The sequence below is a fragment of the Vallitalea okinawensis genome, assembly GCF_002964605.1.
In the GTDB taxonomy this organism is placed as follows: Bacteria; Bacillota; Clostridia; order Lachnospirales; family PQDH01; genus Vallitalea_A; species Vallitalea_A okinawensis.
Window position 1 is genome coordinate 57672 of record NZ_PQDH01000008.1, and the last position, 57671, is coordinate 115342.

The following is a 57671-nucleotide window of genomic DNA, read 5'->3' on the forward strand; positions in this document are numbered from 1 at the left end:
TCAATAATAAAGTAGGAAACTAAATTTCAAGAATATATTAACTATATAATATAAATAATATAATATAACAAAAGTACTTTGATAATATTTTTAGGGGAACCTATTAAAAGACTCCCCTAAAAGAAAGTGTTTTCTCCTACTTATTAATCAAATTGATAACCCTTATATCAATACTTACATGATTATTTCTTTTTTTAGATTCCTCTATAACTTTTCTGACTAGTTCTTTATAGTCTTTTAACCAAGAAGCTATAACTATCTCATTTTTCTTTACTGAATAGAAAGATATGATTTTAAGAAATATCAAATCATTAAGCACAATTACATGTACATCTTCAAATTTTAAACTTCTATTTGCAGATATTTTATTATTATTATATACTCCTTCATCTGTTATTACATATTCATCAACTAAGTTACCTATTATAATAATAATTGTAGCCAAAATACAAATAGAAAATATAAATAGTGCAATAATTGACTCTACCTGAAATAATAATAAGAAAAAAATTGATAATGGAATAAACATTATACTATAGAATAATTTACCAACCTTATATTTTTTCATAATTCACCTACTTAATATCATACTCTTCATATAGCCAGTCTTGACCCTTAGTTATTAATACCGCCCCACCTACTTCAACTGATGCAGCAAATGCTATTATTCCAGCACCATACCAAGGATTTATAGGAAATACTGCTACTCCCACTCTTATTATTAAACCACTGACTGCCCCTACAATTAAACCTGCACCATTACCAGCAATAATAATTGAGGTTTTCATTGTTCATTAGCATAAATTACTAGAAAATTATACTTTCTTTATGTATTTTCTTCAATTGTAATTTGTGGGATAAATTATTTTCCTGGATGAGATAATTCTATAAAACCTTAGTTTACTTCGAAGAGATTTTTTGCAGATTCAATTTTTGTAACTTTATGTACAATATAAGAAACGTAATTACCTATAACTATTAATTTAACTTGTACGTTATTATCTACAATAAATTTTGTACGAAAAAAATAATGTACATCTAATTTAAGGATGTACATTACGTTTTAAAGCTAGTGTTCATAAAAGTTTATAGGATTTTAAATAGCAGTTATTATTTTGTACTTCAAAGAATAGTTTTGCTTCTAATAAATCTATTCAATAATGGGAACGATGATTGTTTCACCTGTTCGAATCAAATTGGATTGCATATTATTGATAGTCTTGATTTCTTTTATATAGTCTGGAATCGTCTCATAAGATGGTTTATACAGCGAAGCGATATTCCACAATGTATCGTTTCGTTTTATTTCATAAGATATGTATTTGTAGTCTGTAGAAGCCTTACCTTCAGCATGATCAAAGCCAATTGTTAAATTAAAAAGGAACTGTACAACCAATAGGAGTACTACGATACTCATAATAAATCGGCGTCTATTTTTGATTCTTATCTTTTTCATTCGTATCACCTCAAGAACATTTGTTTGCCTTTAATGTTATTATATACGAACAGTTGTTTTATGTCAATCCATTTAGGCGAACTTTTTTTCGCCCGAATGTACTATCTTATTAATCCAACATTATTTAACGCTTACTCTTCTTAAGTCTTGAAGGTTTAAAACCTAAAGTTAGTAATAAAATGAAAAAAAATTGAATTTTGCCGAACATCAGTTTGATTATTCTAAAATTTTGTGCTATAATAAACTAAAGTGAGGTGATACATATGGCTGAATTAACCGAAAAACAGCAAGTTATCTATAATTTTATTAAAAAAACCATTCTTGAGAGAGGGTATCCACCTTCTGTTCGTGAAATTTGTGAAGCGATTGGTCTTCGTTCAACCTCAACTGTACATGGTCATCTAGAAAGACTTGAAAAGAAAGGATTAATCCGACGTGATCCTACTAAGCCTCGAGCTATTGAAATATTAGATGAGTCCTTTATGAATATAAAACGGGAACTTGTTAATGTTCCAATTATAGGTAGAGTAACAGCTGGACAACCTATTCTTGCTCTTGAAAATATAGAAGACCATTTTCCATTACCCGTTGAATACGTCAATACAAACGATGAACACTATATGCTTCGTGTTGAAGGTGAAAGTATGATCAATGCCGGTATTCATAATCATGACTTAATTTTAGTAAGAAAACAGAATACGGCTAATAACCGTGACATTGTCGTAGCTTTAATCGATGACTCTGTTACTGTTAAACGTTTCTTCAAGGAAGACCAATATATTCGCTTACAACCTGAAAACGATGCTATGGCACCGATAATATTGCAGGATGTCAATATATTAGGTAAGGTTGTTGGTTTATTTAGAAAATTTTAGTACACATACTAAAAAGCACAGATCGAATCTGTGCTTTTTCTCATTTATCTCTTATTGCATTTACTTATTTATCAATTGCACTAAGCCATTTCTTTTAATTGTTCCAACGTAATTTCTTTCCCATCAGCCCAAATTCTCTCAAGATCGTAGAAAAGACGATCATCTTTATTAAAAACATGAACTATAATATTTGCATAATCTAAGAGCACCCAGCTAGCAGTTTGATAGCCTTCTTTATTGAGTATTTTGTAGTCATTCTCATGCATTTTATCTTCAACTTGATCAATAATAGCTTGAATTTGTGGTTTATTTTTTCCATGAGCAATGATAAAATAATCAGCTAATGTGGATATTTGACTAATATCAATAATCTTAATTTCTTCTCCAAGCTTATCATCAATTGCCTCCACAGCAACAACTGCCATGTTTGCAGCTTTCTTCATATCAGACATATTTCTCCTCCTTAAGTTAATTCAATTGTCTATAATATTTTTCTGAATCAATGGTTAACGGATGAATGGGTACATCCATCTTTAGTAGATACTTAATTGTACTATTTAAAGTCATATAAACTGCTCGATCAAGATCCACATATACCATTTCTCTTACTTCTTGTAGACCTTCAAATGTTTTTCTACCAGGTTCTATATAGTCCGATAGAAAAATAATCTTTTCTAATAAAGTCATATTGGACCTACCTGTTGTATGGTAACGAATTGCATTAAGTATATTATGATCACTAATATTATATTCCTTTTCAGCAATCTCGGCACCTAAAAAGCTATGCACTATTTGGGGAAAGTCCTTAAATTCACTAAGATTAATTTTATAAGATTTACAGTATTCTCTCATTACTTCATAAGGTATGTTCTTAGCACAATCATGTAACAAGCCAGCTGTAGAAGCTTGTTCTTCACAAGTTTTGTAGTGCTTTGCTAAGCTGATCGCTGTCTTTTCAACTCCAAGTGTATGTTGATACCTTCTAGGTGATAGTGTGGATTGGAGTTTTCTAATAATCTTCTTTCTTGAGTCCATCGCAGCTATCCTTTGTATAATTGATATTTTTCTATATAGTTCTCTACAGCTTCAGGTAATAAATACTTAATAGGTTCACCTGAACTAACACGATTACGAATCTCTGATGATGAAATTGCCAATGCTGGTACTTCTATAAAGTTAAATTTTGCACGATAATTTTTCTCAATCTGGGCTATAGAGGCTACTAAATCTTCCTTCGGATATTCTGGTCTTGTAGCAGCTATAAAATTACATATCTCCAGTAACTCTTCAGCCTGCTTCCACGTAAAGATTTCTAAGAATGCATCAGCACCTGTTATGAAATAGATTTCCGTATCTTGCCTATACTGCTCTTTTAATTCTTTAATTGTATCGATGGTATAAGTTAATCCTTGTCGATCAATCTCAATACGAGATACAAAAAAATGAGGGTTAGTTTCAGTTGCTAATATACTCATCAAATAACGATGTTGAGCGTCAGTAATAGCCCTATTCCGCTTATGAGGAGGGTGACCAGTGGGTACAAACAATACCTGGTCTATATTATACTGATGCCTAACAGCTTCTGCTGTTACAAGATGACCATAATGAATAGGATCAAACGTCCCACCCATTACAGCTATTTTTTTCACATTTCTATGATGAACATCCATAGTCTGTCTCCTTACCTAAAAACAATAAAATTCTTAATATCATTATATAAGTTAAAATGATTAATCTCTTCAAAAAACTCATCTAACTCATCAAGACTAGCAAAAGGAGATTCTTCACGGTATTCAAAGAGCCTATCAACTATTTTCTCAGTCATGTCTTCATGTAACATTATTAATTCATCGTAAGTCGCAGTATTAATGTTTGTATACAATGTTATCCATTCATTTACTTCTGATAAATCAACTTTTTTATTAATCTCATCATAATAATTGATCTTATTGTTTTCTGTGTATTCAACAATTGTGTGAGCTTCTTCTGATGATAACCCCAAATAGGTTTGAAGTTGATCTTCAGTCGCTAAATTGATATTTAGTTTTATCGTATTCTCTGGTTCATTAACATAGATATAAGGCTCAATATCTTCATAAACTTGAGTTGGAATAAATTTTTTTACTTCATTTATATTGTCAAAGGGTCGATTCTCTTCGATATCGTCGGCGTAGTCCTTAATAGTACTGCTATTCAACGACGAACTACCAAATAATGATTTTAACTCATTTTCACCAGCATTATTGATGTCTGTGTGTATAACAAATGAATCTTCATGTTTATTGAAGTCCACCATATCCATAGTGCTTGGTAATTTTTCTAAGGACTCTAGAGACTTATAAGAAAACCTATTATTCTCTCTATATTTAACAATATTCTTAGCAACATCTTCACTCATGTACTCCAAACTTCTAATTTGAGATACCGATGCTGTATTAATATTCACTACGTCAGTCTCTGTATCTTGATAAACCACCTCATAATGAAGGCTTATATAGGGTTTAATTTCTTCAAATATTTTATTGGATATACTTTCAATATTAATTAATTCATCAATTTCCTTAAAAGGTTCTTCTAATCGATGATTGATAATTTCTTCAGCTATCATGTCACCTTTATAAGAATCAAAAAGAGATGCGAGTTCATAGTCTTCTGCAGTATTTATATTGGTAACCAAGGTGATTCTATCTTTATTTACATCAATCCATTCATTGGTTATAAATGGATCTATAAATTTTAACTCATCCATATAATTTATTTTATTATATTTCACATAAGTATAGATCTTCATACCTAAATCATCATCTAAGTCTTTTAGTATACCATCGATTTCCATACTGCTAGCAGTATTAATATTAACTTTTTTGGCGTATGGGTTTATGAGTGTACCATCTCCATGGATACCTATACTGTGGTCAATGGCAAAAGCGTAAGTCTCTGCAAATTGATTATAGTTATTTAAACCTTCATGATCTTCATTTAAATCAGCAAGCCCCATGGCAAGAAGTTCATTATTTAATGATACTGATGACATATTGAGAAATTCTGCATAAGCAAAGTCATTTTCATCCCTAATATAATCTCCCCTGCTATCCACTTGAATTCTGAATAAAACAGGTGTCTGATTAACGAATGTTTTAACATGCGCATAGGCTTCAGCAGAGGCATGAGTATCAATACCTATTAATCTTAGTAGTTCTGTATCATGTTCTTCATAAATATAAACATGAAATAGCTCACTATCAATAACCTCCATCACCTCACCAACAACTAATCGGTAATCTGTACTCTTTGCAGAAATTGATGTGGATAATGATAGAGATAAAACAACAACTAAAACAATAGCTATAAATCTTTTGTACATCTCTAACCCCCCTTTAAGTTATGGTAACATAATTTTAGGATTTTCTTTTGACATTCTATAAATGACTATTTTTCGCCCGATAACTTGTACTCCCTCAGAACGTGTTCGCTCGCATATCACATTGCAAATGTCACGTGGTTCATCAAAACAATTCTTTAATATATTTATTTTAATCAGTTCTCTAGCTTCTAATGCTTCATCTATAGCTTTAACAAGCTCAGGAGATGGTCCTGATTTCCCTACTTGGAAAATTGGTTCCAAGGAATTAGCTAAGCTACGTAAATAAGCTCTTTGTTTACTCGTCATTCGTCTCACCTCTACTTATAATAGTCAAACTCTAAGTTATACAAGCGAACTGTATCGCCTTCTTCAATACCTAATTCTTCTAAACGCTCAATTATTCCTTTTTCACGCATGAATTTTTGGAAGAAAGCGAATCCTTTTTCACTTTCAAGATTGGTGAAACCAAGCATTCTTTCTACAGGCTCACCTTCAACTACGAAAACACCATTATCATCTTTCGCTATTTCAATAACACTATTATCACTAGATGGTATGTCTTCAATATAGTATTCTTGTTCAAAAACAGTTGGCTCCTCTTTTATATTATCGAGCATTTCTCCAACATAGTTTAGTAGTTCTTTCACACCTTTACCTGTTGCAGCAGAAATAGCAAATACATTGATGCCTTCAGGTTCAAACTTCTCTTTTAAAAGTTTTAGGTGCTCTTCCGCTTCTATTAAATCTGTTTTATTTGCAGCAATAACTTGAGGACGGCTGCTTAAGATTTTATTGAAATTTTCTAACTCAAGATTAATTTTCATTACATCGTCTACTGGCTCACGACCTTCTAGACCTGATGCATCAACAACATGTATGAGTACTTTTGTTCTTTCGATATGTCTTAAGAACTCATGCCCTAAACCTATGCCTGTATGTGCTCCTTCAATAAGACCAGGAATATCTGCTACCACAAAACTCTTACCATACCCTGTCTTCACAACGCCTAAATTAGGTTGTAACGTTGTAAAATGGTAATTAGCAATCTTAGGTCTTGCATTGGAGACAACTGATAAGAAAGTCGATTTACCTACATTAGGGAAACCAACTAAACCAACGTCGGCAATCATCTTCAACTCAAGAATAACCCATAACCCTATACCATCTTGTCCACTTTGAGCAAATCGTGGAATTTGCATAGTTGGAGTAGCATAGTGCTGATTACCTTTACCACCCTTACCACCTTTTAATAGTACTTTTTCTTTAACATCACCGGCTAAATCTAAGATGACTTTACCCGATTCAGCTTCTCTTATGATTGTTCCTTGTGGTACCTCAATAATCATATCGTCAGCATCTTTACCATGTCGATTACTACCTTCACCAGGGGAACCGGATCTAGCTTTGTAGTGTTTTTTATGTCTAAAGTCAATTAATGTGTTGAGGCCGTCTTCTACTTTAAAGATGACATCACCACCTCTTCCTCCATCACCACCGTCTGGTCCTCCATTAGGAACATACTTTTCTCTCCTGAAAGAGACGATACCATCGCCACCTCTCCCAGATTCAATATATATTTTGACTTGATCTACAAACATTTATCTCATTCCTTTATCTAAGGGTATAAATTAATGCTTAGCACTACTTTAGCTTTGTCATACAATCTATTATTAAGAATTCACTTAGTATAAAAAGTACTGATAATTCCAAAGTTTTTATACCTGATGATAATTCAAAACAAAATACTTGTTTGTTAAACATATTTCTATGTGCTAAGTATTATTATATTATTAATTTTAACTTAGTGGCTTACATTAATTCAGAAAAGTAAAAAAAATAGTGATAATTAAAAAACAGGTTTCAAACGTAGAACATTTGAAACCTGTCGTTTATTATTGAGCCATTGTTTCAGGATAAACAGAAACTACTTTTCTGTCTCTACCTTTTCTTTCAAATTTAACACGACCATCAACTAAAGCGAATAATGTATCATCACCACCACGACCTACATTAACGCCAGGATGGATTCTAGTACCTCTTTGTCTATATAAGATGTTACCTGCTTTAACGAATTGACCATCAGCTCTTTTAGCTCCAAGTCTCTTGGATTCAGAATCTCTACCATTCTTAGTAGAACCTACTCCTTTTTTGTGAGCGAAGAATTGTAAGTTCATTCTTAACATGCCTTACACCTCCTTAACAGAAACTTTAATATATTTTTCACCGTACTCTGCACTTATACCAATTAAGCCTAAATGCAAAGATTTTATAAGCAATTTGGATTCAAGAGATATATTTTCTTTTAATAGAAAGTTAATATATCCTGTCTGTTCATTATTTTCAAGTTCATATGAATCATCAGTGAATTCATCCACTGAATTTATCGAATTAAAAACCAAAGCAGAAACTGCTGCACAGACGATATCCTGACCATATTCCGCATATTCAGCATGACCACTAACCTCTACCCCAATTATTTCTTCTTGGGTCTGATAGAATTTTACGTGAATCATAATGATTAAGCGTTAATTTTTTGGATTTTTACTTTAGTGTAGTATTGTCTGTGGCCTTGCTTCTTTTGGTAACCTTTTTTAGGTTTGTGTTTGTAAACAACGATTTTCTTAGCTCTACCTTCTTCAACAACCGTAGCTGTTACAGAAGCGTTTTCTACAACTGGAGAACCTATTGTTAAACCAGCATCATTAGAAACAGCTAATACTTGATCAAATGTTACTGATTCACCAGCAACTACACCTAATTTTTCCACAGATACAACATCACCTTCAGCTACGCGATATTGTTTACCACCTGTTTGAATAACTGCGTACATCTTACGCACCTCCTTGTTCCAAACTCGCCGAATTCGGTATTTGTATAAATATAAACAAATTTAAAACCTCTCCGTGCGGCTACACAACAGTGCTATGTTATCATAATAACAGCTGCTTGTCAATAAATTTCTCTACTTTTTGACTATATTTTCTTTACTCAAAGTCTTTATACAATAAGCTTGGTTGTATACCTTCATTCTGCTGATATTTACCACTTGCATAATTCTCATGTTCACCTTCTAAACTGTGATAATAGATTTGACATACCTCAACATCAGAATATACTCTTATAGGTTGAACACAGAATATTTCCAATGTCCAATAACCTTTAAAACCTACATCACCAAAACCAGCTGTTACATGAATAAATAGTCCAAGTCGACCTATAGATGAACGGCCTTCTAACATAGGAACTAAATTATTTGTTTCGGTAAATTCTTTTGTTCTACCAAGATATAGTTTACCAGGTTCTAAAACCAAGCCCTCCTTTGGGATAACAATTTTCTTTGTTGGATTAGGCTTCTTCATATCTAAAATAGGTGTATCGTAAATCAATAATTCGTTATGCAGCTTAAGATTATAACTATTTGGATTAAGTTGTTCCTCATTAAATGGATCTATCTTAATATCACCATTTAATCTTTTTTTTATTTCTCTTCCAGATAAAATCATTTTATCACCTCTGATGTATTTATATTTTTATCGAATCATTTGATCTGTTTCAGTATATTTTGGGGTACTTCATTAAATAAAGGACTAACAGATTCGTGATTATGGATTCTTCTAATGGTTTCAGCAAAAAGTGGTGCCACGGAAATTAGTCTGACCTTATCACTATTTACAACTTGCTCATTGCATACAGAATCTGTACTAATTAGAAGCTCAATGGGACTCTCCTCTAATCTCTTTATACCCTTGTCATTAAGTAAAATATGTGACAGACATGCTATAACTCGTTTAGCACCTCTTTTTTTAAGCTCATATGATAAATCAATAAGCGTTCCTCCAGAAATAGAGAAATCATCTACAATTACAGCATCTTTGCCATCAACATCACCGATTAAATCTAATATTTTTGCATTTTCATCATGTCCAGTACGAGTTTTATCACCAATAGCCACATCAGCTTTCAGGTATTTAGCAAACTTTCTTGCATCTTTAGCATAACCAGCGTCAGGAGAAACGACTACCATATTATTGAGTTGCATGGATTTTATAAACTCACAAAGTATAGGCATTGCATAGAGATGATCCACTGGCACCTTAAAAAAACCTTGAATCTGTGGTGAATGCAAATCCATAGTGACTACTCTATCTGCTCCAGCCAATTCAATACATTCTGCACAAACCCTTCCACGAATGGATACCCTGGGTTCATCCTTTTTATCTCCCTTCGCATAACTGAAATAGGGCATAATAACAGTAACCGAATTAGCACTTGCTCGCTTAAATGCATCAATCCAAAAAAGTAATTCTGCGAATTCGTTATTAGGATCTAATCCAAGCGTTTCAACTAGGTAAACATCCTTATCTCTAACCGTTTCTTCAATCTTCACATAGGTATTCCCCTCAGTGAAATGCATACAGGTGGATTTTCCTAATTCAATACCTAAGTGTTGACACATTCTTGTCGCAAACTCAATACTACTACTACCACTGAAAATTTTCACTTCACCATTATGATTCATAGTTTCCTCCTCTAAGAAGCTCTCATCAATAAAAAGTTTTTATTTTACATTATTTCCCTGGTAATATTTCCTTGCATTTAGTTATTCGCTTTGTCAGAAAATTATAACAAAAATATAACAATAATTCAAGTTTATGCTCAAATATAATATTAGAGTAACTGTCATTAATGTTTCTTAAATTCACAATACTTTTTGGGTGAGCTAACTGTCTAGCACTCGAAAGTCTTTCAAGCGTTCATAATAGATCACCTCATATGTTTGCTCCAATATATAAAACACATGGGTTAAAGATTACTTCTCCCATGTGTTATTATTTATTCTTTCAATTGCAGGTATAAAGGTTCACTGACTTTCTTCCTAGTCATCTCGACTAACCCTAATTTAGTCATTCCTAGTACAACAGTTTTTAATCGATCATTTTTTAAGGCATGCTTAAGTATCTGTATAACTTTCTGATTATGTTCTTCATTCCTCATATCAATAAAATCAATGATAATTATACCACTCAAATTTCTTACTCTTATTTGACGAGCTATTTCGTAGCAAGCCTCTTTGTTTACTTTAAATATTGTATCTTCTAATAGCTTTTTACCAGTGAATTTAGCTGTATTGACATCTATAGAAACTAAAGCCTCAGTTGATTCGATGACGATGCTTGCACCGCTTTTTAACCAAACATGTTTCTTTAAAGCTTTATCCAATTGACCCTTTACTTTATAAAGATTAAAAAGATGCCAAGATGTATCCTCATAAAGCTCAATGAATGAGCTATAGTAAGGGTAATATTCATCAATATAGTTTTTAACGATATCATACTGTTCTGTATCATTAATAATAAATTTATTTACCTTTTCTGTTAGTAAATCTTTCACAGCACGAATCAGTGGTGAAGGTTCACTATAGAGAACAGAATAGCATGACCTATATGAATGAACACTATCGATCTCATCCCACTGCTTTTCTAACTGCTTTATATCATCAATAATTTTTTGATCATCAACAGAAACTGCATCTGTTCTTACGATATAGCCATAATTTGAATTTCTATGCTGATAAATAACTTCTTTTAACCGCTCTCTTTCTAAAGTATCAGTTATTTTGGAAGACACATATATTGTCGTATCATAAGGTTTTATGACCACATACTTGCCAGGTATACTGATATTTGTAGTAACTACAGCTCCTTTTGACTTATACGGCGGCTTAATGACTTGCACCAAAACTTCTTGCCCTTGTTGATAGCGGTGTTGGCTATTCAACTTTAAATAAGCATTTTTATCTAGTCCAATGTCAATAAAGGCTGCTTCCATTCCTTTAATAATGTTGATGATTCTGCCAATATAAATATTAGATACTATTGACGCATCTTCCTCTGTATATCTTTGATATTCAACTAACTGACCATCCTCTAGTACAGCTAAATCTATATAGGGAAATTCAACATCTACAAGTAAGGTTCTTTCCAAACCACTTCCTCCATTCCAAATTGGTCACCTTCTCTTCCTATAACTATCGATACTCTTATGCATCAATTAATGGAATGAACTGGTCCTCTCTTTTTAAATAGAGATCATGACGCTTAAACTTTAATAAATGCTCATCAAAAATTAAATCAATAAAATCATAAAGAGCCTTAACGATTAATTGAGGTTTTACGTTACTTGATCCTGCACTACAGAATACTTCAAGAGTAGTGGAATCCTTATAGATTAATTCATAAATTCCAGGCTTAATATCTATCGTTTTAAGTCTCTTCTTTTTGGTCATCTTCTCCACTAATATTTCTTCTTGGTTCATAAAAGCTTGAATCTCTTCTTTATCTATATCTTGATCTAGAGTAATGGTATATCTTGCTGCCTCTACAATAGCCATCGCTTTGGGAGCTTTATCAGCCAAGTCAATAGCATCAATAAAGCGAAGTCCCTCTGGTAGTATAGTATTCATTTTATCAATCAGATGCTGATTATCATAGTTATCTGTTAATGTCATATCCATATATTCTGCTTCACTAATAAAACCTAGAGATAAGGGTTGTGCAAAAGAAGTGATTGGATGAGGATTAAATCCTTTGGAATATTCTACTGGAATCTCTGCTTTTCTTAATGCGCGATGTAAAAGTCTTTGCAAGTCTAAGTGACCAATATATTTAAGTTGTCCATGCTTATTGAATTTAATTCTCTTTCTCATAACAGGCTCCTTTATCTATTTTGCTAACGCCACAGTTTGAACACTTCTCACGGCAATTAGGTGTTACCTCTTCATTAATTGCTTTTTCGAACTCTTTCCATAAGAATGCCTTTGTCACGCCGATGTTAATAAAGTCCCAAGGTAGAATTTCATCATATGAGCGCTCTCTAGTATGATAGAAGTCTCCATCAATATTACACTCTTCAAAAGCCTTCACCCATTTATCATAAACAAAATGATCTGACCATCCATCAAATTTACTTCCATTTTTCCATGCATGATAAATCACATCTGCAACTCGTCTATCACCTCTTGCTACAATTCCTTCTAAAGCAGATAATTTTGCATCATGGCAGTTATATTGTATCTTGCGATTTCTAATCTCACTATTTAATAAAGCCTGTTTAGCCATGAATTCATCATAAGTATTTTGTGGGAACCACTGGAATGGTGTAAATGGCTTTGGAACAAAGAAAGATGTACTAACAGTAACTTTAAGGTTACGCGCACGTTCTTCTTTTGGTACTCCAAAGTACTGATCTACTATACTATAAGCTAAATCTTTAATTCCGCTAATATCTTCCATTGTTTCAGTAGGTAGTCCCATCATGAAATAAAGTTTAACTTTATCCCATCCGCCTTTGAATGCTAAAGCAACACCACTTAAGATATCATCCTCACTTATATTCTTATTGATTACATCTCTTAATCGCTGAGTACCAGCCTCTGGAGCGAAGGTTAGACTACTTTTCTTGCCTTTACTCAATCGATCCATTAAATCTAAAGAAAACTCGTCCACCCTTAATGAAGGTAAGCTTAGATTAACATCACAGTGTTTATCAAATAGATGGTCAGTTATTTCATTTAAATCAGTATAATCACTGGAACTTAATGAGATTAATGATACCTCTTCATATCCTGTATTACCTAAAATGTCATCAGCTAACTTGGCTAGTTTTTTAGGATCCTTTTGACGAACAGGACGATAAATCATACCCGCTTGACAAAAACGACAACCTCTTATGCAGCCTCTAAATAATTCAATGACAGCACGATCATGTACTACTTGAATAAGTGGCATAATTGGATTAGTTGGATAGTAGCTATTGTCTACATCCTTTACATGTACCTTTTTAATTTTCTCTTTGGCATCAGGATGATTGGGCGTAAAACTTTCTATTTCTCCATTTTCTTTATATTGAACATCATAGAATTTTGGGACATAAACCCCTTCAAATTGTAACACTTTTTCTAGAAAATCTTCTTTTGATCCACCCTTAGATCGTATTGCTTTATAGAGATCCAGAATTTCATAATAGAGAACTTCTCCTTCACCAATATAAAAGAAGTCTACAAATGGGGCTAAAGGCTCAGGATTGTATGCACATGGACCACCAGCAATAACAAGTGGGTCCTCTTCGGTTCTATCCTTAGAATACTTAGGAATTCCTCCTAAATCAAGTATATTTAAAATGTTGGTGTAGCTCATTTCATATTGTAGCGTGAAACCTAAAAAATCAAATTCTTTTATTGGTGTATAAGTCTCAAGAGCATACATTGGTATATTATTCTCTCTCATTTTCTCTTCCATATCATGCCAAGGTGAATAAACTCTTTCACAATAGGTGTCTTCGCGTTCATTTAAAAAATGATAAAGAATTGTAGATCCAATATGAGACATCCCTACTTCATATACATCTGGGAAACAGTATGCAAAACGAATATCTACATCTTCTGGATTCTTCTTAACCATATTCATTTCATTCCCAATATATCTAGCAGGTTTTTCAACTTCTAATAATATCTTCTGTGGTATATCTATTCTCAATTAAAACACTCCTTGTTTTTAACAGCTTTATCACAAATTATTCAAGATAAACATTGAAGATATGCGCTGATTTTGGATTGATAAGCATTCTTATATTTTCAAGATTGCACCTCTAGGCGTATTTTGAAATAGTAAAGATGCTTAGAGGTTCAAAAGCAGTACATAGCATTAATGAATTATTGTGAATAGTTTGGGTTTATTATACTTATCTTAAGTATAGGTTAAATACACATATTTTATCATACTTTAAAATGTTGAATTTTGCAAGGTAGGTTTATCATTACACAAGCTTATATATGATTATGACTAGCCAATTCCACTTTTTTCTTATAAAACAACTCCTACACTACAAAAAAAGAATGGTCATTACCATTCTTCAATAAAATTTAAATATTCTAAAGGCTTCTGAGCTTCTTGAATCAACCCATCTAAGTTATTATATACTTCTTGGATTTCTATATCTTTAGAGATAATCTCACTGATCTGTAACGTTAAATCTTGCGTTGGCGGTAAAAAATTCAATACAAGTACAACCATAAATATAAATACCGTAAGCACAAGTTGTTGCATGGAGTAAAACTTTATTTTAAAAGTTGGTTCATCGGTCACAGTATTACTACGCCTATTTCTAGGCTGATAGTTCCTCGTATTGTACCTTCTATTGGCAGAATATACTCTTCTATTACTTCTGACTTGGTCCAAAGGATCACCTCTTCTCATTCAACGTTCCTTATCACATTATATGAGACAGGTAAACTCTTTAGTACAACCATTTTCACTGAAATTGGTACATGAATAAACGTAGATAATGAAAAAGACACCTTAAGGTGCCTAACAACTTATCTATATAAGTTTCTCCATTCCAAATCGCCTCTCTCGACAGCTTTGATCATAAGTTCGGCTGTAGCAAGATTTGTAGCCACAGGAATATTATGAATATCACATAACTTGATAACAGTACTAACATCTGGTTCATGTGATTTTGCTGATAATGGATCTCTCAGAAAAAGTACCATATCAATTTGATTATGGGCAATTTGAGCTCCTAACTGCTGTTCTCCACCTAAATGACCGGCAAGGAATTTGTGTACAGTAAGATTGGTTACCTCCTCAATAAGTCTACCTGTAGTACCTGTTGCATATAAATCATGCTTACTTAGAATCTGCCTATAGGCAATACATAAGTTTTGAATTAATTTCTTCTTTGTGTCGTGTGCTATTAAACCAATATTCATGCCTTCACCTCCTAGAATATGTTGTTATATTTCTCATCATACCCACGTTTATAACTAAACCAATACCAAGCATATTAGCCCATAGCGAACTCAGTCCATAGCTCACAAAGGGTAAAGGAATACCTGTATTAGGCAATATACCTGTAGTCACACCTATATTAACAAATGTTTGAAATCCTATTAAAGTAGCAACACCTGTGCACAATAACTTTCCAAATAAATCGGGCGCATTTGCAGCAATCCAAAGTATTCTTATAATAATTAATAAAATTAAACCAATGACAGAAGCGCCTCCAATGAAACCAAACTCTTCCGCTAAAACTGCAAAAATGAAATCAGTTTGTGGTTCAGGTAAATAACTATGGCTAATCGTACCTTGATACAAACCTTTACCATTTAATTGACCTGAGCCAATAGCCTGAATAGATTTCATTGTTTGATAGGCTTCATTATCAGCAAACTGCTCGGGATTAAATAAGGCCTGAATACGCATTGCCTGATAACCTTTTAAAAATATAGGTTCAATCTGATAAGCATCCCATATAACAAAGGCTAAAATAGGTAATGCAATAATCACTGCAGTACCAATGTATTTAGGATTTAAGCCTGAAACAAATAGAGCTGACGCTAGTATGACTATAAGTACTATACTTGTTGATAAATCTGGCTGTAACATAATTAAAGCTGTTGGTAAAAAAACCATTGTTGCAACAATAATTAAGAAAGAAAAATCATTTATTTTTGCTTGATACTTATCCATTAATTTTGCTAAAAAAATAATAATCAGTATCTTAGCAAATTCTGAGGGTTGAAATTGTACTGGTCCTATTTCAATCCACCTGGAAACACCATTGCCTGTCCCTATTGCTAAGACGGCAGCTAATAAAACAAGATTAACAGCATAAAAAACAATATAAAGTTCTTTCATAAACTCATATCTGAAAAAAGCCACAATAAGCATGAGGACTAACCCCGAAAGAAACCCAAAGATTTGCTTTATATAAACTCTATCTAAGCTTTCTTGAGAGCTAATCTCTAAAGCACTACCTAGCACAATTAAACCAAAACCGAATACGATAACTACTAAAATGATCAGCCAAGCATCGAAATACTTAATTGACTTTTTTTCAAATAAAATCATAAAATCATTCCTCTGAATCTTCTTTTAAGTCTCGTTTATAAGAAATTGGAATCGATGTACTGATCATTGGATATTCTGATGGATTTTCTTTACATTTAGGTTTATGGATAACTATATCAATATAGCTTTCATCTACATCAATGTATTTTGATATCGCTTCAACTATATCACTCTTGATCATATCAAGCAAATCTGGAGCACACTCGATTCTATCATAACTAACAACTGACTTCAATCTCTGTTTAGCAACTTGACCACTTAATTTGTTATTATTCATGATCGTACCCCCTAGCTTATTCTAAAGAAACTTTTTAGTTTATCCAAAAAAGAATCTGAAGTAAAATCATAAACAGGAAGTGGAACATTTTCACCTTGTATACGCTTGGCAATGTCGATAAAGGATTGTGATATTTCTGTATTATCCTTTTTCCTAATAGTGGCTTCACCTTTATTGGAAGAAATAATAACTTCATCATTTTCAGGTACAACACCTATTAGATCAATGGATAGAATATCTACAATATCATCGACAGTTAACATATTACCATCTTTGGCCAGCTTGTATTTAAAGCGGTTAACTACCAGTGAAGGGTATTTCAATTCATTATTTTCAAGAAGACCAATAATACGGTCTGCATCTCTGATAGATGATACATCAGGATTTGCCACAACTATAGCACGGTCAGCCCCTGCAATAGCATTTTTAAATCCTCTTTCAATACCCGCTGGACAATCAATTAATACGTAATCATACATCTCTTTGAGTACATCACAAAGTTTAATCATTTGTTTTGGGTTAATAGCATTTTTATCTCTGGTTTGAGATGCTGGCAGTAAATAGAGATTACTGAAACGTTTATCCTTGATTAATGCTTGTTTAACACGACATTGTCCTTCTATAACATCTACTATATCATAACAGATTCTATTTTCAAGACCTAAAACTACATCCAGATTACGTAACCCAATATCTGCATCAACAATACATACTTTTTTATTCAAATAGGCCAAAGCTGTACCAATATTAGCTGTACAGGTTGTTTTTCCTACGCCACCCTTCCCAGAGGTTACGACAATCACTTCACCCATTAGGATTCCCCCTTCTAATATCTATCTGCCACCATAATCCATTGAATAGAACCTCATAATTCAATGGGCAAATTCCCAATTGTTTTATAGTCAAGCGGTTCTAAAATAATCTGACCATCTTTCACATAAGCAATCTCAGAATACTTCTGAACCTTTTTCAAATTACGCTCCTCATCTGAAGCTCGTCCAATGACTTGTCCAATTTTAATGAGATTGGGTCGCATACTGAATGCTACAATAAATGCACTATTATTATCTGAATACCCTGCTTGTACGTTACCTTTAAGGTGTCCTAATACAATGACGTTTCCATCAGCAATAACTTCTGCAGACGGATTGACATCACCTAAAACTACTAGATGTTTATCAGATCTAACACATTGACCAGCTCGAATAGTTCCCTTATAAAACTCTGTATCTCTAACTGGTGCTCTTTCTATTTCTAGAGACTTCTCATTAATTGATGCTATAATTTTTTCACAATTAATGGATGTCTTATTTATAATTATATCAACTAATTGAGAATATTCAAGGTTATTTAAATCATTCCCCTTGAATATTATATTGATTTTCATATTCTTAAAGAAATCTGTACTCTCATTTAACTTTTCAATCAGTCTTTCTTTCACCTCATCAAAAGGTGTATTTTCAGGGAGTTGAATGATAACTCCTTCTTTTGTACCCTTTATTGAAATACTTTTCTCTTTTATCATCTTCCCCACCTTTAGTAGACAAATATATTATCTATACTACCATCTTCTTCTTCTTTGTTAAAATCAAAATAGGTTTTGGTTACTTCCTTAAATAATAGAGCTGCGTCAGCAGAACCACCTGAGTATGGTAATATAACAGAGACAGCAATTTGCGGTTGCTCATAGGGTGCATAGCCAACAAAAAGACCATGATCAAAACCATCACCATGACTATTTTGAGCTGTTCCAGTTTTACCTGCAACATTAATGGGCATATCTTCGAATACTGTTCGTACAGTTCCATTCGAACCAGCCGTAACATCATGCATACCCTTTTGAACAGCTAATAAATTCTCTTCCTGAAATGAATTCTGGTAATAAATTTTAGGCTCTTTATCTTCAATACTTCTTCCTTCTTGAGTCATTACGCTATCAACAAGATATAAATCATATGTGGTTCCACCATTAGCCAACGAAGATGTGTATCGAGCTAATTGACTAGCTGTAAATTCATCCCTGTTATTTCCAAAAGCTGCACGAATTGCATCTATACTATCCATTAATGATGTATTTTCGACAAGCTCTACTCCAGTAGGTGCATCTAAACCAAAGTAATGCATGTATTCTTCCATGTAATTAATTCCGACTATGTGATCAAACCGATTGTCCCCTAGAGATCCAAGTCGATAGGCTATTTCAGAGAAGTAATAATTACAGGATACTTCAATGGCTCGACTGACATCTGTATTACCATGCACATACCCGTACCCAACAGCCCAACAGGATGGTGGTTTAACTATCCCCACATTCTTATATGTTCCAGTAGCATAAATCTGTTCTGATGGTGTTATAACTCCTTCTTCAAGTGCGGTCATGGCAGTAAGCATCTTAAAGGTTGAACCAGGAACGACTCTTTGCTGAGTAGCTCGATAATATAATGGTTTTGTTTTATCCTTATAAATAAGAGATCTGTAATCTGAATCATTCATGATTAAGTTATTATCATAACTTGGATAACTTACCAAAGAGATAACTTCACCTGTATTTACATCTGTAACAACCACAGAACCTGTACTTGGATCTAATCCTAGTTGGCGTGGCGTTATTTGCCCCTCATTCAATTTAGTTTCTATAACAGTTAGAGGATTTATGTTTCCGTTCTGTACTGCAGTTACTTCTTCATCGGTACCTGTAAGAATACCTTGTTCGTATAATACCATTAAGAACTGGGTATCACCGATATAGTTATTTTGTATCAGGTATTCATAAATTTTGAATTGAAAGGTTTCTGTCTTGATAAAGTCTTTAAACTCAGCTTCTACAATTTTTCTTGCTATCTCTCTAGCGTCCTTTGGTAAATCATCGTACACAGATAAATCAATGTAATCATTTTTTACACAGTGCTCAATAAAATCTAATGCAGTAATTTCATAGTTCTTATAGATTTCATATACTTCATCATCTTGTGACTGATATAAATAGTACCCTAATTCATAATTATATTTAAAATGTTTATTGATTTTCATTCTTTGAGCCATTTCAATGTAAAATTCTTGATTAAGCTCATTGTAATCTTTAATTAAAGTATCTGAAAAAAGCAACGCATTATATGTTTGAACGAACTCTTCTTCTAAATTCTTATAAGCATTCAATAATACATTGGAATAATACAAGTCTGGGTTACCTAGTTGATTAATATCTATCATGTAGTTATTAATGGTGGCAAACAAAACATCATTTACCCCGTATTCTCCATCCTTAGTAGGATTGAGAACAATCTTATCCAATAAAACACTTACTAATTGCTTCTCAATCAATTGATAGATATCTTCTTGCAATTCAGCATCTATTGTCAGGTAAACATTATCACCTTGAGTTGGATCCTCAAGAACTGTTTGAGAAATAATCTTACCAGTATTATCAACTTCATATACTTTCTTACCTTTGTTTCCCTGTAGATAAATTTCCATTTCTTTTTCGATTCCTGAGCGACCCACTTGATCAAACTGATCATAGCCCAGTTTAGCTAAATCTTCAAGCAAGTCATCTGTCATAGATCCTGTATAGCCTACCATATGAGCTACTGTCTCCCCATAAGGGTATATTCGAACTGTGTTAGTCGTTACAAACACACCTGGAAATTCGTCTTGATGCTCTTTAACCAACACGATAGTATCTTCATTAACATCATCAGCTATGGTTATAGGTTGATAACTACGATAACGATTCATAAAGATATTGTAACGAATATTCATGATGTTCAAAGTATTCTCTATGCTCATAGTGGGATTGATATAAAAAAGTTCGTCTCGGATATAACCGTATAAGTCCTGAGGATTCATGTCAACTTGCTCATCACCAAGGGTTTCATCTTTGAAAACATCTTTCTTAAAACGTCGAATTTGGCTCTCAGAAAAGGATTCATCGTATAGAATCTGGCCGTTACGATAAACAAGAGGAATCGTATAATCAATGTTGTCCCCTTGATCTTCAATGACGTTTATTAACTCATGTATATTATTATTCATCTCTTCATGTGTTAATTCACTTGCTTCTTCTGGCATGAACATGATGGAATAAACATAATCATTAATTGCTAATGGTCGTCCATTGACATCGTATATATTACCTCTAATACCATTAGTTTCAACCTCACGTTGATTATAACTTTCCGTAATAATAAATTCTTCACCTTTTACAATTTGCAGATAAAAAGTCCGAACTACTAAAACGCAGAAGAGAAAGACAATGAATACACCGAGGATAAATACACGATTTGTTATGATTTCAATAATTTTTTTGAATATAGGTTTCATATTACATCACCCAAATTTCATCATTATATTAAACTCCATCCAGTTTAGGTGAAAGTTCCATACTAAATAGAATAAGTTATTTACTTACTGGTATTTGCTCCAAATTGATCATCTAATACGACTATATCTCTTTCTTTCATACATATTTAATCTATCGTCAATAAAATATAAGAACTTATACACGAATAGTCCTATAAGCAATGTGTATATCATTTCCGGTAAGATGATATTAGTTATGTATTGCCATATGTTGAGGTGACCTGTAAAAAGGTAAGTAAAAACGTAGACCAAAAGTCCATATATAAAATCTGCAGTAAAAATGAGGACGAAGGGTAAGACATAGTTTTCTTTGTAAAAGTCTTTATTAAAAAAACCAGCTACATATCCGATATAGAAAAACATGAGGGTTTGAAATCCAAACACAGGATAAAATAAAATATCCTGCAAAGCACCTATAAACAATCCCACAGTTCCTGCTGTTTTTGATCCTCTTAAGATACCAAGTGAAACGACAAGAATAATTAACAAATTAGGGGTAATACCCCTAATTTCAAAATTCTTAAGAATTGTAGTTTCTAAGCAAAAAAATAGTACGGATAGTAACACTGTAACTAGGGTTCTCAAAGGTTTTCCTCCTACTCTATCCCTTCTAATTCTTCTTTTTCATTCTCAAAATCTTCTTTATAAGATTGAGTTATGATTAACACTTCATTCAAATTAGAAAAGTCAACTACAGGTTTTAAATATGCAGTCTTCGTTAATAAGTTGGGATTTTCTTCTACATCTGTGATCATACCAATCGTTATACCTGGCGGATAAATATCACCCAAAGGGGATGTTACAATGTTATCACCTTTAACAATTTCTGCTTCACTATTAATAAAAGTTACTTGACATATGCCTTCTTCAGCTAGCAGTTTATCGCCTTCGACAAAAAGAGTATCACTAGTTCTTACAACTTGTCCATGAACACTGCTGGAATCATCGATAATGGATTGAACAACTGCATAATGTTCACTCACGTCGACAATATGTCCAACCAACCCACTATCTGCAATAACAACCATTCCTTGTTCAATCCCATCACTTCTACCCTTATCAATAGTAAAAGTATTATACCAATTACCAGGTGCTTTCGCTATAATACGGGCACCTGTCATTGGATATTCTTCATATGTTAAACTTAATTGAAAAAGCTTTCTTAAACGTTCTAATTCAGTATGTTCTAATTGCAATTTACTATTTTCAACTTCTAGTTCTTCGACTTTAGCTTTAAGCAACTCATTATCTTCTTCAAGATTATCTAAGTTGGTTACCCATCCATAAATATTGGAAAACCAATTACCAGTGTTATTAAACCCTTTTTGTATAGGAGTGATAATGTAGCCTACAGTCTGGTTGACAATGTTATCACCACCCACATAGGAAGTAATAACTATGAGGGTAATGCAAGTCAATGTTATGATTAGAAGGATATACCTTGCTTTTAAACTAAATTTTTTCAAAAACTGACACCCCCATTAATCCCCCTTATTGAATCAGTACATTCTTTAATATGTCTATTTGATCTAATACCATACCAGTACCCAAAGCAACACAATTAAGTGGTTCTTCTGCAATATGGACTGGCATGCCTGTTTCTTTATGAATTATAGTATCTAAAGATTTCAGTAATGCTCCTCCACCCGTTAAAGTAATTCCTGTCTCCATTATGTCAGCAGCTAATTCAGGTGGTGTTTTTTCAAGAGTATACTTAATAACATCTATAATAGAATTAATAGGGTCACTAATAGCTTTAGTTACTTCCTTACTTGTTAATTCAATCGTTTTTGGCAAACCTGTTATCAAGTCACGTCCTCTTACTTCAATAGTTTCGAGACCAAGTTCATCATCTGCCATAGCATAACCAATTTTAACTTTAATGTTTTCAGCAGTACGTTCACCAATCATTAAGTTATAAGCTTTTTTAATGTATAATACAATATGTTCATCTAGATCATCGCCTGCTATACGTAATGAGCGACTAGTAACGATACCTCCTAAAGAAATTACAGCTACTTCAGTAGTCCCGCCACCTATATCAACGACCATACTACCAGTTGGCTCAGCAACTGGTAAATTTGCTCCGATAGAAGCAGCCATAGGTTCTTCTATTAAATAACAAGCTCTTTCACTTGCTCCAGCTTGTATTGCAGCTTCTCTAACAGCTCTTTTTTCAACTTCTGTAACTCCTGAAGGTACACATATAACTACACGAGGTTTACTACCAAAGAGTCTTTTTTTAAAAGCTCGACCAAAGAAATATTTCAGCATGGTATGAGTTGTATCAAAATCAGCTATAACACCATCTTTCATCGGTCTTGTTGCTACTATATTACCTGGTGTTCTACCTATCATTAATTTTGCCTCATTACCAACAGCCAGTACCTCTTTCGTGTTCTCATTGAGAGCCACAACAGAAGGTTCATTAACAATAATTCCTTTTCCTTTTACGAACACAAGAGTATTCGCAGTTCCTAAATCTATACCTAAATCATTCGAAAATAGCATGTTTATTCTTCCTTTCTAAGTCTAACAATAGGTCCCCTCAGTCAAAATCTTCTATATTATTCCACCCAATACATGAATTCATGCAACGAATAAGAAAATAATTCCATATAACTGCGTAAAATGAATAAGACATGAAAAAAATAAACTAGTCAAGTTGTGAGTTTTTGTTTATTAGAATATACCTAATCCACCGTCATGATTTCTATATATCTTATGTTATGAATTAAATATAATCAATGTTAATAAGCAAAATAAAAATAGATGACTACTTTATTTAAATTATATGCCTAATTGGTCTGGTAGGATAATCTATTAGCAGATCCCTTTTTCCTTCAAACTAATATATCTACCATCACCTATAATAATATGATCTAAAACCTTTATCCCAAGTAATTCACCGCATTCTACAACTCGTTTGGTTATCAGACGATCTTCCCTACTAGGAGTTGGATCACCACTTGGATGATTATGTACCATGATTAAATTAACCGCTCCATGTCGTATAGCTTCAATAAATATTTCTCTTGGATGTACAATTGAAGCATTGACGCTTCCAATTGTCATAATCTTATCTGCTATGATTTGATTTTTGGTATCTAGACATATGAGTCTAAACTGCTCTTGCTTCAAATAACGCATTTCAGACATGTACATGGCAGCAACACTACTTGGTGAATTAATTTTTAACTTTTCAATGGCATTTAACTTAGCTATTCTTTTAGCTAACTCAAAAATTGCACCAATCTGAATAGATTTCACTTCACCAATACCTTTAACGGTCCTTAATTCTTCAGGAGTTCTTTGAATAAGCCCCATTAATCCTGGTTGCTCAGAATCTAATAATAGTAGTTGATGTGCTAAGTCAACAGCTTTGATTTTATGGGATCCTGTTCTCAATATTACTGCTAACAACTCTGCATCTGACAAAGTATTTACGCCATACTGTAAGCTCTTTTCATAAGGTTTCTCGGAGTCAGGTAAATCTTTCATCGTTAAATGTTTATCTCTTACCATCAGAACACCTCAATATTTAAAATTGCAAGCTTGGTCCAGTTGTAATCTACTTTTCTCAGTGCAAGTATCATAATCATTATTATATATTTGCTCATTATTTATGATTAAAATGTCATCATCTTTGGTAAAGAAATCCCTAATGAGTCAAGACTTAGATAAAGTCTTCGTAAAGGTAAGCCCATAACATTAAAGAAATCACCATTAATTTTTTCAACAAAAATAGAACCGATACCTTGTATACCATATGCACCGGCTTTATCCATTGGTTCCTTGGTATCAATATAAAATTTTATTTCTTCTTCAGTTAACTCAGCCATTAAGACTTCTGTACAATCATGTGTTACAATCTTTTTGTCTTGGTAAAGATCTATTATTGCAAGTCCTGTATAGACGCGATGTTTCTTACCACTGAGTCTTTTCAAAATAAGTATTGCATCTTCAATATCTTTTGGCTTAAGAAGTATCTCCCCATCCAATTCTACAATGGTATCTGACCCAATGATAACAGCCTTCTCCGATGTATTTTCCGCCACAGCTTTAGCCTTTTTAAAAGCTAAATACTCAACGATCTCTTCTGGTGACATGTTGCTATCATAAGATTCTTCAACTTCTTCGGATAAAATTTCAAAGTCTATCTGTAATAATTCCAGTAATTCCTTTCGCCTAGGTGACTGAGATGCAAGAATAATTTTTTTTCTCATTCTTTCCTACCTCATTATACAATACATTGAACTTTATGTTTCAAGGGCTTAAAGTTCAATATATCCTTCATTAACATTAATAAGTGAATAACACTAAGCAATTGCTAATTCCATAGCAATCTCATTCAACTTATGTATCATTTCAGCTTGAAATTTCACCATCAATCGTTTTAGCTATAAATAGTCATTATCTTTCTTTTACTAAAAAGCTATGATCGATTAACAGGTAAGCATAAAGATGACGAAATGAAAAAATTGTGGACCTATTATTTCATTTTTCTATATGCAAAGATCGCTAAGAGAATTCCAATAATACTAGCAAGATTTATTGAAATTTTTAGATTCATATCAAATTCAATAATACTAAAATTAAATTCGGGGCTTAAAGTAAATACTTGTCCATAATTTAACCAACTTAATATAGGCGACTCTGCAAAATAAGTACCTAAAAAACCACCAATTACAATACCTATGAACAGAAATAATACAAAAATCCATCCACTTTTCTTGTTCATCTAAGCTTGCCTCCCCTCAAAGTATACCCCAATATATACTTTCCAAACCATTCATTAATTCGGGTAGGTTTAGGTCTGCTACTGACCTTGTCAAGTATAAGTTGATAATTTATTCTATTTTATTCTAGCATAAAAAAAATATTTTGTATACAATTTTGTTTAATTGAAAAAGTATTTTAAAAATCATGTTATAAAAGCGAAAAGATGACCCGAAGGTCATCTCTTTAAATGAATTCTATTGCATTTGTTGGACATTTTTCTACACAATTTCCGCATTGTGTGCATTTACTATAGTCAATGTGAGCAAGGTTGTTTGTAACTGTAATGGCACCAGGTTCACAAACTTTTGTACACATGCGACAACCGATACATCCCACTTCACAGGATTGCTTAACATCTTTACCTTTGTCTTCACTGTGGCACATAACACGTACTTTCTTCTTTACAGGAACTAACTCAATGAGGGCTTTTGGACAAGCAACAACGCATTTTCCACAACTCGTACATTTTTCTTCATTAATAACAGCAATTCCATCAATGATATCAATAGCACCAAAAGGACACGCTCTTTCACATGTGCCAAGGCCAAGACAGCCATATCGACAACTTTTGGACCCTCCACCTGGAATATTTGCTGCTTCTAAACAATCATGAATCCCTTCATATACATATTGCTCTTTTGCTTTATCACATGTACCGTGACACATAACAAAAGCAACTTCTTTTTCCTTTGTCTCAGCTTCAACACCCATAATACCGGAAAGTGCTTCTATGGTTTGAGTTCCTCCAACTGGGCAAGCATCAATAGAAACTTCTCCAGAAGCTACAGCCTTTGCGTAAGCATCACATCCTGCATAACCACAACCACCGCAGTTAGCACCTGGTAAAGCATCTCGAATTAAAGGCACTTTTGGGTCGACTTCAACAGCAAATACTTTAGAAGCTATACCTAATCCTAAACCTGCTACTATTCCTAACCCACTTAATATTAATATCGGAAATAAAATCTCCATCAGTCATCCCCCTCCTTATATAAGGCCTTGGAAGCCTAAAAAGGCAACCGCCATCAACCCTGCAGTGATCAGTGCAATTGGGAATCCCTGAAGTGAGGGTAATATGTTATTTTTTTCAAGTCTTTCACGAATACCTGCAAACAATACAATAGCTAACGTAAAACCTATTGCAGCTCCTGCACCATGAACAACACTTTTTAGTAAATTATATTCTAGATCTTTGTTTAAAACAGCAACCCCAAGTACAGCACAGTTCGTTGTTATTAGTGGTAAGTAAATACCTAGAGCCTGATAAAGTGATGGGCTCACCTTTTGAATAACAATTTCAACTAATTGTACCAGTGAAGCAATAACAAGTATAAAAGCAATTGTTGATAAATATTCCATACCGATAGGTTGTAATACCCACTTATAAACAATGTATGAGATAATAGATGCCATTGTCATAACGAAAGTAACAGCCATTCCCATCCCAAATGCCGTTTCAACCTTTTTAGATACGCCTAGAAAAGGACAAATACCTAAGAAACGTGATAATACAAAGTTGTTAACTAGTATAGCAGATAATAATATTAAAAGATATTCTGTCATCCTATTTCCCCCTCACTAAGCGTTAGCTTTTCTATTTTTAACAACATTAAATAAAGCTAGTAAAATACCTAGAACAAAGAATGCTCCTGGCGCTAATACCATGATTACTGCTGGTTCAAAGCTATCTGGCATAATTTGCATACCAAAAATCATACCTGCCCCAAAGAGTTCTCTCACGACTCCAATAACAGTTAAGGCAACTGTAAAGCCAATCCCCATACCTAAACCATCAAATAAAGATGGTAGAACTGAATTCTTAGATGCATAAGCTTCTGCACGGCTTAAAATTAAACAGTTAACAACGATTAAAGGTATAAACAACCCTAAAGCATTGTGTAAGTCAGGTAAATAAGCTTGAAGTAATAAATCTATCATTGTGACAAAGGTTGCAATAACAACGATAAAAGCTGGAATACGGACTTTACTAGGAATCAGCTTACGAATTAATGCAATAACTAAATTAGATCCCATTAAAACTGCAGTTGTTGCAAGTCCCATACCTAGCCCATTTTCAGCAGAAGTAGTAACAGCAAGAGTAGGACACATACCTAAAACTTGCATAAAAATTGGGTTTTCTTGTATAATACCTACTTTTAAACGCTCAATAAGATTTCTCATTATTGTTCCTCCCCTGCCAAAATGTCTTCATAATAAGCCAAAGCATCATTAACACCATTGACAATAGCATTAGATGTTATCGTAGCACCAGTTATGGCTTGAACTTCACTTTCAGAAGGTGCATTTTTAGTTAAACCAATAACTTCAGGTCCCTTACCTGGGAACTGATCTTTAAATTCTGGATTATTGGCATTTGCACCTAGACCAGGTGTTTCTTGATGTTGTAGCATATGCATACCTGTCACAACACCCTCTTTATCCAACCCCACGAATAAAACAATGGTTCCACCATAACCTTTAGTAGTTACTTTCATGGCATAACCAGCATCATTGGTTGCTTTGTAGGCTTCAACGATACTAGGAAAAGACGTTGAATCAACATCAATACTATCAAACCCATCAGCTTCTGATAATACCATCTTTAATGCTTCATTTTTAGCTTTCTCCATTTGGGTCATTCTAGGTTCGTAAGTCATTTCATCTACAAAACCTAATAAAGCTCCTGCAATTGCAGTAATGATAAAAAGTACAAGACCTAAAACCAGTATATTCTCTGTATTGTTTAATTTACTCATTTAAGCCACCTCCCCAAATGTTCTTGGACGCGTGTAACGATCAATTAATGGTACTGCCAAGTTCATTAAAATGATGGCATAAGATACCCCTTCAGGTAATCCAGCAAATTTTCGTATAACAACTGTTAATAGTCCACAACCAATACCAAATAAAATATGACCTTTTGATGTCATAGGAGAAGTACTATAGTCTGTAGCCATAAAAAACGCTCCTAAGATTAATCCACCAGCAAAAATCTCATATAAACCATTACCACCAAATAAATATGTTAATGCAAAAACTGTACCAACATAAGTAATAGGAATACGCCAGCTGATAACGCCTCTATACATCAAATATGCAGCTCCTAATAATAAGAAGAGAGCTGATGTTTCTCCAAGGCTTCCACCTATAGTTCCAACAAACACATCGGATAAAGGTGGTAATGCACCCTCACCTAAACTTATGGCTGTTAAAGGCGTTGCAGATGATACACCATCTATTGCAAAATTACTCATATGACCAGCCCATGAAGTAAGTAAGACAGCTCTTGCTGCTAAAGCTGGGTTCATAAAGTTCTGACCTAAACCACCAAAAAATTGCTTAACTAATATAATTGCAAATACTCCACCTATGATTGGTATCCAAAATGGCACATTTGAAGGTAAATTATATGCTAATAAGATACCCGTAATTAATGCACTGAAGTCTTTTACTGTAACTGGTTGATTGGTTAGCTTTTGCCAAACATATTCAGCACCTACACAACTTATTACTGATAAAAGAATGATAACCAGTGCATCAAATCCAAAGAAATATATACTAAATAAACCTGCTGGTATTAATGCTAATACCACATCTAACATGATTCTACTCGTTGAATCTTTAGATTTTACATGAGGTGAAGAAGTTACTTTAAACAATTGTGACACGAAAATCCCCCCTATTTCTTCTTCCTTCTGTTTTGTAAAATAGTTGATTTGGCTGTTCTAAGTGACTGAACTAAATGACGTTTAGAAGGACATGCAAAAGAACAGCAACCACATTGTAAACACTCAAGCCCGTTTAACTTTTCAAACCCTTCCCAATCTTTGTTTAAAGCTAATGCATTAAGTTCAGAAGGTATGAGATTTAAAGGACATACTTCAATACATTTACCGCATCGTATACAATTGAGCTCACCGCCATCGTTAGCTTCTTTCTTTGTTAATGCTAATATGGCAGATGTTCCTTTAACGACTGGTAAATCTACATTATAAAGAGCCATTCCCATCATTGGTCCTCCAGAAATAAGCTTTACAGGTTCCTCAGTGAAACCTCCTGCAGCATCAATAAGTTCTTGATAGCTTGTTCCTATTCTAACTTTGAAATTCTTTGGCTCCTTAATTGCTCCCCCTGTAACTGTAACAATACGTCTCATCAGTGGACGTCCTCTTCTTATGGCTCTTTGTACAGCTACAACAGTATCAACATTGTGTACAATGCAACCTACATCAGCAGGTAACTTACCTTTAAAAGGTACCTCTCTTTTAGTCACTGCATAGATCAATTGCTTTTCTGCTCCTTGAGGGTACTTCGTTTTTAAACTTACAACATCTATTCGATCTTGTCCTGCAGCATGCTGCTTTAATATTTTAATTGCTTCTGGTTTGTTATCCTCTATTCCAATAACCCCTCTTGCTTTTGGAAATAAAGTCAATATTATTTTTAAACCTTCTATGATGCGTTCAGATTCTTCAAGCATAACCCGATAATCTGATGTCAAATAAGGTTCACATTCAGCTCCGTTTAAAATGATGTGATCAATCTCTTTATCTTCTGGAGGTGATAATTTGATATGAGTAGGAAAGCCTGCACCACCCATACCTACGATTCCTGCTTCTTTAATGACATTAATAATTTCTTCTCTGGTCATATCTTTATAATTATATGCTTTATTAAGAGATGGGTCCTCTTCGTATTCATGGTCATTTTCTACCACAATGGCCTTAACTTTTTGTCCATTTGGTATGAGTGACTCCGTTATGGCTTTTACTGTACCTGATACGCTGGAGTGTATAGGCGCGGAAACAAAAGCTTGTGCTTCAGCAATTTTTTGACCTACTAATACCCGGTCTCCTCTTTTTACTAATGGCTCACAGGGTGCCCCAATGTGTTGCACCATTGGGTATACAAGGTCACCTTTTGGATCTAAATAGTTTTCAATAGGCTTATCTTCAGTATAATGTTTACCATGTGGAGGATGAATCCCTCGTTTAAACGTTAGTCTAGCCACATAATCCCTCCTATTTCCTCAAAAAATTGTTAGATTCATTTTGAACCTTAATCTTTTAATTATCGTTTTTTATATACTTTGATTTCATTAAACCATTTATATAAACCTACTTAGAAATTGTTCTAAGCAATACTTTAAGCAATCCATCATTTATATAAATCTTTTAATAGTAAATAACCAATACATGTAAATATTTAATGCTAAATTCATATATTGAATTATTTTTTCTTAGAATGTCTCCTCATTTTAGTATATTCTACACAACTATGATAATACAATATCCCCCCTTTTACAATGATTGTTTATTTATAAACAAAAATACAAACCTAGAAAATAGCTGTTTTCAAGGCTTGTATTCTGTATACAATGTTCATTTAGTTTTATCCAAGGTAGTTTTTGTTAATTTATTATCAGATTCTTTTTTTAGATCGTTAATATTCTCATTAATATAGTTCAATGTCCATTGATAAACATCAGGATGACTTAGAGGCATTCCGTCTAATACTTTTTTTATCTCATCTAAATCAAGTAAAAATGTATTATCTTCGTAGGAATGTTTATATTTAAAGAGTATTTGATCATATGATGCAAACAACCCCATTAATGAGGTGGCTATATCCCCTAGAGGTGGACGATCAATATGATTATAAGCTAATGTAGCGACAACTTTTGTGCCAACACCTTGCTCACTTGAGATATCAAACGTCCCATCACATAACTTACATGTACTATCCATTAATGAAATGCCTAAGCCGACTTTTCGAGTTGTACGGCTAGTTGTAAAGGGATTTTTAATCTGATGGAGCATTTCTTTATCGATTCCTTTACCATTATCTTTGATACTAAACTCAAAAATATTGATAGAGGGTTTTTCCATAACGTCAATATCAATTTTTGTTGCTTCCCCACGCACACTATTCATTGCTATATCCAAAAGATGTAATGAAAGTTCCTTCATATTACCTACTCCACTCTAAGGCATCAATATATTGACTACCTAAATTCCTAAATTGGATAATTTCTTTGTCATTTCATAGGATGAATCTCCTACAGTAATAATAGGAATATCTTCATCATTAGCTTTTGCTTCAGCATCTAAATCAAGTTTATATCCTTCTGATATAATGATGCAGGATATTTCAACTAGCGTAGCTACAGCAATAATATTGATATGGCTTTGAATAGTCACCCAAACATCGCCCTTTTTTGCCTTGCCCATTACTACACTTAATAAATCCCCAACAAAACCGCCTTCAATCTCTTTATCTAATCCTCCCTGACCAGCAATAACTTTTAAGTCTAACTTGTCAACAAGTTCTCGAACAGTCATAAGTGTACCTTCTTTCTAAACAACTTTATTTTAGTGTAGGAAAATCCGTATTTTGCTCGCAAGGAATCGAATTTTCCTACACATACTTGAAACGTGATGGTAGTCACTTTTCTTGTAATGTAGGAAAGTATTGCGTTTTGCTTTTAAAAGCAATGTGGCATCGAGCCTCATTACTTTTGATACATTTCGTTACATGAAATGATGAAGCAAGGAACCATACTTTCCTGCATATACTTGAAACGTGATGGTAGTCACTTTTCAAGTATTTACTCATCTTGTTGGAATGTTGCTGGAAGTTTTTCAGATAAATTGACCATCTCCTCAGCCATTTCTCTAACTTTCTTACGCAACATAAATATACAATCTTCTATAACTGCATTCCCCATAACAATATCTTCAGCTAAAGCATTACAAGTAGGTGCCCCACAAGAACCACAATCGATTTTTGGTAATGTAAGAAATATTTTTTCTATTTCCTCTAGTTTGGCTAATGCGACATTGATATCATCATCTAACTTAAGCACTGACTGAGGTTGTAATGGTGATTCCCAGCGTATATTTAACTCACCATGCTCAAAGTTAATATCCCTTAAAAGGCAGTTGTCATCAGCACATTGTAAAATCTTCCGCATTCTATTTTTTGCTACAAAGCAATTCTCAACTGTTAACGGACCGCCTAGGCATCCACCAGTGCAGGCTAACCCTTCAATAAAATCAACATTCTCAAGTTTACCATTCTCTACGTTATCTAAAATGGTTTTAACATTTTCAATACCATCTACAGAAATAATATTATCAAGTCCAAGTGCTTCACTTTCTCCACCAGACCTTGCCCAGTTAATACCTTTAAGTGTACTTTGGCGTAAAACCTCTATTCTTTCAGGTGCTGCCTTTATTTGTTTGATCAAGGTCAACATTTTTGCATAAATATCCCGCAAAGCTATAACGCCATCAACATATGAATAATCCACAACTTGTGGTGAACGTACATTAGTGGCTTTAGCTGCACATGGTGTAATGAAAAATACGCCGATGTCTTTTCCCTTAATCCCTTTCTTTATAAGATGTTCTTTTGCTACACGTGCCATCAATTCCATAGGCGAAATAAAAGGCAGTATATTTTGAATTAAAGTAGGATACTTGATCTGAATAAGCCTTACTATTGCCGGGCATGCAGATGATATAATTGGTTTGTCAAATTTTTCATTATTAATGTAACGAATTGTTTCTCTGGTAACTAAATCAGCAGCATATGCCACTTCATATACTTCATCAAACCCTAGTTCTTTCACAGCTGTTAAAATAATATTGATATTAGTAATGTTTTTAAACTGGCTATATAAGGTTGGCGCAGGTATCGCTACTTTATATTTAAAAGGTAATCGCTTGATGTCATCAATTGAGTCTGTTGTTGCTTGCTTCGCCTTATTCCTACAGACCTTTATGCACAGACCACAGTCAATACACTTCTCATTGGTAATTTGAGCTTTTCCATTTCTGACACGTATCGCTTCTGTTGGACAACGCTTAATACAATCTGTACAACCAATACATTTCTTATCAATCAGTTTAACAGAAGGAAGATACTCTCCCATATAATCACCTTCTCCTAAAGATAGAAAAACATCTTAACCTCGGTTCCTTTTCCTAATTCTGAATTAATATGAAGTTCATCACTATATCTCTTCATATTAGGTAACCCCATTCCAGCTCCAAATCCCATTTCTCTCGCTACATTTGAAGCAGTCGTGTACCCTTCTTGCATGGCTAAACCTATATCAGCAATTCCAGGACCTTCGTCCTTCAAATGAATAACCACTTCCTTTGGTGTTATTTCTATATCAATATCTCCGCCATTAGCATGAATGACCATATTAATTTCGGCTTCATACATAGCTACAGATACTTTTCTAATCAATTGATTAGTAAATCCTAACTGCATAAGAAGTTTCTTCATATCACTTGAAGCTTCTCCTGCTAAGGTCATTTGCTCACCATCAACCTTGTAATGTCGCTTCATGCGTGATTTCCTCCCCTAGCAAACCATTTTCATACAGGATTCCACTTGATGTATATAATGAATGCTTAGAACAAATTAACACTATACCTTTATCTTCTGCCATACTAACCATTTCTTCTGTTGGTCGTTTACCACGAACAAAAACAATAGCTTTAAGATCTAACATCTCAGCAGTACGAATAACTTGAGGGTGTACAAGTCCTGTTAATAGTAAAACATTATTCTGAACATAAGCAAGTACATCACTCATCAAATCACAACCATAACAATAATTTATATCTATTTCAAGACTCACCTTGTCTGTTAATACTTCACCACTTAATAACCCTCGTATTTCATGAAGTTTCATTGCTCATCCTCCAACTTGTTATTTTTTAGACAATCTCCTCATAGTATTATATCAAATTTTAAAAGAAAAGAAAAGTACTGATCGTCAATCTCCTATTAGTAAATTAACCTAATAGTTAAGATCTTTCTTCTAATATCTGATTGTCCTAAAATAGATATGATTATTAAAAGGGTACTGCCTCCCCTTTTAATGCCTTTCCATTGAGATAATTGAATTTTTTACCTTGGTAGGTATCATTCTTTACCATCTCTTCCTCAATTTCTTCTTTTATGATCCACCAGCTTCTCCCCCAATTTGCAAATAGAGTCTCCTCTTCAGGTGCTCTTGCCATGATCCTTTGAATAACAATCTCTGGATCTAGATGCTCTAAAAATAATATAATTCGCCTTTTAAAACTTTCACAGTTTATAATCTCAATCTCATTTCTTACATACTGATCTGCCATTTCTGTCCCTTTTACAATATATAAGGAATGGCACTTAACAGCTTGAATACCTAACGCTGAAATAATTTTAGCCCCTTCAATGATATCATCTTCATCATCCCAAGGTAAATTCATGATAACATGGGCGCATACGTCAAAATTATATTTTTTTATTCGCAATACCGCATCAATGAATTCCGCTAGGGTATGACCTCTATTAATTTTCTCCAATGTTTTATAGTTAACAGTTTGTAGACCCAATTCAATAGAAATTTCAATCTTATTCTCGTGCCTAAACTGATCTAAAAACATGAGATAATCTTCATTAATACAATCAGGACGTGTTGATATGGCTATCTCAACGACCCCGTCAGATTTACATGCAATAATATAATTCATAAATTGTTCCAAAGGCATATATGTGTTGGAATAATTTTGCAGATAAGCTATAAACTTTTTAGCTTTATAACGTTTACTAATATAGTCTCGATTTGTTTTAATTTGCTCACTAACACTCAATCGATTGGATAAACTTTCATGACCAGCCCCTTTATCGCCACAAAAACTACAACCATTACCTTTGATACGATTTGGACAACTGATTGGTAAATTAATTGGTAGCTTATAAACTTTCTCACCATATTTTTCTTTTAAATAATCTGAGTATTTACGGTAAAGTCTTGGCATAAGTTAACTCCCTCTATGATTTTACTTATTTAAAGTATGGTTTATTTAATAAAATTTCTTACAACTTTTCTTACTATCTATCTTATAAAAAATTTTTAAAAATCTAATGCATATTATAATCAAAATTACACATCATAATTCTGTATTCTACTATATAAATGATATTATTATATATTATTAAGTTTTAATGAGTACATTATCATTTCTTATGCGGTTCAGTATGCTAAAACATTATTATAGCACAATAACTGCATAATTAATATGTGATGTGGCATACTATTCGTAATGAAATTTTTGTAATAATAAAGGAGGACTTACTTATGAATACAAGACCACTCGATGCTGTAGCTTTAACTATATTAATAATTGGATGTATCAACTGGGGTTTAGTTGGCTTTTTCGATTTTAATCTAATTGATGCAATCTTTGGAAATTGGGTCTGGATTTCAAGAGTAATTTATGCTGTTGTTGGTATCGCAGGTATTTATGCTTTCACTTTCTTTGGTAGACTTGCCTCAGATTCACAAGGTAATATAGAGTAAATTATATACCCCATTCATTTTATTAATGAATGGGTTTCTTGTAATTTATCAAAATAACCATTATTAAGCAATATTTTAACAGGTTAAATATAGAATTTTGAATGATATTTAGTCGCTTTTCCGTGTATTTCTTTAGAATTTGCAAATCAATTTTATTTTTTTCGGAAAAATATATAATTTTCTTAAAATTATAAAAGGATATTTTATGATTTTATAGAATATATATAATATATAGTTTTTAGCAGTTGCTTTTTTTTCTAAAATCTAAGTATTTTATAAACAAATTTTATTAATCTTTTTTTAGGAGGAGATAACAATGATACAATTAATTGCTGGACAAAAGGGAAAAGGTAAAACAAAGAGTCTTATTAAAATGGCTAATGAAGCTGCAAAAACATCAAAGGGACATGTGGTATACATTGATGATGATAAGAGACATATATACGATTTAAACCATCATATACGTTTTATCCAAGCCAGTGAATTCCCAATAGATAACTTAGATGAATTTTTTGGATTTGTATGCGGTATACTTTCCGAAGATTTTGATATAGATCACATTTTTATAGATGGATTATTAAAGGTTGCACACATTTCTGAAGATATGGGCGCGGTGCTCATACATAAATTAAAAGAATTGTCAGAAAAGTTTAATATTAAATTTGTTATCAGCCTCAGTTGTAAAACTGAGATTCTTCCAGAAAACTTAAAAGAATATTTAGTAGCAGTTGCATAAATATAAAGGTTGCCTTTCAGGCAACCTTTTTTTAATGAATATCAACTTCGTACTTCTCTAACCAGTAGTTAATCTGGTAGAAATAAGCTAATAATTGAGGTCCAGTCATGAGCTGTCCATACCAAGGTACATCAAATGCCTTTCCACCAGTATCGACAATGTTCTTTAAAGCTTCATATTCCATGACTTCCAAAATTGGAGCATCTTTCGATTTAATAATCTTTTTCATCTTTTTCTGGATAAGTTTCAGATACTTTGGATGATGTGTTTTAGGATATGGATTTTTCTTTCTTTCCAATACTTCTTCTGGTAGTATACCGCGCATAGCTTCTCTCACAAGACCTTTTTCTAAATTACCATACCTTTTCATCTCCCAAGGGATGTTATATGTATACTCTACAATACGATGATCTGCGAAAGGTACTCGCACTTCTAAACTATTTGCCATACTCATACGATCTTTTCTATTTAAAAGTGTCATCATAAACCACTTGATATTCAGATAAGTCATTTTTTGTATTTTCGCTAACTCAGGATCATCACAATATTCGCCTTCAGCAATGGAACTATCAAAAACAGTTTTAACATATTCATCTAGAGGTATTTTCTGATACTTCTTTGCTAATATTGATTTTCTTCTATTGACATATTGGGACCAAGGGAAAGTATCACATACTAGATCTTCTGGTTTATTGAACCAAGGATATCCTCCAAATATTTCATCCGCACATTCTCCACTTAATCCAACAGTGGCATGCTTTCTTACTTTCTTACAAAATAAGTATAGAGAAGAATCAATATCTGCCATACCTGGAAGATCATTAGCTAAAACAGCTTGATCTAAAGCATCAATTAGATCTTCTATAGTCAGAACAACGTTATGGTGTTCTGATTTTATAGCATCTACCATTAAACTTATCCAGTAATTATCTAAATCAGGCTGAAATTCATTGGCTGTGAAATACCGATGATTGTCAAAATAATCTATGGAGAATGTCTTTAAAAGGTAGCCTTTTTGTTGCATAGCTTTACTACTAATTGCACTAATTATGCTTGAATCCAAGCCTCCTGATAAGAAAGTACACACCGGAACATCAGCAACCAATTGACGTTCAATAGCATCCGATAATAAGAACCTAACCTGTTCAGTCGTATCTGCAAAATTGTCTGTATGTTCTTTTGCCTTTAGTTCCCAGTACATTTTTTTTACTGTTTTAGATGGAGTGATTTTAATAAATTCCCCTGGCTTCACCTCATGAATATTTTTAAATACCCCCGAACCAAGGGTTCGTGCAGGTCCTAATCCAAAAAGTTCAAGGAGTCCTTCTTCTTCTATGATAGGATTAATCTTAGGATGTTCAAGTAATGCTTTTATCTCAGATCCAAAAATGAATTCGTCCTTCATTTCAGTATAAAATAAGGGTTTTACTCCTAGACGGTCTCGCGCTAAAAATAAGGTCTTATTTTCATCCTCCCAAATTGCAAATGCATAGATACCATTTAAATAATCTAGGCACTTCTCTCCCCAGTGCATATAACTCTTTAAAAGTACTTCAGTATCAGAATAAGAATTAAAGGTGCATCCTTCCTCAGAAAGCTTTTTCCTAATATCCTCTGTATTATATAATTCACCATTATAGACCATTGAATATGTAATTCCACCCATGCGGTCCAACATAGGTTGCTTACCACCTTCTGGATCAACGACCACTAAACGTTTATGCCCTAAAATGGCAGTATTAGATAGATATTTGCCGCACTCATCAGGTCCTCTGTACTGAAGTCGATTTATCATTTTTTCAATAACTTGAATATTATCCATTATGCTTTCCTTATAGTTAATCCATCCTGCTATTCCACACACAGCTGATCACCTCATAGCTATATTCTATGTAAACATATGATTCCCGTTAAGTAATTATTCCTATATAAGCTGAAAGCCCTTACTTACTGCAATATCATTTCATATCATTAAGAATATAAAGTAAGTGAAATCATTTAGACTATTTAAAGTTCATCATTCATCTACATCTACCTTAGAATCACAGTATATAAGACAAATAGCCCTTGATAGGCTAATGAAATTATGTTAGGATTATTAGAAGATGAGGTTAGAAATATGACTGATCACTATGTTATAGGTAAATCGCTTATACTTCAATTAAGAAATAGGAGGGTTTAGTGTGAAAAACGTTTTTGATACACTAAAAGAACGTGGATTTATAGAACAATGTACCCACGAAGAAGAAATAAAAGAAATGTTAGAGAAGGAAAAAGTTACTTTCTATATAGGCTTTGATCCAACTGCTGATAGTTTGCATGTTGGTCATTTCTTAACAATTATGGCTATGGCTCATATGCAGCAAGCAGGTCATCAACCAATCGCCTTAATTGGTGGTGGAACAACCATGATTGGTGATCCTACTGGTAAAACCGATATGCGTAAAATGATGACAAAAGAGATCATTGCTAATAATGCTGAGTGCTTCAAAAAGCAGTTATCTAAATTAGTTAATTTTGAAGATGATGCCGCATTAATGGTTAATAACTCTGATTGGCTTTTAGACCTAAATTATGTTGAATTCTTAAGAGAGATTGGTGCTCACTTCTCTGTTAATCGTATGTTATCAGCCGAGTGTTATAAACAACGTATGGAAAAAGGTTTAACGTTCCTGGAATTTAATTATATGCTCATGCAATCTTATGATTTCTTAGAGCTTAATAGAAGATATGGTTGTGCATTACAACTCGGTGGTAATGATCAATGGTCCAATATCCTTGGCGGTGTAGAATTAATAAGAAGAAAAGAAAGCAAACCTGCTTTTGGTATGACTTTTACACTTCTTACAACAAGTGAAGGTAAAAAGATGGGTAAGACAGAAAAAGGTGCTGTCTGGTTAGATGCAGATAAAACTTCTCCTTATGAATTCTATCAGTATTGGAGAAATATCGAAGATACTGCAGTCATCAAGTGCTTGAAACTACTTACATTCTTACCAATGAATCAAATCAATGAGTTAGCAGCATTAGAAGGTGCAGAAATTAATCAAGCAAAAGAAGTTTTAGCTTTTGAGATAACAAAGATTATTCATGGTGAAAGTGAAGCTAAGAAAGCTGAAGATGCTGCAAAAGCTTTATTTGCTGGCGGTGGAAAAGGTGGTTCTATACCAACTACTGAACTTAGTGTCGATGAACTTGGAAATGGTTTAGATATTCTTACCCTCATGCAAAAAGCTTCTCTTATTGCTACTCGTTCCGAAGGACGTCGTCTTGTGCAACAAGGCGGAGTACGTATTAATGATGTTAAAGTTGAAACCATTGACCGTATCGTAACTAGTGAAGATTTTACTGATCAAGAATTGATGATTAGAAAAGGAAAAAAAGTGCATCACCGTATTTCTTTACAATAATTAAAACAATATCATACATTAAATAAAAATCCTGCTGAAACATCAACAGGATTTTTGTTTAATTACTCCAACATGCTCAATTAAAGTCACTTCGATAGTATGGCATACAATAACGAATCCAAATATGATAATTATCATCTAGAAATAAATACTCAATTACTGATTCATATTCTTCAATTTTATCCCAATCATTATCTCATTATCAGATAAATGTGTAAAGCATTTACCATCATGAAGTTTCATAATACGATTCACTATTGCTAAACCTAAACCAGCTCCTGAACTTTCTCTATGTCTGGATTCATCAGCTTTATAGAATCTGTCCCATATTCTTTCAAAATCAATCTTTTGAGGTTTGCTTACCCTATTTATGACTTTAAATACAACCTGATTATTATCGCTCATTAAACTAACATGAATAGGTTCACTATGATCTCCGTGCTGTATCCCATTGATCAGTAGGTTTCGTACAACTTGCTCGATTTGGCTCTCATCACCATATCCAAAAACATTGGTCTCAATATGGCATTGAAAGCTAGCATGATCCTCTTCAGCAAGGTGCTTCATAAGAAGTACTTGCTTACCTACAAGCTCACTCATATTAAAACGCTCTTTCTCAATACCTACTTCTCCAGCATCATACTTAGCTAGCTGTAATAGTTGCTGTACCATCTTCTCCATTTTAACTGATTCTTCAAATATGGATTGCTTATAAAATTGTTCATCTCCAACGCCATCCAATAAAGCCTCCGAATAACTTTGAATAACTGCTATAGGAGTCTTTAATTCATGGGAAACGTCTGAAAATAATTTCTTTCTTAATTCTTCCATTTTAGTTTTGTAAGCCAGTTCCTTTTCTAGAGCTAGTTTATTGGCATTCAATTCATTAATTGAATTCTTTAGATTGACTGACATCTTATTTAAAGATTTCTTTAGTCGAGTTAATTCCACAGGTCCATGGGACTCATCAAAAGGTCCTGCTTTCTCAAATTCCATATTCCCTATATAGGCCACCTTTTGATTAAAATCATCTACGTTCTTACTAACCTTTCTAATAATCAAGAAACTAATAATCATCAGAAGTACAAAGATCAAAAATGCACTAAATATCATGATGATATATATTTGTGTTATTTCGTTCTGAAAATAGTTATCTAATTGAACTAAAACAAGTTTTTCTCCTGTTTCAAATGGATAAATTACAATAAAAACTCTAAGCGAGTCTAAACCATAGGTTGTATAGCCTGGTTCATCATAACTATTGGCTAATTTTATAATTTGAGATTCAATAGACCAACTATCTAATTCTTCACTTTGCCCCCAATTAATTTTATATTTATTTCCAATATTATAGATTATTTGATTGTCTTTCACAACGAAAGCAGGTAACGCTTTATTATTTAAAACAAATTCCATAACTTTCTCATCATCATCTCTAACATCACCATTGTCTTTAAAGCTCTTCTCAATCAGGCGACAGCTTTCCAAGAGTTGCTTAAATTTTATCTCATAAAAAATTTCCTTGGAGAAAATAAATTGGGTAAACAATGTTGCTGATATTCCTACGAAAAATAAAAATCCAATAATTAAAAGAGCTATACGTCTCATTTAGCCACCTCAAAACGATAACCATAACCTCTTACCGCGATAAGTGGTAAATGATTTTCACCCACTTTAGCTCGCAGTCGTTTAACACATGCATCAACGGACCGTTCAGCCCCTATGTATTCATTTCCCCAGACGTTATCTAAAATCTGGGTTCTTGATAATGCTACATTGGCATTATTCATAAAATAAATAAGGAGATCATATTCCTTTTTGGTTAAGCAAATTTCCTCACCCATAACATATACTTTTTTACTTGTTTGATCTACAGCTATATGCTGATTGACAAAATCATTACTCTCCTCTATCTCGTCAGTACGTTTAAGCATAGCTAGTATTTTTGCCACTAACACTTTGATCCTAAAGGGTTTTGTGATATAGTCATCCGCACCTAAGGCATATCCCTGTAAATTGTCTTCTTCTCCACTCTTAGCAGTCAACATCAGCACTAATACTTTTGAATTTTTTCTTATCTCTTTTAAGACTTCCCAGCCATTAACTCCTGGTAGCATAATATCCAAAACAATAAGATCTACTTTTTCATTTTTGAAGAGCTGTAAGCCTGATATGCCATCACCCGCTTCCAATACTTCAATACCTTCTATTATCAAATAATCTTTGAGAACACGCCTAATTTTAATTTCATCTTCTATGATTAAAACCCTATAACTCATATAGGACCTCCTTATCATAACAACTTACAGTATCCTACTTTACTAAAAGAGTTCCGCATACCACGGAACCCTTTTACGAATTAATGCTTTGATATCCTTAATTTTATTGTAGTAAACCATTATGTGATTATCTTACATAAAGTGATGCTAGTCACCTTTACTATTACGCCATTCTCTTTAAAACTTCTACCAGAAATTCATAAACGCGAGCTGTTGATGAAATACTTAAACGTTCATCAGGTGTATGAATATCTTCCATATCTGGACCAAGCGATACAATATCAACATCTTTCATTCCTTTTGAGAAGATACCACACTCTAATCCTGCATGAATAGCTTTTATATTTGGTTCCTGATTATAAAGTGCCTTATAAGTATCTTTAAATAGCTCTCTTAACTCAGATTCACGCTTATATTCCCAAGCTGGATAAGAACCTCTTGTAATAAATTCTCCACCAAATAATTCAGTAATAATCTTAAGACGTTCTAACATATCGTCTAAACGTGTCTTTTTTGAACTTCTTAAAGCTAAAATAAATTTAACAACTTCTTCTTTTGAAATAACCACACCTAAATTCAAAGAACTCTCTACTAGTCCCTCAATATCACTACTCATTGTCTGAATACCTGATGGTAATGTCATTAACATTTGAATAACTTTTTTAAAGGAATCCTGATTCATAACTGATTGATCAGATTCGCCATCAAAAGTAACATCAACGTGTAATTCTGGATCACTAACAGCGAACTCTCCCTTTAATATCTCATTCCATTTTAGGATAAGGTCTTTTAGTGCTTGCTCTTCATTGGCATGGAATAATAGAATTGCATCCATTTCTCTCGGTATAGCATTATCCTTAGAACCTCCATTAATGCTGACTAAGCTTACCTCTAACTCCTTAGCTATATCATAAAGAATACGTCCCATTAGCTTATTAGAATTTCCACGGTTCTTGTTAATATCCTCACCGGAGTGACCACCTTTTAATCCTCTAATCGCAACATGCGCTACCATACCAGCTTCCTTTACACGTTCAATAGGTAAATTGATAGTGGTTTTCGCTCCACCGGCACAACCCACAATAAAGGTTCCTTCACTCTCATTATCACAGTTAATTAAATACTTCCCTTTTAGTTGACTTAAATCAATATTAGAAGCTCCAGTCATTCCTGTCTCTTCATCTGTTGTTATAACGATTTCTAAACTAGGGTGTTCCAATTCATTATCATCCAAAATAGCCATTGCATAAGCAACAGCGATACCATTATCCGCTCCTAATGTAGTACCATCAGCAGTAATGTAATCATCAACAATCTTTAAATTCAGTGGATCTTTTTGAAAATCAAACTCTGTATCATTGTTTTTTTCACATACCATATCCATATGACCTTGAAAAATCACAGTTGGTGCCTTCTCATAGCCTTTGGTTGCAGGTTTCTTAATGATAACATTATTTACATGATCTTGTATAACTTCTAAACTTCTATTCTTAGCAAAATCAACAAGAAAATCACTAACTCTTTTTTCATTTCCTGATCCTCTAGGTATACTAGAAAGTTCTTCAAAGAATGCGAATACTTTTTTAGGTTCTAAATTACTTAAAATCATTTGGCAACCTTCTTTCTATATATTTTTTAACTTTTGTAAAGACTTGGGGTTCTTCTGCAATAAATTCCTTATTATTAAGGTAGTCAACGTTCCCCTTAAGGCCATTGAATGTCAACTTATAAGCATGCAAAAGCTGTGAGGTCAGATGACATTTTTCCTTTAATGTTTTATTAAGTCTTGGATCACCATATTTAAAGTCACCAAGTATGGGATGATCAATACTCTTTAAATGAGCTCTGATTTGATGGCTTTTACCCGTTACTAATTCCACTTCCAACTGAGTAAAACCATGATATCCTTCCTTGGGTCTAATAATGGTTTTAATAGCCTTTGTTTTCCCCTCTATTTCTACTTTATTTAATTTTACTCTATTGGTTTCAGTATCCTTTTCCCAATGGTCCACTAGGGTGTGAGGCTTAACAACTTTCCCTTTAACTATGGTCAAATAATACTTTTTTATTTGATGTTCTTTAATTGCATGATTAATCTCTTGTAATGCCATTAAATTTTTACCTACAATAACTAAACCACTAGTATTTCTATCTAATCGATTGCATAAACCAGGTCTAAAACCTATATCTTTATCTGGATCATATTGATTAGTTCCCTCTAAATAAGCTATGACGATATCGATTAAGCTAATACTATTCTTTTCATCCTTCTGAGATAGCATACCTATAGGTTTATTACAAATAAGTATGTTTTTATCTTCATAGACAATAGCTAATTTTTCATAGTTCAAGGTATTAGTACTCATATTTCTAAATTTATTAATGGTATCATCCGCTAAATAGAGTTGAATAAAATCCCCATTTAATACAATCTCTTTACCATCTGCCTTCAACTTGTTTAATTTAATATTTTTTTTCCTGAGCATTTTATAGATAAAGCTTTTTGGAGCTTTATTTAAGAATTTTGCTAAGTATTTATCCAGTCTTTGTCCAGCGTCTTTATTAGTTACTTTTAATTCTTTCATCCTTGATTTCTCCTATACTGCAATATGCTTTATTGTATCCACTATCTTCTTTTGATGTTGAGTTACTGGACCATTATCACGGCTAGCTAATTGTTTCATTAAGTTTTCAAAATCAATTTGATCATAGACAATCTTAAATCCTGTTTTCATTTCTCTTGAATTAATAATATCTTTAATAACAATATTATATTGCTTTACCTTCCTTGCATCTTGTCCACCAAGATGGATAAAGTAGATTTTATTAGTTCCTACAATAACGTGCTCAAAATAAGCTCTATAGTTCTCATTATTAAGTAAAACACCATTTATAATGCAAAATTGATCTGAAAGTTGATTAAGTAGGTCTCTATTTCCATCTGGACTAATCTTAAAGGGAAGATACATAATGAATTTTACTCCAAAATAAGCTGTAGCCAAAACGATCAAGATATTTACAAATAATATATAAAAATAATAATCAGCCTTTAAGTATGAATTCAATAAAAATCCAACTAAAACTAGAATACAACAACCAATAAAAAGAGCTCCGTATTTAATTCTCTGCTTTTTAATATGCTCCCACTGATTAATCATAGTTGCCATTAAAACACCTCATCTATTCATAAATCATCTTAACGGACATACCACCGTCAATCACTAAGTTGGTACCTGTTATAAATTCTGCCTCATGACTTGTTAAAAACATGCATGCTGCAGCAATATCTTCAGGTTTTCCTACTCTACCTGCAGGATGCTGTAAATGCTCTTCTTCAGATATATGTGTAAATTTACGCTCTCTTATTTTTTTCCATTGAGATACATCTATCCATCCTGGACTTATAGCATTAACTCTTACTCTTGGACCCAATGAAACTGCTAAAGAATGGGTTAAAGCTAATAAGCCTCCTTTAGAAGCTGTATATGGTTCTGTATGAGGTTCTGACATTAATGCACGTGTTGAGCAAAGATTAATGATACTGCCACCATCGACCATATGTAAAACAGCTTGTTTAGAAACGATGTAGGGTCCTGTTAGGTTAACAGCAATAACTCTGTTCCATTCCTCAATGCTACGATCACATATAGAGCCACTATCTCCAACAGCAGCATTATTAATGAGAATATCTATTTTATTATATTGCTGTCCAATTTTGGTAAAAATATCTATCATGTCATTTTCATTACTAACATCACCTTGAAAGAACATGCATGCATAGCCAGCTTCTTCAATATAAGCTTTATTTTCTAGCCCAGCTTCCTTATCAAGATCAATTAACATGACAATTGCCCCTTCACCAGCATATTTACGGGCAACACATGCTCCAATACCTTGTCCAGCTCCAGTTACAACGACTACTTTGTTTTTGTACTTCATGCAGTACCTCCAAATTTAAATTTATTCCTATATCATAAAAGGCATAAAAACCATCAACAAGCCACTACTCAAAACAATATACTTATAGACAATACGATTATATCATAACACCCTCGATATTGCATCAATATTTTGGTTATATATAGTTCTTAAGCCTTGTAATATAAAATAATATAGCTAAACATTCTTAACATGATCATTGGCAGAAATTTCTTCGCTAAAGTTGACGGTATTACCAGATAAAGTTATAATCATATTATTACTTTTGAGTATAAAAACAAGTCAACTTGCAAAATGATAAGTAAATTGAAAGGTGGGAATGATTATGAATCAACGTTGGAATCTAAAGGCGCTTTATCAAGGTTTTGATGATCCAAATTACACTGATGATTACAATACAATTAACCAACTTATTGAAAAATTGAATGGCACACTTGAAGGATTTGATCATAGTTCTGTAAATGATCAACTTATCGCCTACTTAAAGCAATATAGTAGCTTACAATCACTCATTGAAAAATATTCTGCTTATGCTCGATTAACACTTTCTGTTGAGTCCAGTAATCAAGTTGCCTTGAATGCTGTGGAGAGAATTGAAGCATTATTACCAAGCCTTTCAGGTATTGAGGTTAAGTTTCAAGAGGTTTTACTCAAAATTAAAGATATTCAAAATGTGTTATCCAATGACGAGCTTAATGAGTATTCTTTTTTTATCACTGAACTCCTACGTCTATCCCGATATACCTTAGATACACAGTCTGAGAAAATCATCAGTGAAATGATGAATACTGGGTCCAATGCTTGGTCTAAGCTTCAAAGTCAGCTAACTTCGACACTTTTAGTTAATATTGAAATAGATGGTGAAGAAAAGCAGCTTCCTTTGCCTATTGTCCGTAATATGGCATTTGATTCTGACCCAACTATTAGAAAAAAAGCCTATGATGCAGAATTAAAAAGTTATGATAAAGTTGCAAAATCATCAGCAGCATGCCTCAACGCGATAAAAGGTGAAGTTATTTCAAATTGCAAGATGAGAGGTTATACATCTCCTATAGAAATGACATTAATAAGTTCAAGAATGGATCAAAAAACTTTGGATGCTTTAATGAATGCTATCAAAGAAAGCTTACCAGTATTTCATAAATATTTTAGAAAAAAAGCTGAATTATTGGGTCATGATAATGGTTTACCTTTTTATGATCTCTTTGCTCCACTAGGATCTTCTGATTTATCCTTTTCCTATGATGAAGCTAAAAAATTTATAGTATCCAATTTTTCAGATTTCAGCGATAAGCTTGGAGCTTATGCTAGTAATGCTTTTGAGTCCGACTGGATTGACGCTGAACCAAGAGAAGGAAAAGTGGGTGGAGCTTTTTGTGCTAACCTACATTGCATTGGTGAAAGTCGTATTTTGGCAAATTTCGATGGCAGCTTATCTAATACCATTACCCTAGCTCATGAACTTGGTCATGGCTACCACGGTGCTTGTTTAAAGGAATCTGATATAATTAACAGTTCTTATCCTATGCCTTTGGCTGAAACAGCATCTATATTTTGCGAGACCATAGCAACAAATGCAGCTTTAAAATCAGCAGCTGGTGATGATAGATTACGTATTTTAGAAGACTACCTTCAAGGCGCTGCACAAGTTATTGTTGACATTTATAGTCGCTATCTATTTGAATCCGAATTATTTAAAAGACGTGAAAAAGGGTCATTATCTGTAGAAGAGTTATGTAGTATCATGAAGAAAGCACAGCTGCAGGCTTATGGCGATGGATTAGATCCAAACAGACTTCACCCTTATATGTGGCTAAACAAACCTCATTATTATTATGCGTCTCATAACTTCTATAACTTCCCATATGCATTTGGCTTACTCTTTGGTAAAGGTCTATATGCGATATTTGAAGAAAAAGGTGAAGCCTTCGTAAAAGCTTATGACCAATTGTTAACTGCAACTGGTAGGAATACGATTTATGATGTTGGTAAAATGATTAATATTGATCTTCATGATGAAGGCTTTTTTAGAAATGGATTAAAGATTATTGAAAAAGATATAGATTCCTTTATAGAATCTTAATGAGAAAAGGCACTGATCTATGTACAACAGTTAATCAGTGCCTTCACCTATAATTTTTTTTCGAATGCAATAAAAGGGTCTTTTCGATGAGAAAAATAAAGATTTCCTCTTTTGATATAGTCACGTGCTTCATAGAAATAGATTGCTTTTTTATTTTTTACATAAGTATCTAAACGTATAGAATCATAACCCAATTCCCTTGCTTTTTCTTCAGCAAATTGCATTAACTTATCACCAAGTCCTCGACCTTGATAATTAGGTGATATCGCTAACCGATGGACGATTAATTGTCTTCCCTCAGAATATTCCCACTGTATATCAAGATATTCTTTTTCCTGTTTGTCATTTAAAGTAATTATGCCTTGTATGTGATGATTATCCTTGAGAATGTAAAGGTCACCAGACTCTATATCATCATTTATTACATCCATATTAGGGTAATATTCATCCCACTGGTCATTTCCCCTTCTGTTCATCACCTCAACACATTGTTTGATAAGTGATAAAATGTAGGTTGAGTCTTCCATCTTTGCTTTAACTATATTCATATTTAAACCTTTCTACTAAGCATTATTAATGGATAGAAAAAAGTAAATTTTTAGTCTCTTGTACACTGTTCTGTGTCTGAATACCTAGCTCTTCAAGAACCTTTTCACAACGTGATACATATTCATCCTTAGTTTCAACACCGTGAAGATAACGATCCAAAGCATCTACATCTTTCATAAGTTCAATGTAATCTTCATCAGTATATATATCCTTATCGCTATGATGCTCCACAGCTTCTTTGATAGTGGCTATCTCAGATGTAGTTATTATACCTTCTTCTTCTGCCAACTGTTCATTATATGTTTCACACCACTTAATAATAAGTGAGCCACCCTTTTTTCCATGTTCTTTACGTACATTAAGTTCTATGACACCAATATCATGAAGGGCTGCAATGATTCCCGCTAACTCAGGATCTAGACCTCTTTTCATGGCTACAAGTTTGGACAGTTGACTGCAACTAAACATATGCATCATTTGCCACATAACCGGTAATACTTGATTATCATCATTCTTATTTTTTATTTTGTCAAATAAAATTGTTAAAACTGTATTTAAACGAGATACATCCATTTCTGGTACTCGCTTCATACGACCGCCTCCATCCACTTTATCATGATAAATCGTTAAAGTTCAACTTATACTATATTATACCATAGCCTTAGATGAATATCAACGCTCATAAAGCTCTTAATATTTATAAGTCAATTTGATACCATGTGTATGTTTCCAGCTGGCGTAATATCACTCTCATTTCACTTGACTCTATTCAATTACCCTTATTTATCTCAAATGGTGAACCCACAAATTCTGTGGATAAACAATCGGAGGTAAATTATTAAGCGGCGCCCAAAATAGCTCAAAGATATGATTATCAGCCTTGACTTCCCACCTTTCTTTACCTTTCCCTTGATATTGAAGATGGTAAAAATGGCGTTTTTCAAAAGGGGTCGTTTTATTTATAGGTACCCAGCCAGTGATATTATAGGATAGTCGTTTACTATTACCTTTCTCAAATTCTTTATAGGTGATTTGTGCAAAGTGATCTTGTACGTTAATCACTTCTACCATTAATCCTCGACGTAAAGATGCACAAGTGAGACTCTTATCATTTGATGCAGCAAAAACTTTGGTGTTATATAAAATTCGTCTAAAAGGATCTTTTAGTACCTTTTCTTCAAATCCGATATATTTCCGTAGATTTAAACTATGTAATCCGGTCTCCTCTGTTGCTTCTCTAAAAACGGCTTTATGATGATTTTCTCCACGCTCCACAGTTCCAGCAGGTATTTGAATACCTGCTTTTGGATGTCTGATAAGGAGTAATTCTCTTTCATCTCTTACGATAAAAGCGGTAACCTTCTCTAAAAAGTTTTTTTTCGAACCCTCTACTTCTTTTTGAGGTTCATAACCTGGTTGTTTATACAATCGATCTTTAAAGGGTCGTATTTCTTCTTCATAAACAAGTTCAGTCCAATTTCCAAGGCTCACTTCTTCAATGGCTATAGATATACTACTCTCATCAACATTTAGTGTGTCAACTAATACATCCGTAAAGCGCTGAGCAACTTCTTGTTTCATCTCTTCACTTCTTCCAGGCCACAGTTTTAAATTAATATGAGGCATGTAATCCCTCCAAACTACCATGTATTTAGGTTTGAAAAAACTTCTTTGAATTTTCAATTCTAATGCCCGTGTACAGAATCTCATTTGGTTAATTAAGTTAATTATACCATAACCCCTCCATAGTTCAACCTTTATCTCTTTTACCTCCTTTAATGCATCCTCAATAATCATAAATCATAGAATTTAGACAGTAGATGTACAAAAGCATATGCCTCTTTTGGAAACATATGCTTTATATTAAAACAAACTTAATTGGTTGGTTTCAGGAATACCTGTTAGAATATTATTTTCTTTCATAACTTCAATAACAGTTTTACTAACTTTTGTCCGTTGTCTGAATTCTTCTACCGAAAGAAACTCTCCATCCTTCCTAGCTTCCATAACATTAAAGGCAGCAGTATTACCAAGTCCTTGAATGGCATTTAAAGGTGGTAAAATTCCTTCATCAGTAACCTGAAATTTAACTGCATCAGAAGTATATAAGTCAATAGGAATAAAGTTAATATCACGACATAACATCTCTAATACGATCTCTAGAATAGTCAGTACACCCTTTTCTTTCGTTGACATGCTATTCCCTTTATCCTCAATTTCTTTGATGGTGGTTTGAACTCTTCCTTTACCACTACACATCAATTCATAGTCAAAGTCATCAGCTCTAACGGTGAAGAATGTTGCGTAAAAGCACTCTGGATGATGTACCTTGAAGTAGGCAATTCTATATGCCATCATCACATAGGCGGCTGCATGGGCCTTTGGGAACATGTATTTAATCTTCTTACAAGAGTCAATATACCAATTTGGTACACCACTCTCCTTCATCTCAGCTTCATCTTCAGGAGTTAATCCCTTACCTTTTCTTACTTTTTCCATGATCTTAAAGGAATTAATTTTCTCTACCCCAGCATAAATTAAATAAACCATAATGTCATCCCTAGTAGAAATACATTCTGATAAAGTAGCCGTCCCTGCACGTACTAACTCTTGAGCATTGTTGAGCCATACATCCGTTCCATGAGAAAGTCCTGATATACGGATAAGTTCTGAAAAGGTATGTGGTTGTGTATCCACAAGCATCTGTCTAACAAACTTAGTACCAAACTCAGGTAATCCATAAGAACCTACTTGACTGCCTATTTCTTCAGGTTCAACATCTAAAGCTTTTGTGGATGTAAAAAGTGACATTACTTTTTTATCATCTAAAGGGATATCCTGAGGGTCAATACCTGTTAAGTCCTGTAGCATACGGATGACAGTAGGATCGTCATGCCCCAATATATCTAGCTTCAATAAACGTCCTGATATAGAATGATAATCAAAGTGAGTCGTAGTTATATGGGATTTAACATCATTTGCAGGTCTCTGGACAGGACAAAACTCTTCAATACTATGTCCTTGTGGTACTACCATCTGACCTCCTGGATGCTGTCCAGATGTACGTTTAACACCGGTACATCCTTGAAGTAGTCGATTGATTTCAGCATTACTCACTATAATATTCCGTTCATCTAAATACTTCTTAACAAATCCATAAGCTGTCTTTTCAGCAACAGTTCCAATTGTACCAGCTTTAAATACCTGCTTCTTGCCGAAAAGTTCTTCTGTGTAAGCATGAGCTCTTGGCTGATAATCCCCAGAGAAGTTCAAGTCGATATCCGGCTCTTTGTCACCATCGAATCCAAGGAAGGTTTCAAACGGTATATCATGTCCATCTTTGATGAGTATAGTTCCACATTCAGGGCATTCTTTATCAGGCATATCATAACCAGATCCCCCACCAAAACTCTTTACAACTTCACTATCAAAATCACTGTATTGACACTTACCACAGTAATAATGTGGCGCTAAAGGATTAACTTCTGTTATGCCAGCCATAGTGGCTACAAAAGAAGATCCAACTGATCCACGGGAACCAACGAGGTAACCATCCGCCATGGATTTCCACACTAATTTTTGTGCAATGATATATAGTACAGCAAATCCATTCTTAATAATTGAACCAAGCTCTCTATCCAACCTCTCCTTTACAGGTTTTGGTAAAGGATCACCATACATAGATATAGCCTTGTCCATGGTAATCTTAGTTAATTCCTCATCAGAACCTTCTATATGTGGTGGAAACGTCTCATCCGGTATTGGTTTAATGGTTTCGATCATATCGGCAATTCGATTTGTATTATGAATAACTACTTCTTTCGCTTTTTCTTTACCAAGATAAGCAAATTCTTCAAGCATCTCTTCAGTAGTTCTGAAGTAAAGTGGTGGCTGATCATCAGCGTCTGAGAACTTTTTAGCAGCCATAAGTATTCTTCTAAAGACTTCATCCTGAGGCTCCATAAAGTGGACATCGCATGTTGCCACAACAGGTTTATTGTATTTCTCACCTAAAGCAACAATTTTACGATTGTTTTCACGTAAATCTTCCTCTGACTGAACAAGCCCTTTTTTAATCATAAAATTATTATTTCCAGTAGGTTGTATCTCCAAATAATCATAAAATCGACATAGTTCCTGTATTCTTTCAGGTGGGTCATTATTGAGTACAGCATTATAAAGTTCTCCGGCTTCACAGGCTGTTCCAATGATTAACCCTTCTCTTTTTTTCATAAATAGACTCTTTGGGATACGTGGTGTTCTATAAAAATATTCAATATGAGCCATAGATGTCAACTCATATAGGTTCTTTAGCCCAGTATAATTTTGAACCAAAATAACTGCATGATTGGCTCTTAGTTTCTTTTTATCTACTTTATCGGCAGCATAGAAGTTAATGTCTTCCAGTAAATGTATATCTACCTCTCTTAAGAGGTCAATGCACTTGACAAATATCTCTGCTGTTGCAACTGCGTCATCTACGGCTCTGTGATGATTTTCCAAGCTTACACCTAAATGTTTGGCAATATTGTTCAAGCGATGTCTTGATAACTGTGGAAATAAAGCTCTAGCTAATTCCAATGTATCCAAAACAGTATGATTGATTGTAACATCCATTTTCCCAGCCTTATTTTTTATAAAGCCTACATCAAATGATGCATTATGTGCAACCAAAATTGCATCACCAACAAAGTCCAAAAACTCCTTAAGTGCATCGTTAATCAGTGGTGCTCCACTTACATCCTCATCTCTGATTCCCGTTAATTCAGTAATCTTAGTAGGTATGTCTCGTTGAGGATCAACGAAGGTAGAGTATTCTCCAGTAATTTCACCACCTTCAACCTTAACTGCACCTATTTCAATGATACTATCATCATTTTTATTAAAACCTGTGGTTTCTATATCAAATACGACAAAACAATCATCTAAGGATTCACCTTTACCATTCTCAACAACTTTCTTAAGATCATCTACAAGATAAGCCTCAACACCGTATAAAACTTTAATGCCATGTTTTTTAGCAGCATTAGCTGCTTCAGGGAAGCCTTGGCATACACCATGATCAGTTATTGCAATTGCTTTATGACCCCATTCTGCTGCTTTAGCAACCAATTTAGAAGCTGATACAGTAGCATCCATTTCGCTCATTTGAGTATGGGCATGTAATTCAACCCTTTTCTCTTTACTGTTATCCATCCTATAATTAAACTTAATATTAGATTTTTCAATGTTCCTTGTCATGACTACTATTTCTTGTGAAAACTTATCGTATTGGACATTTCCTTTCACTTTCAAAGTAGCACCCTTTTTTACAGCTGAACCTACCCGTTCTTCAAAATCCTTTTTCTTAACGAAGGATTTAACTGTTATAGAATTGGTGTAGTCTGTTATATCAAAGGAAACAATAAATCTGTCACCTTTTATTTCACGACTTTCGGCAGCCAAAATATCCCCTACAATGATAACATCACCAGATTCTTCATCAATATCATTAATAGGCACAGTAGACCCTTGAATACCTTTACCAAGAATAATATAGTCTGGCTGGTCAGAGTCCTTCTTATCTTTCTGATTACCTTGTTGATCTTGCTGATTATTAGCTTCTACTTGAAACTTAGTAACAGTTTCATTGACTAATTGATTTTCGTAGGCCTCTCGCTGTTCATGGTATTCGACTTTTTGTTCTTCAGAAAGTTTTTGCTCAATAAATTCTACTTTTAATGAATGCCCTAATTCTTCCACGATCTTTTTCTCAATAATTTTATGTAGGTTCTTTCCTAATAGGAAAGGCTTATTTTGATTTGGAACAGTTATAATTAACGTTTTATCTAAAACTTCCCACTCACTTTCTAAAAATATCCCAGAACAAATCGGACTTTCTTGCCTAACCCTATACAGAATATTATCCCAATATAAATGCATCAAGCGTTTGAGACTATGATCCATGTTATAACTTACTTTCAAGTCAACATCATAATCTATTAAGACATTGGATTTAATTTTCTCTTCTAATAGGTCAACTATCTGATCATACAATATTTCTCCTGAAGAGATAAAGATTTGAACAACCTTCATCTCTTTTTGGAGGACAATGCGTTCTACTGTTACTTGTTCTATTATCCCTTTTACGGATTCATCTAAATATATATTATTAAAGACTTCAATAAAGCCTTTTCCACTTGTTTCACTCATCTAGAATCCCCCTGATTCCCGCAATAAAAATAGCAATTTTATGGAGCATAGATACCTATTATATCACAATCTGCATGCCATTTCATCATGAATACAGTTGGTAATAGGTTGTAAATAGTTGAATAGGGAATGTATTGCTATAATGTTTCAATAATGGTCATTAATTCATCTAATAACTGGTTCTCAGGAACTTTCTTAATGATTTCTCCTTTTTTAAAGATTAAACCAACATCTTTACCAGCCGCTATTCCAATATCCGCTTCTCGAGCTTCTCCTGGTCCATTTACAACACAGCCCATGATAGCTACTTTTATATTTTTATTAATACGAACTAAACGTTCCTCAACTTCATTGGCTAGTTCAATAAGATCAATTTCTGTACGACCGCAGGTTGGACATGAAATTAACTCTACACCAAATGTACGAAGTCCCATAGCTTGGAGTAACTGCTTAGCACACCTAACTTCTTCTACAGGATCACCTGTTAAAGAAACTCGTAAGGTATCACCGAACCCTTGTGCTAAGAGGATTCCAATACCTGCTGATGACTTAATGGTACCGGAATATAATGTTCCCGCTTCTGTTATGCCAATATGCAATGGATAATCTACTTTTGAAGCAAGCATATTATAGCTCTCAACACAGCGCATTATATTAGAAGCTTTTAAAGATATCACAATATCTTCAAAATCATACCTCTCAAGTATACGAACATGCTTCATTGCACTTTCAACTAACCCCTTAGTTGTAACACCACCATAAAGGTCAATGAATTCTTGCTCTAGAGATCCTGAATTAACACCTATTCGAATAGGAACACTATGCCTTTTAGCAGATTCCACTACGGCTTTTATACGTTCCTCTGAACCAATATTACCAGGATTTAGGCGTAATTTATCAATACCATTTTCTAACGCTGATAAAGCTAATCTATAATTAAAGTGAATATCTGCAACAAGAGGAATGTGTATTTGTTTTTTAATTTCTTCTATGGCATCAGCAGCACCCTGATCGTTAACTGTTACACGTATAATTTCGCATCCCGCTTCTTCCAACTGAAGTATTTGATTCACGGTAGCTGCTACATCACTTGTCTTTGTATTGGTCATAGATTGTATGAGAATTGGGTTATCTCCACCAATTTTCACATTTCCGATAGTGATCTCTCGAGTTTTATGTCTTTTATATTGAAACATTTCTTTCACCTCTATTATCAATTCATTATCAGTAATCCCAAAATCATGAAACCTTTTGTCCACTTTTTATATTATAGCATTTATTGGTACATTATAGGTAATAAAAATAACAAGAAAAGTGACTAACTTCATATTTCAAGTATGTGCAGGAATGTTGGATTCCTTGCTTGATCATTTCGAGTAGCGAAATATATCAATAGTAATGAGGTCCGGTGCCTCATTGTTTTTAGGCAAAATACGAACTTTCCTACACTAAAAAATGCCATAAATAGCATGTTACGGCGTCAGGTTTCGGTCAAAGAATGCTCTTGTACATTAGCACACCCCGCTACTTTGCCTCATCTTCCTTGTGGCATACTACTTCTGACAATTTTTCATTATACTTTATGTTTAATATTTCATGTTCGATTCCTATAAAATAATAAAACACAGGTAAGGGAATACCCTCGACCTGTGTCCATCTTGTTTATTTCGTTAACCATATCCGAACGATATCATTATAAGCAACAACGACCATTAAGAGCATCAATAATGCAAATCCAACTAGATTGACAGTATTTTGTATTGTAGCATTCATTGGTTTTCTACGAATAGCTTCAATACTTAAGAATACTAAATGACTACCATCTAGTGCAGGTATTGGTAATAAATTCAGCACACCAAGATTGGCACTTAATAATACCGTAATCTGAGCAAGGTTAGCTAATGCAGCTAATATGCTTTGTTGGAGCCCTTGTTCATATGAATCACCTATAATATTGATGATTCCAATTGGTCCTGCCACTTGATCAGCTGATACTTGGCCTGAAACAAGCTGAAATAGACCAACTATTGTAACCTTTATATAGAAGATCATCTTCCAGAAACCTTGGGAAACAGCTCCAAAGAAATTACCTTCTTC

The 57671-nt window shown here is 33.6% G+C and carries 60 protein-coding genes (1 of these 60 only partly in view); 5 read left to right on the forward strand and 55 right to left on the reverse strand.

Going from position 1 to position 57671, the window contains the following annotated elements; translation table 11 throughout:
- Positions 1-136: 136 nt before the first annotated feature.
- From C1Y58_RS19170 to C1Y58_RS19180, 3 genes are all read right to left on the reverse strand, one after another.
- Positions 137-568 carry a hypothetical protein gene (locus tag C1Y58_RS19170; protein ID WP_105617939.1) on the reverse strand — a complete coding sequence of 144 codons (432 nt, stop codon included), beginning with the start codon at positions 566-568 and terminating at the stop codon, positions 137-139.
- 7 nt (positions 569-575) lie between these two features.
- Positions 576-788: a hypothetical protein gene (locus C1Y58_RS19175; RefSeq protein ID WP_105617941.1), complete on the reverse strand. Its 213-nt coding sequence runs from the start codon at positions 786-788 to the stop codon at positions 576-578.
- Positions 789-1150: 362 nt separating this feature from the next.
- Entirely contained in the window at positions 1151-1456 is a 306-nt protein-coding gene (locus tag C1Y58_RS19180) for a LysM peptidoglycan-binding domain-containing protein (RefSeq protein ID WP_105617943.1), read from the reverse strand.
- A gap of 257 nt (positions 1457-1713) precedes the next feature.
- Between C1Y58_RS19180 and lexA the strand changes: the two genes are divergently transcribed.
- Positions 1714-2331: a transcriptional repressor LexA gene (gene lexA / locus C1Y58_RS19185; RefSeq protein WP_334293843.1), complete on the forward strand. Its 618-nt coding sequence runs from the start codon at positions 1714-1716 to the stop codon at positions 2329-2331.
- Positions 2332-2411: 80 nt separating this feature from the next.
- Here lexA and rsfS read toward each other — a convergent pair whose 3' ends face one another.
- From rsfS to C1Y58_RS19380, 39 genes are all read right to left on the reverse strand, one after another.
- The gene (gene rsfS / locus C1Y58_RS19190; RefSeq protein ID WP_330404482.1) at positions 2412-2783 is read right to left on the reverse strand and encodes a ribosome silencing factor; all 372 of its coding nucleotides are present in this window, start codon (positions 2781-2783) and stop codon (positions 2412-2414) included.
- A gap of 16 nt (positions 2784-2799) precedes the next feature.
- Positions 2800-3366 (reverse strand): bis(5'-nucleosyl)-tetraphosphatase (symmetrical) YqeK, encoded by a 567-nt coding sequence (gene yqeK / locus C1Y58_RS19195; protein WP_105617946.1) that lies wholly within the window; start codon positions 3364-3366, stop codon positions 2800-2802.
- A gap of 5 nt (positions 3367-3371) precedes the next feature.
- Entirely contained in the window at positions 3372-4001 is a 630-nt protein-coding gene (gene nadD / locus C1Y58_RS19200; protein WP_105617947.1) for a nicotinate-nucleotide adenylyltransferase, read from the reverse strand.
- 11 nt (positions 4002-4012) lie between these two features.
- Positions 4013-5695 (reverse strand): helix-hairpin-helix domain-containing protein, encoded by a 1683-nt coding sequence (locus C1Y58_RS19205; protein WP_105617949.1) that lies wholly within the window; start codon positions 5693-5695, stop codon positions 4013-4015.
- Between the two features lie 18 nt (positions 5696-5713).
- Positions 5714-6001, reverse strand: coding sequence for a ribosome assembly RNA-binding protein YhbY (yhbY, locus tag C1Y58_RS19210; protein WP_105617950.1), 288 nt, complete (start codon positions 5999-6001; stop codon positions 5714-5716).
- Positions 6002-6012: 11 nt separating this feature from the next.
- Positions 6013-7293 (reverse strand): GTPase ObgE, encoded by a 1281-nt coding sequence (gene obgE / locus C1Y58_RS19215; RefSeq protein ID WP_105617952.1) that lies wholly within the window; start codon positions 7291-7293, stop codon positions 6013-6015.
- 294 nt (positions 7294-7587) lie between these two features.
- A complete protein-coding gene (gene rpmA, locus C1Y58_RS19220; protein WP_105617954.1) occupies positions 7588-7878 on the reverse strand; it encodes a 50S ribosomal protein L27 in 291 nt (96 codons plus the stop codon).
- A gap of 3 nt (positions 7879-7881) precedes the next feature.
- A complete protein-coding gene (locus C1Y58_RS19225) occupies positions 7882-8208 on the reverse strand; it encodes a ribosomal-processing cysteine protease Prp (protein ID WP_105617956.1) in 327 nt (108 codons plus the stop codon).
- Between the two features lie 5 nt (positions 8209-8213).
- Positions 8214-8525, reverse strand: coding sequence for a 50S ribosomal protein L21 (rplU, locus tag C1Y58_RS19230; RefSeq protein ID WP_105617957.1), 312 nt, complete (start codon positions 8523-8525; stop codon positions 8214-8216).
- A gap of 154 nt (positions 8526-8679) precedes the next feature.
- Positions 8680-9198 (reverse strand): dCTP deaminase, encoded by a 519-nt coding sequence (dcd, locus tag C1Y58_RS19235; RefSeq protein WP_105617959.1) that lies wholly within the window; start codon positions 9196-9198, stop codon positions 8680-8682.
- Positions 9199-9233: 35 nt separating this feature from the next.
- On the reverse strand, positions 9234-10214 hold the full coding sequence (locus C1Y58_RS19240) for a ribose-phosphate diphosphokinase (RefSeq protein ID WP_105617961.1): 981 nt from the start codon (positions 10212-10214) through the stop codon (positions 9234-9236).
- Positions 10215-10528: 314 nt separating this feature from the next.
- Positions 10529-11680, reverse strand: coding sequence for an Rne/Rng family ribonuclease (locus C1Y58_RS19245; protein ID WP_157950208.1), 1152 nt, complete (start codon positions 11678-11680; stop codon positions 10529-10531).
- Positions 11681-11735: 55 nt separating this feature from the next.
- Entirely contained in the window at positions 11736-12401 is a 666-nt protein-coding gene (locus C1Y58_RS19250; protein WP_105617964.1) for a TIGR03936 family radical SAM-associated protein, read from the reverse strand.
- Positions 12385-14229 (reverse strand): TIGR03960 family B12-binding radical SAM protein, encoded by a 1845-nt coding sequence (locus C1Y58_RS19255; RefSeq protein WP_105617966.1) that lies wholly within the window; start codon positions 14227-14229, stop codon positions 12385-12387. Before C1Y58_RS19255 ends, C1Y58_RS19250 begins: the two co-directional genes overlap by 17 nt.
- Positions 14230-14595: 366 nt before the next feature.
- Positions 14596-14931, reverse strand: coding sequence for a hypothetical protein (locus C1Y58_RS19260; RefSeq protein ID WP_105617967.1), 336 nt, complete (start codon positions 14929-14931; stop codon positions 14596-14598).
- Between the two features lie 137 nt (positions 14932-15068).
- Positions 15069-15464: a methylglyoxal synthase gene (gene mgsA / locus C1Y58_RS19265; protein ID WP_105617969.1), complete on the reverse strand. Its 396-nt coding sequence runs from the start codon at positions 15462-15464 to the stop codon at positions 15069-15071.
- Positions 15465-15468: 4 nt separating this feature from the next.
- Complete coding sequence (gene rodA / locus C1Y58_RS19270; RefSeq protein WP_105617970.1) at positions 15469-16605, reverse strand: rod shape-determining protein RodA; 1137 nt, start codon at positions 16603-16605, stop codon at positions 15469-15471.
- A 4-nt stretch (positions 16606-16609) separates the two neighbouring features.
- Positions 16610-16882: a cell division topological specificity factor MinE gene (minE, locus tag C1Y58_RS19275; protein ID WP_105617972.1), complete on the reverse strand. Its 273-nt coding sequence runs from the start codon at positions 16880-16882 to the stop codon at positions 16610-16612.
- Positions 16883-16893: 11 nt separating this feature from the next.
- A complete protein-coding gene (gene minD, locus C1Y58_RS19280) occupies positions 16894-17694 on the reverse strand; it encodes a septum site-determining protein MinD (protein ID WP_105617973.1) in 801 nt (266 codons plus the stop codon).
- Positions 17695-17747: 53 nt separating this feature from the next.
- Complete coding sequence (gene minC / locus C1Y58_RS19285; RefSeq protein WP_105617975.1) at positions 17748-18407, reverse strand: septum site-determining protein MinC; 660 nt, start codon at positions 18405-18407, stop codon at positions 17748-17750.
- An 11-nt stretch (positions 18408-18418) separates the two neighbouring features.
- Complete coding sequence (locus tag C1Y58_RS19290; RefSeq protein ID WP_105617976.1) at positions 18419-21202, reverse strand: penicillin-binding transpeptidase domain-containing protein; 2784 nt, start codon at positions 21200-21202, stop codon at positions 18419-18421.
- Between the two features lie 108 nt (positions 21203-21310).
- Entirely contained in the window at positions 21311-21826 is a 516-nt protein-coding gene (mreD, locus tag C1Y58_RS19295) for a rod shape-determining protein MreD (RefSeq protein WP_157950209.1), read from the reverse strand.
- Between the two features lie 11 nt (positions 21827-21837).
- Entirely contained in the window at positions 21838-22707 is an 870-nt protein-coding gene (mreC, locus tag C1Y58_RS19300) for a rod shape-determining protein MreC (protein ID WP_105617979.1), read from the reverse strand.
- A 25-nt stretch (positions 22708-22732) separates the two neighbouring features.
- Positions 22733-23752 (reverse strand): rod shape-determining protein, encoded by a 1020-nt coding sequence (locus C1Y58_RS19305; protein WP_105617981.1) that lies wholly within the window; start codon positions 23750-23752, stop codon positions 22733-22735.
- 312 nt (positions 23753-24064) lie between these two features.
- Positions 24065-24766 carry a RadC family protein gene (radC, locus tag C1Y58_RS19310; RefSeq protein ID WP_105617982.1) on the reverse strand — a complete coding sequence of 234 codons (702 nt, stop codon included), beginning with the start codon at positions 24764-24766 and terminating at the stop codon, positions 24065-24067.
- Positions 24767-24870: 104 nt separating this feature from the next.
- Positions 24871-25467: a Maf family protein gene (locus C1Y58_RS19315; RefSeq protein WP_105617984.1), complete on the reverse strand. Its 597-nt coding sequence runs from the start codon at positions 25465-25467 to the stop codon at positions 24871-24873.
- 266 nt (positions 25468-25733) lie between these two features.
- On the reverse strand, positions 25734-25982 hold the full coding sequence (locus C1Y58_RS19320; RefSeq protein WP_105617985.1) for a DUF4321 domain-containing protein: 249 nt from the start codon (positions 25980-25982) through the stop codon (positions 25734-25736).
- A gap of 224 nt (positions 25983-26206) precedes the next feature.
- A complete protein-coding gene (locus C1Y58_RS19325; protein ID WP_105617987.1) occupies positions 26207-26995 on the reverse strand; it encodes an RnfABCDGE type electron transport complex subunit B in 789 nt (262 codons plus the stop codon).
- A 15-nt stretch (positions 26996-27010) separates the two neighbouring features.
- Complete coding sequence (gene rsxA, locus C1Y58_RS19330) at positions 27011-27586, reverse strand: electron transport complex subunit RsxA (RefSeq protein ID WP_105617988.1); 576 nt, start codon at positions 27584-27586, stop codon at positions 27011-27013.
- A gap of 15 nt (positions 27587-27601) precedes the next feature.
- Positions 27602-28204, reverse strand: coding sequence for an electron transport complex subunit RsxE (rsxE, locus tag C1Y58_RS19335; protein ID WP_105617990.1), 603 nt, complete (start codon positions 28202-28204; stop codon positions 27602-27604).
- Positions 28204-28779: an RnfABCDGE type electron transport complex subunit G gene (locus tag C1Y58_RS19340; protein WP_105617991.1), complete on the reverse strand. Its 576-nt coding sequence runs from the start codon at positions 28777-28779 to the stop codon at positions 28204-28206. Before C1Y58_RS19340 ends, rsxE begins: the two co-directional genes overlap by 1 nt.
- Positions 28780-29691, reverse strand: a complete 912-nt coding sequence (locus tag C1Y58_RS19345) for an RnfABCDGE type electron transport complex subunit D (protein ID WP_242985440.1) — start codon at positions 29689-29691, stop codon at positions 28780-28782.
- Between the two features lie 11 nt (positions 29692-29702).
- Positions 29703-31034, reverse strand: a complete 1332-nt coding sequence (gene rsxC, locus C1Y58_RS19350) for an electron transport complex subunit RsxC (protein WP_105617994.1) — start codon at positions 31032-31034, stop codon at positions 29703-29705.
- Between the two features lie 370 nt (positions 31035-31404).
- The gene (locus tag C1Y58_RS19355) at positions 31405-31992 is read right to left on the reverse strand and encodes an ATP-binding protein (RefSeq protein WP_105617995.1); all 588 of its coding nucleotides are present in this window, start codon (positions 31990-31992) and stop codon (positions 31405-31407) included.
- 39 nt (positions 31993-32031) lie between these two features.
- Positions 32032-32364 carry a DRTGG domain-containing protein gene (locus C1Y58_RS19360; protein WP_105617996.1) on the reverse strand — a complete coding sequence of 111 codons (333 nt, stop codon included), beginning with the start codon at positions 32362-32364 and terminating at the stop codon, positions 32032-32034.
- A gap of 266 nt (positions 32365-32630) precedes the next feature.
- On the reverse strand, positions 32631-33959 hold the full coding sequence (locus C1Y58_RS19365; protein WP_105617997.1) for a [Fe-Fe] hydrogenase large subunit C-terminal domain-containing protein: 1329 nt from the start codon (positions 33957-33959) through the stop codon (positions 32631-32633).
- Between the two features lie 14 nt (positions 33960-33973).
- Positions 33974-34384, reverse strand: a complete 411-nt coding sequence (locus C1Y58_RS19370) for an ATP-binding protein (protein WP_105617999.1) — start codon at positions 34382-34384, stop codon at positions 33974-33976.
- The gene (locus C1Y58_RS19375; RefSeq protein WP_105618000.1) at positions 34362-34733 is read right to left on the reverse strand and encodes a hypothetical protein; all 372 of its coding nucleotides are present in this window, start codon (positions 34731-34733) and stop codon (positions 34362-34364) included. Before C1Y58_RS19375 ends, C1Y58_RS19370 begins: the two co-directional genes overlap by 23 nt.
- 163 nt (positions 34734-34896) lie before the next feature.
- The gene (locus C1Y58_RS19380) at positions 34897-35844 is read right to left on the reverse strand and encodes a tRNA modification radical SAM protein MnmL/YtqA (RefSeq protein WP_105618002.1); all 948 of its coding nucleotides are present in this window, start codon (positions 35842-35844) and stop codon (positions 34897-34899) included.
- Positions 35845-36164: 320 nt separating this feature from the next.
- Between C1Y58_RS19380 and C1Y58_RS19385 the strand changes: the two genes are divergently transcribed.
- On the forward strand, positions 36165-36386 hold the full coding sequence (locus C1Y58_RS19385; RefSeq protein ID WP_105618003.1) for a DUF378 domain-containing protein: 222 nt from the start codon (positions 36165-36167) through the stop codon (positions 36384-36386).
- 316 nt (positions 36387-36702) lie between these two features.
- Positions 36703-37122, forward strand: coding sequence for a twitching motility protein PilT (locus tag C1Y58_RS19390; RefSeq protein ID WP_105618004.1), 420 nt, complete (start codon positions 36703-36705; stop codon positions 37120-37122).
- A 31-nt stretch (positions 37123-37153) separates the two neighbouring features.
- On the opposite strand, the gene asnB is transcribed toward C1Y58_RS19390, so the two are convergent.
- Positions 37154-38986, reverse strand: coding sequence for an asparagine synthase (glutamine-hydrolyzing) (gene asnB, locus C1Y58_RS19395; protein ID WP_105618005.1), 1833 nt, complete (start codon positions 38984-38986; stop codon positions 37154-37156).
- A 319-nt stretch (positions 38987-39305) separates the two neighbouring features.
- On the opposite strand from asnB, the gene tyrS reads away from it, so the two are divergent.
- Entirely contained in the window at positions 39306-40532 is a 1227-nt protein-coding gene (gene tyrS / locus C1Y58_RS19400) for a tyrosine--tRNA ligase (protein WP_105618006.1), read from the forward strand.
- A gap of 156 nt (positions 40533-40688) precedes the next feature.
- Here the strand turns inward: tyrS and C1Y58_RS19405 are convergent, their stop codons facing one another.
- The 6 genes from C1Y58_RS19405 to C1Y58_RS19430 all read right to left on the reverse strand — a co-directional run bounded on the left by C1Y58_RS19405 (position 40689) and on the right by C1Y58_RS19430 (position 46750).
- Entirely contained in the window at positions 40689-42140 is a 1452-nt protein-coding gene (locus tag C1Y58_RS19405; protein ID WP_105618007.1) for a sensor histidine kinase, read from the reverse strand.
- Positions 42137-42811 carry a response regulator transcription factor gene (locus tag C1Y58_RS19410; protein ID WP_105618008.1) on the reverse strand — a complete coding sequence of 225 codons (675 nt, stop codon included), beginning with the start codon at positions 42809-42811 and terminating at the stop codon, positions 42137-42139. The genes C1Y58_RS19405 and C1Y58_RS19410 overlap by 4 nt, the downstream gene beginning before the upstream one ends.
- Positions 42812-42974: 163 nt before the next feature.
- A complete protein-coding gene (locus tag C1Y58_RS19415) occupies positions 42975-44420 on the reverse strand; it encodes an aminoacyl-histidine dipeptidase (RefSeq protein WP_105618009.1) in 1446 nt (481 codons plus the stop codon).
- Complete coding sequence (locus C1Y58_RS19420; RefSeq protein WP_105618010.1) at positions 44407-45396, reverse strand: RluA family pseudouridine synthase; 990 nt, start codon at positions 45394-45396, stop codon at positions 44407-44409. The genes C1Y58_RS19415 and C1Y58_RS19420 overlap by 14 nt, the downstream gene beginning before the upstream one ends.
- A 12-nt stretch (positions 45397-45408) precedes the next feature.
- Positions 45409-45978: a hypothetical protein gene (locus tag C1Y58_RS19425; RefSeq protein ID WP_105618011.1), complete on the reverse strand. Its 570-nt coding sequence runs from the start codon at positions 45976-45978 to the stop codon at positions 45409-45411.
- A 13-nt stretch (positions 45979-45991) separates the two neighbouring features.
- Positions 45992-46750 (reverse strand): glucose 1-dehydrogenase, encoded by a 759-nt coding sequence (locus C1Y58_RS19430; protein ID WP_105618012.1) that lies wholly within the window; start codon positions 46748-46750, stop codon positions 45992-45994.
- Positions 46751-47075: 325 nt separating this feature from the next.
- Here C1Y58_RS19430 and C1Y58_RS19435 point away from each other — a divergent pair, with 325 nt between their 5' ends.
- Positions 47076-48833: a M3 family oligoendopeptidase gene (locus C1Y58_RS19435; protein ID WP_105618013.1), complete on the forward strand. Its 1758-nt coding sequence runs from the start codon at positions 47076-47078 to the stop codon at positions 48831-48833.
- A 47-nt stretch (positions 48834-48880) separates the two neighbouring features.
- Here the strand turns inward: C1Y58_RS19435 and C1Y58_RS19440 are convergent, their stop codons facing one another.
- The 6 genes from C1Y58_RS19440 to rseP form a co-directional block, all read right to left on the reverse strand.
- Complete coding sequence (locus C1Y58_RS19440; RefSeq protein WP_105618014.1) at positions 48881-49381, reverse strand: GNAT family N-acetyltransferase; 501 nt, start codon at positions 49379-49381, stop codon at positions 48881-48883.
- Between the two features lie 25 nt (positions 49382-49406).
- Entirely contained in the window at positions 49407-49973 is a 567-nt protein-coding gene (locus C1Y58_RS19445) for an HD domain-containing protein (RefSeq protein WP_105618015.1), read from the reverse strand.
- Between the two features lie 192 nt (positions 49974-50165).
- Positions 50166-51008: an NUDIX domain-containing protein gene (locus C1Y58_RS19450; RefSeq protein WP_105618016.1), complete on the reverse strand. Its 843-nt coding sequence runs from the start codon at positions 51006-51008 to the stop codon at positions 50166-50168.
- Positions 51009-51245: 237 nt separating this feature from the next.
- On the reverse strand, positions 51246-55574 hold the full coding sequence (locus C1Y58_RS19455) for a PolC-type DNA polymerase III (protein ID WP_105618017.1): 4329 nt from the start codon (positions 55572-55574) through the stop codon (positions 51246-51248).
- A 137-nt stretch (positions 55575-55711) separates the two neighbouring features.
- Positions 55712-56770: a flavodoxin-dependent (E)-4-hydroxy-3-methylbut-2-enyl-diphosphate synthase gene (ispG, locus tag C1Y58_RS19460; protein WP_105618018.1), complete on the reverse strand. Its 1059-nt coding sequence runs from the start codon at positions 56768-56770 to the stop codon at positions 55712-55714.
- Between the two features lie 466 nt (positions 56771-57236).
- Positions 57237-57671 carry the 3' portion of an RIP metalloprotease RseP gene (gene rseP, locus C1Y58_RS19465; protein ID WP_105618019.1) on the reverse strand. The gene runs 609 nt beyond the window's last position, so the window shows 435 of its 1044 coding nt (coding positions 610-1044); the start codon falls outside the window, past its right edge; its stop codon occupies positions 57237-57239.

Bases quoted from the DNA above. Each gene is read 5' to 3' on its own strand.
- C1Y58_RS19170 (WP_105617939.1), bottom strand. From the start codon at position 568: ATGAAAAAATATAAGGTTGGTAAATTATTCTATAGTATAATGTTTATT.
- C1Y58_RS19175 (WP_105617941.1), bottom strand. From the start codon at position 788: ATGAAAACCTCAATTATTATTGCTGGTAATGGTGCAGGTTTAATTGTA.
- C1Y58_RS19180 (WP_105617943.1), bottom strand. From the start codon at position 1,456: ATGAAAAAGATAAGAATCAAAAATAGACGCCGATTTATTATGAGTATC.
- rsfS (WP_330404482.1), bottom strand. From the start codon at position 2,783: ATGTCTGATATGAAGAAAGCTGCAAACATGGCAGTTGTTGCTGTGGAG.
- yqeK (WP_105617946.1), bottom strand. From the start codon at position 3,366: ATGGACTCAAGAAAGAAGATTATTAGAAAACTCCAATCCACACTATCA.
- nadD (WP_105617947.1), bottom strand. From the start codon at position 4,001: ATGGATGTTCATCATAGAAATGTGAAAAAAATAGCTGTAATGGGTGGG.
- C1Y58_RS19205 (WP_105617949.1), bottom strand. From the start codon at position 5,695: ATGTACAAAAGATTTATAGCTATTGTTTTAGTTGTTGTTTTATCTCTA.
- yhbY (WP_105617950.1), bottom strand. From the start codon at position 6,001: ATGACGAGTAAACAAAGAGCTTATTTACGTAGCTTAGCTAATTCCTTG.
- obgE (WP_105617952.1), bottom strand. From the start codon at position 7,293: ATGTTTGTAGATCAAGTCAAAATATATATTGAATCTGGGAGAGGTGGC.
- rpmA (WP_105617954.1), bottom strand. From the start codon at position 7,878: ATGTTAAGAATGAACTTACAATTCTTCGCTCACAAAAAAGGAGTAGGT.
- C1Y58_RS19225 (WP_105617956.1), bottom strand. From the start codon at position 8,208: ATGATTCACGTAAAATTCTATCAGACCCAAGAAGAAATAATTGGGGTA.
- rplU (WP_105617957.1), bottom strand. From the start codon at position 8,525: ATGTACGCAGTTATTCAAACAGGTGGTAAACAATATCGCGTAGCTGAA.
- dcd (WP_105617959.1), bottom strand. From the start codon at position 9,198: ATGATTTTATCTGGAAGAGAAATAAAAAAAAGATTAAATGGTGATATT.
- C1Y58_RS19240 (WP_105617961.1), bottom strand. From the start codon at position 10,214: ATGAATCATAATGGTGAAGTGAAAATTTTCAGTGGTAGTAGTAGTATT.
- C1Y58_RS19250 (WP_105617964.1), bottom strand. From the start codon at position 12,401: ATGAGAAAGAGAATTAAATTCAATAAGCATGGACAACTTAAATATATT.
- mgsA (WP_105617969.1), bottom strand. From the start codon at position 15,464: ATGAATATTGGTTTAATAGCACACGACACAAAGAAGAAATTAATTCAA.
- rodA (WP_105617970.1), bottom strand. From the start codon at position 16,605: ATGATTTTATTTGAAAAAAAGTCAATTAAGTATTTCGATGCTTGGCTG.
- minE (WP_105617972.1), bottom strand. From the start codon at position 16,882: ATGAATAATAACAAATTAAGTGGTCAAGTTGCTAAACAGAGATTGAAG.
- minD (WP_105617973.1), bottom strand. From the start codon at position 17,694: ATGGGTGAAGTGATTGTCGTAACCTCTGGGAAGGGTGGCGTAGGAAAA.
- minC (WP_105617975.1), bottom strand. From the start codon at position 18,407: ATGATAAAAGAGAAAAGTATTTCAATAAAGGGTACAAAAGAAGGAGTT.
- C1Y58_RS19290 (WP_105617976.1), bottom strand. From the start codon at position 21,202: ATGAAACCTATATTCAAAAAAATTATTGAAATCATAACAAATCGTGTA.
- C1Y58_RS19305 (WP_105617981.1), bottom strand. From the start codon at position 23,752: ATGCTATTTTCGAATGATTTAGGTATAGATTTAGGAACTGCGAATACT.
- radC (WP_105617982.1), bottom strand. From the start codon at position 24,766: ATGGTAAGAGATAAACATTTAACGATGAAAGATTTACCTGACTCCGAG.
- C1Y58_RS19315 (WP_105617984.1), bottom strand. From the start codon at position 25,467: ATGAGAAAAAAAATTATTCTTGCATCTCAGTCACCTAGGCGAAAGGAA.
- C1Y58_RS19320 (WP_105617985.1), bottom strand. From the start codon at position 25,982: ATGAACAAGAAAAGTGGATGGATTTTTGTATTATTTCTGTTCATAGGT.
- C1Y58_RS19325 (WP_105617987.1), bottom strand. From the start codon at position 26,995: ATGGAGATTTTATTTCCGATATTAATATTAAGTGGGTTAGGAATAGTA.
- rsxA (WP_105617988.1), bottom strand. From the start codon at position 27,586: ATGACAGAATATCTTTTAATATTATTATCTGCTATACTAGTTAACAAC.
- rsxE (WP_105617990.1), bottom strand. From the start codon at position 28,204: ATGAGAAATCTTATTGAGCGTTTAAAAGTAGGTATTATACAAGAAAAC.
- C1Y58_RS19340 (WP_105617991.1), bottom strand. From the start codon at position 28,779: ATGAGTAAATTAAACAATACAGAGAATATACTGGTTTTAGGTCTTGTA.
- C1Y58_RS19355 (WP_105617995.1), bottom strand. From the start codon at position 31,992: ATGAAGGAACTTTCATTACATCTTTTGGATATAGCAATGAATAGTGTG.
- C1Y58_RS19360 (WP_105617996.1), bottom strand. From the start codon at position 32,364: ATGACTGTTCGAGAACTTGTTGACAAGTTAGACTTAAAAGTTATTGCT.
- C1Y58_RS19365 (WP_105617997.1), bottom strand. From the start codon at position 33,959: ATGGGAGAGTATCTTCCTTCTGTTAAACTGATTGATAAGAAATGTATT.
- C1Y58_RS19370 (WP_105617999.1), bottom strand. From the start codon at position 34,384: ATGAAGCGACATTACAAGGTTGATGGTGAGCAAATGACCTTAGCAGGA.
- C1Y58_RS19375 (WP_105618000.1), bottom strand. From the start codon at position 34,733: ATGAAACTTCATGAAATACGAGGGTTATTAAGTGGTGAAGTATTAACA.
- C1Y58_RS19380 (WP_105618002.1), bottom strand. From the start codon at position 35,844: ATGCCAAGACTTTACCGTAAATACTCAGATTATTTAAAAGAAAAATAT.
- C1Y58_RS19385 (WP_105618003.1), top strand. From the start codon at position 36,165: ATGAATACAAGACCACTCGATGCTGTAGCTTTAACTATATTAATAATT.
- C1Y58_RS19390 (WP_105618004.1), top strand. From the start codon at position 36,703: ATGATACAATTAATTGCTGGACAAAAGGGAAAAGGTAAAACAAAGAGT.
- C1Y58_RS19405 (WP_105618007.1), bottom strand. From the start codon at position 42,140: ATGAGACGTATAGCTCTTTTAATTATTGGATTTTTATTTTTCGTAGGA.
- C1Y58_RS19410 (WP_105618008.1), bottom strand. From the start codon at position 42,811: ATGAGTTATAGGGTTTTAATCATAGAAGATGAAATTAAAATTAGGCGT.
- C1Y58_RS19415 (WP_105618009.1), bottom strand. From the start codon at position 44,420: ATGATTTTAAGTAATTTAGAACCTAAAAAAGTATTCGCATTCTTTGAA.
- C1Y58_RS19420 (WP_105618010.1), bottom strand. From the start codon at position 45,396: ATGAAAGAATTAAAAGTAACTAATAAAGACGCTGGACAAAGACTGGAT.
- C1Y58_RS19425 (WP_105618011.1), bottom strand. From the start codon at position 45,978: ATGGCAACTATGATTAATCAGTGGGAGCATATTAAAAAGCAGAGAATT.
- C1Y58_RS19430 (WP_105618012.1), bottom strand. From the start codon at position 46,750: ATGAAGTACAAAAACAAAGTAGTCGTTGTAACTGGAGCTGGACAAGGT.
- C1Y58_RS19435 (WP_105618013.1), top strand. From the start codon at position 47,076: ATGAATCAACGTTGGAATCTAAAGGCGCTTTATCAAGGTTTTGATGAT.
- C1Y58_RS19440 (WP_105618014.1), bottom strand. From the start codon at position 49,381: ATGAATATAGTTAAAGCAAAGATGGAAGACTCAACCTACATTTTATCA.
- C1Y58_RS19445 (WP_105618015.1), bottom strand. From the start codon at position 49,973: ATGAAGCGAGTACCAGAAATGGATGTATCTCGTTTAAATACAGTTTTA.
- C1Y58_RS19450 (WP_105618016.1), bottom strand. From the start codon at position 51,008: ATGCCTCATATTAATTTAAAACTGTGGCCTGGAAGAAGTGAAGAGATG.
- C1Y58_RS19455 (WP_105618017.1), bottom strand. From the start codon at position 55,574: ATGAGTGAAACAAGTGGAAAAGGCTTTATTGAAGTCTTTAATAATATA.
- ispG (WP_105618018.1), bottom strand. From the start codon at position 56,770: ATGTTTCAATATAAAAGACATAAAACTCGAGAGATCACTATCGGAAAT.